Origin of the sequence: Micromonospora sp. NPDC051141 (assembly GCF_044455765.1) — a bacterium.
Classification (GTDB): Bacteria; Actinomycetota; Actinomycetes; order Mycobacteriales; family Micromonosporaceae; genus Micromonospora.
The window spans coordinates 56,665-111,159 of record NZ_JBITFD010000016.1; the positions used below are offsets into that span (position 1 = coordinate 56,665).

A 54,495-nucleotide genomic window follows, 5' to 3' on the forward strand; every position below is an offset into this window, starting at 1 on the left:
GCGATCCGGCCCACCTTCACGTAGTACCCGTCCGGGCGGTCCCGCCGGAAGTACGCCTGCCAGATGTCGTACGTGAAGACGGTGTTGAACCCGCTGACGTTGGCCGCCATGCCGGCCATGAACGACGCCACCAGGCCGGTGACCGCGATGCCGAGCACGCCGTTGGGGAGCAGGTCGCGCATGAGCAGCGGGATGGCGTTGTTGTAGACCAGGTCGCCCTGGTCGGCGCCCAGCCCCTTGACCGTGATCAGGGCGATCAGGCCGGGAATCACGGTGACCAGCGGGATGAGCAGCTTCGGGTACGCCCCGATGATCGGCGTACGCCGGGCGGCGCTCATGTTCCGCGCCGACAGGGCGCGCTGCACCTCGGCGAAGTTGGTGGTCCAGTAGCCGAAGGAGAGCACGAAACCGAGGCCGAAGACGATGCCCAGCCAGTGCGCGCCGAGCGGGTTGTCGGTGCTGCCGGTGCCCTGCCAGGCGTGCAGACCGGCCTCGCCGAGCTTGGACTCGCGTACCGCGTCCATCAGGCCGCTCACGCCGCCGACCTTGACCAGGCCGATCACCGTGATCGGCACCAGGCCGGCGATGATCACGAAGAACTGGAGCACCTCGTTGTAGATCGCCCCGGACAGCCCGCCGACGGTGATGTACGCCAGCACGATCACCGCGCCGACCACGATCGCGATCCAGAGCGGCCAGCCCAGCAGCGCCTGCATGATCAACGCCAGCGCGTAGAGGTTGACTCCGGCGATCAGCACCTGGGCGACCGCGAAGCTGATCGCGTTGAGCAGGTGGGTGGGGCGGTTGAAGCGCAGTCGCAGGTACTCCGGGACGCTGCGGACCTTCGAGCCGTAGTAGAACGGCATCATCACGATGCCGAGGAAGACCATCGCCGGCACCGCGCCGATCCAGTAGTAGTGCACCGTCATGATGCCGTACTGGGCGCCGTTGGCGGCCATGCCGATGATCTCCAGCGCGCCCAGGTTCGCCGAGACGAACGCCAGACCGGTGACCCAGGCGGGCAACGACCGCCCGGACAGGAAGAAGTCGACGCTGGTCTTGATGGCGCGACGGGCGGCGAAGCCGACCCCCAGCACCGTGACGAAGTAGAGCGCCAGGATCAGGTAGTCCAGGGCGTTCATGTTCAACCGTAGGCCGCTGCCCATGCCTGTTGCTCCCCTCGTGTGGGTGCGTGCTGCGGCGGCAGGTACCCCGATCGCGACGTTTCATGCCTACTGGTCGATCCGCAGTGCGCGACGGAGCCCCGACCGGGTGACCGGCCGGGGCTCCGTCGCGGGTGCGGGGCGTCAGCGGCCCAGTACGCGGTCCAGGAAGTCGCGGTAGCCGCGCACCGCCACCCGGAGCTGCTCGGTGTCCCCGGACTCCTGCCAGGTGCCGAGCCGGCTGCGCTTCTCCCGCAGCGCCGTGGACAGCGCCTCGATCGCCTCCTCGACGAGCGACTCCGCCTCGCCGACCGCGGCCTTCGGGTCGTCCACGAAACGCAGCTGGACGTCGCGCCAGCGGTCCCGGAAGCCCTGCGCCGCGTCCGGGTCGAACAGCGTGGCCGCGTTCGCCGGCACGGCGCCGGACGTGGCCCGGCCCGCCCCGGCCACCGCCGCGTCCGCCGCGTCGCCGGTCGGCGTCACGCCCGCCGCGTCGCTGGCCGCCACCGCGCCGACCTCGCCGCCGGTCACGGTCGCGCCCGCCGGGCCGCCGGCCGCCGTCGTGCTGCCGGTCGCCGTGCCTGCCGCCGCGAGGGCGGCGTCCCGGTCGGCGGTGTCGTGGTGCCGGCCGGAACCGTCGGCGTCGGCGCCCGCCGCGACCGGCACGGAATCCGGGTCGACCAGGCCCGGCTCGGGGCTGCCGTATCCGACCGCGCCGGCGGCGACCGCGTCGTCGGAGTCCCGGTCGGCGGTCACCCGGTCGTGGCGCCGGTCCGCGTCGGCGGTCACCGTGTCGTCGTCCCGGTCGATGACGTCCGCGTCCCGGTCGATGACGTCCGCGTCCCGGTCCGCGTCGGCGTGTCCGGCCGCCCAACGGTCCCGGTCGTGCAGCCGGTCCCCGGCGGTCGGGTCGGCCCGCTCGTCGTCCAGCGGGTCGGTACGCCCCGGCGCGCCGTCGCCCGGCGCGGCGGTGTCCTCACCACGCGCGTCCCGCTCGTCCTGCGGACGACCGCCGGCCAGCGCCGAGGCGGCCACCGCGTCGCCCACCGTGGCCGCGCCGAACGCCGTCGGCAGCGGCGCCGGCTCGTGGAAGGCGGGCCGCTCGCCGTCCCGCGTCCCGTCGGCGTCGTCCGACCGGTCCGCCGCGTCGCGCAACTCGTCGGCGTCGTACGCCCGGGTCTCGTCGGGCCGGGCGTCCGGTCCGTCGGTCACGGCCGGGTCGTCGAACGTGCCCCGGTCGTCGAGCGCGTCCTCCGGAACCTCGGCCCGGCCGGCGCGGTCGGTCCCCGACCGGTCGGCGTGGGCGCGGTCGTCCGGCGGCGGGACCGGCACCGGCGCGGATCGTACGGTCTCCGGGTGCTCCGGCGTGACCTGCTGCTCTTCGTGGCGCATGGCGGCGGCTCCTCAGCGGCTCGTGGCGTCGTGCTCGGGGTCGGGATCGGGGTGGCGCTGCTCCGGCGAGCGCTGGCCGACCGGGTCCGCGCCGAGCAGGTCGGCGAAGAGGGCCCGGTAGTGCACCAGCGCCTGGCGGAGATCCTCGGTGCCGGCCTCGCCGCGTTCGTTGCGCTGCCGGATCTCGTGGGCGTCGCGGTAGTGGGTGAGCGTGCGGGCGTGCTCGACGGAGAGATGGGCGATCTGGTCGGAGAAGTCCCCGGTGGGGTATCCGCGCTCCGCGATCAGGTGACTGACCAGCTCGTCGGCGTCGCCGACGGTTTCGGCCGGCGAGTCCACGAAACGCACCTGGAGTTCCTCCCAGGCGGCGGCGTAACGGGCCCGGGACTCCGGGGTGAGCGGGGTCAGCTCCAGCTCGGCGTGCCGACGCTCGCGCTCCCGCAGCTCCCGCTCGGCGGCGCCGCGGCTGTCCTGCTCGGCGACGACCCGGTCGTACTCCGGGCCGAAGCGCTGCCGCAGCGCCCGTCGGCGGTTCGCGACCACGGCGAACGCGACCAACGCGGCGACCACGGCGACGACGATGACTATGACGACTACCTGCGTGGGCGACATGGCTCCTCCTTCGCCAGCTGGTATTCCCTCCTCCGGGTGATCGCCAATCCCGTTCCGGGGCACTTTCCCGGGTCGGGTGCCCGGCGCGCGGCCCGCGCCCGCCGGTCCGGCCAGGCGACGGGGGTCCGACGGGGCCCGCCAAGACCATCTCGGACCGTAGTGAGCGGCGAGACGGCCGGTAGTGCATCCGTCGGGGATTACGTATCCTGCCCAAGGCGTCCGGGCCGGGTCCCGGCGTCGTGGCCGTCGACCTGCCGGCCACTGCCGGCGCCACCCAGCGAACCTTCCCGGGCGAGGTCTGATTGAACACCCGCGACTGGCCGATCCGCGCCAAGCTGACCGCGCTGGTCATCGGCCCGGTGACCGGGCTGCTGGCACTGTGGATCTTCGCCACCACGCTCGCCTTCGGGCCCGCGCTCGACCTGCTCGCCACCCGCACCCTGCTGTACGACCTGGGCCGGCCGGGCGAGAACGTGGTGGCCGAGTTGCAGCGGGAACGGCGGCTCTCCGTGGTCCAGCTCGCCGGGGACGGCGTCCTGCCGGAGCTGGCCGCGCAACGCGACCGCACCGACGGGGCCGTCACCGAGCTGCGCCGCCGGATCGACGGCGAGGCGTTGCGCGACGCGGCCGACGACCAGCTCGACGCGCGCCTCGACCAACTGGGCTCAGCGCTGGAGGCGCTCCCCGCGGGGCGGGTCTTCATCGACGACCGGAAGGTCGACCGGGCCGGCGCGGTCGGGCTCTACAGCGGCATGATCGGTTCGGCGTTCCAGGCGTTCTCCGCCATGGCGATGCTGCCCGACGTGCGGCTCAACCGGGAGGCGTCGGCGCTCACCGCGCTGGGCCGCTCCCGGGAGCTGCTCGGTCAGGCCGACGCGCTGCTGGCCGGCGCCGTCACCGCCGGCCGGTACGCCGACGGCGAGCACGAGCAACTGGTGCGCACCGTGGAGAACCAGCGGTTCCTGGCCGAGAACGCGGTCGCCGACCTGCCGCCCGACGAGCGGGCCGGCTACCAACGACTCACCGAGGGCGCCGCGTTCCTCCGGTTGCGCGCGCTCCAGGACGCGCTGATCCGCGCCGACGACCTCCCCGCCGGGTTCGACGTCCGGGCCTGGGAGGCCGGACACGCAGAGGTCTGGCAGGGCCTGCGGGACTTCGAGTTGCGCGGCGCGGACAGCCTCGCCGAACGGTCGGTGCCGATCGCGGTACGCATCCTGGTCCAGCTCGCCGCCGCCGGCGTGCTCGGCCTCCTCGCCATCGTGGTCTGCGTGCTGGTGGCGCTGCGGGTCGGCCGGTCGCTGGCGCACCGGCTGACCGGCGTCCGCACCGCCGCGACCGAGGTGGCCGAGCAGCGGCTGCCCGACGTGGTCGCCCGGCTGCGCCGGGGCGAGGAGGTCGACGTCGACCGCGAGGCCCCGGAGCTGGATCACGGCGGGGACGAGATCGGCCAGGTGGCGCGCGCCTTCAACGAGGTACGCCGGACCGCCGTCCGGGCCGCGGCCGACGAGGTCACCCTGCGCCGCGGCTTCAACGAGGTCATCCTCAACCTCGCCCGGCGCAGCCAGGGCCTGGTGCACCGGCAGTTGGCGCTGCTGGACCGGCTGGAGCGGCGCACCGAGGATCCGGACGAGTTGGCCGGGCTGTTCCAGGTCGACCACCTCGCGACCCGGCTCCGCCGGCACGCCGAGGACCTGGTCATCCTGGCCGGGGCCGCGCCCGGCCGGGGTTGGCGTCGGCCGGTCGCCGCGGTGGACGTGATGCGCGGGGCGATCTCCGAGGTCGAGGCGTACGACCGGGTCGACGTGGGCGAGGTGCAGCCGGCCGGGGTGCTCGGCCGGGCCGTCGGCGACGTCATCCACCTGCTCGCCGAACTGATCGAGAACGCGACTGCTTTCTCCCCGCCGGGCACCCGGGTGGACGTCACCGGCCGGACCGTGCCGGGCGGCTACACCATCGAGATCACCGATCGAGGGCTCGGCATGTCGCCACCGGTCATGGCCACCGCCAACCGCAAGCTGGCCGCCCCGCCCGAGTTCGACCCGACCGACAGCGCCCGACTGGGCCTGTTCGTGGTGGCCCGGTTGGCCGCGCGGCACGGCGTCCGGGTGGAGCTGCGGCGGGGCCGGCCTTCCGGGACGATCGCGGCGGTCCTCGTCCCGTCGGATCTGATCACCGACGAGCCACCGGTCGGCCCGGACGCCACCGCCGGCCCGGAGCGGCGGCGGATGGCGAAGGTGAGCCGGCTGACCACGGTGCCGCGCGGGCGGCCCACCCGACCGGGCCGGGAGCGTCCCGAGTCCACCGTCATCCCGTTGCCGGCCGCCCGGGCGTCGACCGTGGAACCACCCGCCGACGGCGACGGCCTGCCCCGGCGGGTGCGCCGGCGCGGCCCGGCGCGGCCCCGCGCGGTGGTCACCGACACCCCGGCGAGCCGCCCGCCGGAGGAGGCCCGCCGCACCATGTCCGCGTTGCAGGCCGGCACCGCACGCGGACGCCGGGACGGCACGCGTGCCACCGGCAACCCGACGGTCGCGCGGATCCGGGACGCCGTTCCCGACCCGCCCACCGACGTGCCGGTGGACCCCGGTAGGCCGGCCCCCGCGCCGGAGCCGGCCCCGGAGCCCTCCTCGCCGGCGTCGGACCAACGAACCGCGACTGAGAGGGACGCCTAGTGGTGCACACGACGCGGCAGAACGCCGATCTCGACTGGCTGCTCGACGACCTGGTGGAGCGGGTGCCCGCCGCCAGCCGGGCGGTGGTGCTCTCGGCGGACGGGCTGCTGCTCGGCGCCTCCACCGACCAGGACCGCACCGACGCGGAGCACCTCTGCGCGCTGGCCTCCGGTTTCTCCGGGCTGGCCAAGGGGGCCACCCGGCACCTGGGCGGCGGCGCGGTCCGGCAGACGGTGGTGGAGATGGAGTCGGCGTACCTGTTCGTCACGGCCGCCGGGCAGGGCGCCTGCCTGGCCGTGGCCAGCGACGCGGACGCCGACATCGGCCTGGTGGCGTACGAGATGGCGATGCTGGTGATCCGCGTCGGGGAGAACCTGGCCGCGCCGGCCCGGATCCCGGGGGAGCCCTCCGATGCGAGCTGAGTGGCCCGGGCCGCAGCACGAGTGGCTCGACGCCGACGCCGGCCCGGTGGTCCGTCCGTACACGCTCACCGGCGGCCGGGTGCGCCCGCCGGTCGACGGGTTCGACCTGTTGGCGTTCGTGCTGGCCACGTCCGCGGCCGAGCCGGCCGGGGTGCCCGGTCTCCAGCCGGAACACCGTCGCCTGGTGGAGCTGGCCCGGCGGCCGAAGGCCGTCGCCGACCTCGCCGCCGACCTGGACCTCGCCGTGGGCGTGGTCCGGGTGCTGCTCGGCGACCTCCTCGCCCATGGGTTCGTCGCGGTGCACCGGCCACCGGCCACCGCGTACCTGCCCGACGACAACATCCTCAAGGCGGTGGTCAATGGACTCCGTGCGCTTTGACCCGGAGCCGGCCGCGTCGCGGGTGCCGCTGGCCCTGAAGATCCTCATCGCGGGTGGCTTCGGCGCCGGCAAGACGACGCTGGTGAGCGCGTTGAGTGAGGTCCGCCCGTTGCAGACCGAGGAGGTGCTGACCGGGGCCGGTCTGGGCACCGACGACGTCTCCGGGGTGGAGCAGAAGTCGACCACCACGGTGGCGATGGACTTCGGCCGGATCACCATCAACGACGACCTCCAGGTCTACCTGTTCGGCACCCCGGGCCAGGACCGCTTCTGGTTCCTCTGGGACGAGCTGGCGTTCGGCGCGCTGGGCGCGGTGGTGCTGGCCGACACCCGCCGGCTGGCCGACTGCTTCCCCTCGATCGACTACTTCGAGCAGCGGGGCATCCCGTTCGTGGTGGGGGTCAACTGTTTCGACGGCTCCCGGCAGTTCGGCCTGGAGGCGGTCCGCGACGCGTTGGACCTCGACCCGGACGTTCCGCTGGTGCTCTGCGACGCCCGGGACCGGCAGTCCGGCAAGCTGGTGTTGATCACACTGGTCGAGCACGTGGCCCGGCAGCGCGGCGAGCCGGTGCCGGTGGGCTGATCCGGCCCGCCGGTCGGGGCGGCGTTCGACGACTGACCGGGCGACCACCCGGGAAGCCTGGTTGGATCGCAGCAGGACCGACGGAAGGTGGGAACGGTGGCGGGGCAGCACGAGGTCGTCCACATCGGGGGCTACACGGCGGAGTCGGACGGGCGGGCCGAGGGGATCGTCGCGGCCCGGCGTGATCCGGCGACCGGGGCGCTGACCCCGCTCGGCACGGTGGCGGTCACCCCGTCGCCGTCGTTCCTGGCCCGGCACCCCGGGCAGCCGGTGCTGTACGCCGTCAACGAGCTTCCCGAGGGCGGGCTGAGCGCCTTCCGGGTGGCCCCGGACGGCGGGCTCACCGCGCTGGGCGTACGCCCGACCGGCGGGGCCGAGCCGTGCCACCTCGCGATCGCGCCGGACGGGCGGCACGTGTTCGTGGCGAACTACGGCGGCGGCAGCCTGGCGGTGTTCCCGCTGGACCCCGACGGCGTGCCGGGGGAGCGCACCGACCTGGTGCGGCACGAGGGGCACGGCGCCGATCCGGAGCGGCAGGAGGCGGCGCACTGCCACATGGTCTCGCCCGACCCGGCCGACGGGCCGCTGCTCGCCGTCGACCTGGGCACCGACTCGGTCTACCGGTACGACCTCGACGCCGCCTCGGGGCGGCTGGTGCCCCGGGGCCCCCGGCTGCGGACGCCGGCCGGCACCGGGCCGCGGCATCTGGCCCGGCATCCGGACGGGCGGCGCTGCTGGCTGGTCGGTGAGCTGGACGCCACGCTCACCGGGTACGACCTGACGCCGGACGGACCGCGCCAGCGGGCCCGGGTCGACGCCAGCGGCCGGACCGGGCACGTGCAGCCCGCCGGGGTGGCGGTCGGGCCGGACGGCCGCTTCCTCTACGTCAGCAACCGCGGCGTCGGCACGGTGGCCGTGTTCGCGCTGGCGGGCGAGACGCCGGAGCTGGTGGCCGAGGTGGACGCCGGCGGTGGCTGGCCCCGGCACTTCGCGCTGGCCGGATCGCACCTGTACGTCGCCGACGAGCGGGCCGACCTGGTGCGGGTCTTCCGGGTGGACCCGGCCAGCGGGGTGCCGGAGCCGGTCGGGGAGCCGGTGCCGATGGCGAGCCCGACCTGCGTACTGGTGTGACGGAGCGGTCACGCAGCGCGCGATCCGCAGTGGACGGTGGCTGCCTCGGTCACTGATTCCTAACTCAGCGTGCCGATTTGGTGATCAACTGTTTCTCCTGCGTAACTTTCGTCCGAACGGTTGTGGCAGTAACCCCCCGAGATACGCAAGATGGTCACCGTGTCTGGCCGCCATCGTATGCGTCACAACCTCCGAGGAGCAGGCGCCGCCGCAGCGGCGACCGCGCTCGTCGCTGTCGTAGCCGGTTCCTGGTTCGGTTACCAGCAGTTGGCCGGCCCGAACTGCTCGGGTCGGATCGAGCTGTCGGTGTCGGCCGCCCCGGAGATCGCGCCGGCGGTGCAGGGAGCCGCCGACGAGTGGGTGGCCAACGGTGCGGCGGTCGGCGGCACCTGCATCGCGGTCAACGTCGCCTCGGCCGAGCCGGTCGACGTGGCCGCCGCCGTGGCGGGCAAGCACGGCGCCACGCTGGCCGGCGTCGGGCAGGCCAGCGGCACCGCGGTCACCCCGGACGTCTGGGTGCCCGACTCCTCGACCTGGCTGGTCCGGCTCAAGGCCGGCGGCGCGAGCGCCTTCGCCCCGGCCAACGGCGCCTCGATCGCGCGCAGTCCGGTGGTGGTCGCGCTGCCCGAGCCGGTGGCCACCCGGATCGGCTGGCCGGACAAGGAGTTCCGCTGGTCCGACCTGCTCCAGCAGGTGACCGCCAGCAAGCCGCTGCGGGCCGGGATCGTCGAGCCGACCCAGGACGCGGCCGGCCTGTCCGGCCTGCTCTCGCTCACCGCGGCGGCCAGCTCCACCGGTGAGGCCGGCTCCCCGAAGGCGCAGGAGGCGATGGTCGGGGCGCTGCGTGCGCTGGCCACCAACCGCTCCTCGCTGCGGCAGGACCTGCTCGCGCGGTTCCCGCGTTCGTCCGACCCGACGGCCATCGCCAACGGGCTGGGCGCGGCGGCGCTGTCCGAGGAGGACGTGATCGCCTACAACAACACGAAGCCGCCGATCAAACTCGCCGCGCTCTACCTCGACCCGCCGCCGATCCCGCTGGACTTCCCGTTCGCGGTGCTGCCCGGCATCGAGCCGAGCAAGGCGTCGGCCGCCCGGGTGCTCTTCGAGGCGCTGCGTTCCGCCGACTTCAAGGACCGGCTCGCCGCGCAGGCGCTGCGTGCGCCGGACGGCAACTGGGGTCGCGGCTTCCAGGCGCCGACGGGCGCGCCGAGCCCGTCCAACGGTGGGGAGAAGCAGGTCCCGCCGTCCGGCCAGGGCGGCGCGGCCGACCTGGACCCGGTCGCCATCTCGACGGCCACCACCACCTGGTCGGTGGCCACCCAGTCCGGTCGGATGCTCTGTGTCGTCGACGTCTCCGGTTCGATGAAGAAGCCGGTGGCCACCGCCAACGGCGCCAGCCGGGAGCAGGTCACGGTGGCCGCCGCCGGTCAGGGGCTGGGGCTCTTCGACGACTCCTGGTCGATCGGCCTGTGGACCTTCTCCACCAACCTGAAGGGTTCGCAGGACTGGAACGAGCTGGTCGGCATCCGGCCGTTGTCCGGCAACCGGGGCGAGTTGCAGCGCGGGCTGGCCTCCATCCGGCCCTCCAGCGGCGACACCGGCCTGTACGACACCATGCTCGCGGCGTACAAGAAGGTCCAGCAGGACTGGGAGCCCGGCAAGGTCAATTCGATCGTGCTCTTCACCGACGGCAAGAACGAGGACGACAACGGCATCTCGCAGAAGGCGCTGCTGGACCAGCTCAAGAAGCTCCGGGACGACGAGCAGCCGGTCCAGGTGATCATCATCGGCATCGGCACCGAGGTGAACCGCGCCGAGCTGAAGTCCATCACGGACGTCACCGGCGGCGGGGCGTTCGTGACCACCGACCCGAGCAAGATCGGCGAGATCTTCCTCCAGGCGATCGCGTTGCGGCCACCCGCGCCGCGCTGATCCCGCACTCAGCGATAATCTTCCGCCGTGCCGGCGATCCGGTGCGGCGGAAGGCTTCCCGGGTCAAGACCTGGGAAGTGAACTGACGGTAATGTGTCCGAATCAATCGGTAACCATAATTGTCCTGGCATGATGTCCGGGTGCCTCGACCGCAGGCCCTCCAACCGGGGCCGGGCGGGGACGGGGCGGTCCTGAGTTAAGTGGGGAGGACCGGTGACCTCGGCGACGTTGTTGACCCCTGCCAGGACGTCGCGTCCCGGGGGCGATCGACCCGGTGCGACGACGCGAGCCGCGGAGCGGGCCTATATCCGGGTCCTGGTGGTGCTCGACACCGCCGTCCTGGCCGTGGCCATCCTGGCCGGCTACCTGGCCCGGTTCGGTGACGAACCACCCACCGGGTCCGAGATCCCGTACGTGGTGGTCGCCCCGGTGCTGCTGCTGGTCTGGTTGGTGTCGCTGAGGGCCATGCGCTGCTACGACGACCAGGTCCTCGGCTACGGCGCGGACGAGTACCGCCGGGTCAGCGCCGCGAGCCTGCGGCTGGCCGGCGGCATCGCCATCGCCGGCTACATCGCCGACGTCGGGGTCTCCCGGGGCTTCCTGGCCATCTCCTTCGCGGTCGGCACGATCGGTCTGGAGGTGGCCCGGTTCGCGGCGCGCAAGCGGCTGCACCGCGCCCGCGACCGGGGCGCCGGCTGGTCCCGCAAGGTGCTCGTGGTCGGCGACACCGCGCACGTGCTGGAGCTGGTGCACACGCTGCGCCGGGAACCGTACGCCGGCTACCAGGTGGTCGGCGCGTGCATCCCGGACGCGCTGCTCGCCCCGGTGCCGCAGCGGCTGGGTGACGTGCCGGTGGTCGGGTCCTTCCGGGGCATCCCGGAGGCGGCCACCGCGATCGGCGCGGACACGGTCGCGGTCACCGCCTCCGGTGAGCTGACCGCCACCCGGCTGCGCCGCCTGGGCTGGCAGTTGGAGGGCACCGGTGTCGACCTGGTGGTGGCTCCGGCGCTGACCGACGTGGCCGGCCCGCGCATCCACACCCGTCCGGTGGCCGGCCTGCCGCTGATCCACGTCGAGGCGCCCGAGTTCCGCGGCGCCCGCAAGCTGGTCAAGGGTTTCGTGGACCGGTCGCTCTCGCTGATCGCTCTGCTCCTGCTCTCGCCGCTGCTGGGGGTGCTCGCGCTCGCCATCAAGCTGGACAGCCGGGGCCCGGTGCTGTTCCGGCAGACCCGGGTCGGGCAGGGCGGCGAGGAGTTCGGCGTCTTCAAGTTCCGCACCATGGTGGTCAACGCGGACGCCCTGCTCGCCGAGCTGGCCGCGCGCAACGAGACCGACGGCCTGATGTTCAAGATGCGCGACGACCCCCGGGTGACCCGGACGGGCCGGCTGCTGCGCAGGTGGTCGCTGGACGAGCTGCCCCAGCTCGCCAACGTGCTGCTCGGCCACATGAGCCTGGTCGGCCCGCGCCCGCCGCTGCCCTCGGAGGTGGCCCGCTACGACGGCGACGTGGCCCGCCGGCTGCTGGTCAAGCCCGGCATGACCGGCCTCTGGCAGGTCAGTGGCCGGTCCGACCTGAGCTGGGAGGACGGTATCCGGCTCGACCTCTACTACGTGGAGAACTGGTCGCTCGCGGCGGACCTGACCATCCTCTGGAAGACGTTCGGCGCGGTGCTGGGCAGCCGGGGCGCCTACTGATCCTGCGGGCCCAGCCAGTCCAGGCAGACGACCACCGCGTCGTCCACCAGGTCACCGGCGACGAAGGCGCGCAGGTCGCCGATGAGTGACCGGACCGCGTCCAGCGGCTCCATCGGGCCGGTGCGGCGCAGGAACCGGTCCAGGGCCGACTCGCCGTAACGGACCCGGTCCGTGGTGGCGTCGACCACGCCGTCGCTGACCACGAAGAGCCGGTCCCCGCGCTCCAGGTGGAACCGCTGCTCGCGGTAGTCGGTGCCCTCGAACATGCCGAGCGGGAACTGCTTCTCCAACGCCTGGGACGTCACCTCGCCGGCGCGCAGCCGGATCAGGTGCGGGGAGCCGGCGTCCACCGCGACCAGCGCCCCGGTGGCCAGGTCCAGCTCCATCAGCAGCACGGAGAGGTGCTGCTCGCCCCGGTGCTGGGCGTAGACCGCCTGGTCGGCCAGCGCGGCCTGGTCGGCCAGGGCCAGCCCGGCGCGGCGCGCGTTGCGCAGCGCGTACGTGGCCAGCGAGGTGAGCAGCGCCGCGGCCACCCCCTCGCCGAAGCCGTTGAGCACCGCGAGCCAGAGCCGGTGGCCGTCGTCGGACCAGTCGAAGCTGTCGCCGCGCACCGCGTACGCCGGCTCCAACTGGCCGGCCAGGCTGAACGACGGGCGGATGCGGCTGCGGCCGGGCAGCAGCTCCCACTGCATCTCGGCGGCCAGCGTGAGCCGCTGGCTGCGTCGGGCGCTCAGGTAGATGTCGGTGGTCGAGGTGACGGCGGCCACCTCGTGCCCGAGCACGGTCGCGATGGTGTCCAGCTCGTGCCGGGCGGCCGGGTCGGCGGGCACCGGCGAGACGCGGAGCACGCCGCGACGTTCGCCCCGCATCCCCACCGGGAACCAGCCGGTCCCGTCGGCGAACACCGGCTCCTGGTGGTCGAACGCGTACCAGGCCGGGTGGCCGGGGGCGGTCAGCGCCTCGCCGCCACCCAGCGGCAGCAGCTCGGCGAGCCGGTAGTCGACCTGGTACAGCTCGGTCCGGGTGATCCCGTACGTCCGCCGCAGCTCCTCGGCGAGGCGCGCCACGATGAGATCGGTCGGCGCGTCCGTCACGTTTCGGCGGGCGCGCGCCTCCGCTTCGCTCATCTTTGCTCCTTTGCACAGGTCGCCGGGCTGGTCCGGGGAGTAGTCTCGGGCCCACCATGACCGAGGAGCCCGGTCCCGTGGGACCCGAAGCGAGTATGTCCGCCGCCCTGGACGAGGCGGCGGGCACCCTGCTCTCCGTCTGGGAGGCGGCCCGGGAGCGGACCACGAGCCGCCTCTCCAGCGCCCAGTTGCGCGCGGTGATGGTCGTCGAGCAGTACGACGGGATCAACCTGCGCCGGCTCGCCTCGCTGACCGACATGCTGCTCTCCTCCGCCAGCCGGCTCTGCGACCGGCTGGTGGCGGCCGGCATGCTGGAGCGGGAGCCGGGCCGCTACGACCGGCGGGAGATCTCGCTGCACCTCACCCCGGCGGCCAACCGGCTCCTGGCCGAGCTGCGCGCCGACCGGCGGCGCCGGCTGGCGCGGATCCTGGCCGGGATGAGCGCCGAGGGGCGGGTGGCGCTGCTGCGCGGGATGCGGGAGTTCGACGAGGTCGGTCGCCGCGACGAGGCGACGGTGGCCGAGGACTGGCCGGTGCTGCGCCCCTCCGGGGAGCGGATCGGCGACCCGCTGGCCGGTCTGGGCGGCGTGCCGTCCCCACCCGGTCGACCGGTCCCGCCCCGCGCGCCCGCCGAGCCGGTCCCGCCCGACGGCCCCTCGGCGGTCCGCACCGCCTGACACCGCGCCCCCGACGTCCGTCGACACCGCGCCCCCGCCGTCGGTCGGCACCCTGGCCCCGCCGTCGTCGGCACCGGCGCCGGGCCGCCTCGGCGCGAGCACGCCACGCCGGTCAGCCGGACGAGACCGCGGCCCGCGCCGTCCGCAGCCGCGCGGCCACCCGGGGATATTCGGTCAGCGCCCCCTCCAGCGTGGCGAGCACGTCGTCCAGCAGGCGGCGGCCACCGCGGTCGGTGAGCGCCTCCTCCTGCCACCTGACGAAATCCCGCAACAGCAGGTCGTCGTCCACCCGTACCGCCGCCACCAGCGCGTCGACCAGGTGCGCGATGCCGGAGGCGACGTCCTCGACGCTCTCCTGCGACGGATCCACCGCGCCCAGCGCGAGCCGGACCAGCTCGCGCCGGCGGTGCAGCACCGCCACGTACGCGTCGTCCTTCGCCGGCGGCGGCGGGCCGGTGTGCGTGCCGGCGGGCAGCGGCCCGGCCAGCAACCGCACCGCGTCCCGCGCGCTGGCGCCCCATGCCGCCGCGCCGATCGCCGTCGCCCACCGGCCCTCGGGGCCGAACCCGGGCCCGCCGGCCAGCACCGGCACCCCGGCGGCCCGGCTGGCCTCCACCATCCGCGCCGCCCGCACCAGCCGGTTCGGCTGCACGCAACTGAGCAGCACCGCCTCCGGGCCGGTCTGGTGCAGGTAGGAAACCAGGTGCCGGGCCGGCACACTGGCCCCCAGGAACGTCACCCGCCAGCCGGCCGCGCGGACCACCTCGCTGACGATCCGGGCGGCCAGCGCGTGCCACTCGCCCTCCACGCAGGCCACCACCACGAGACCGTGGCGCGGCGCGCCGACGCTCGCCCCGAGCGCGTCCACCACCAGCTCACTGACGTGGGTGGCGGCGTGTTCCTGGGCGACGCTCCACGAGCCGGTGAGCCACCGCCGGCCGATCTCCCGCTGCGCCACCGCGACCAGGTCGACCAGGACGTCCGCCACCGAACAGCCGCCGGCCACCAGGTCGCGGGCGAGCGCCACGGCGGCGACCCGGTCGGCCCGGTCCAGGTGGTCGAGGTACGCGGCGAGCGTCTCCGGCCCGATCCCGCAGGACGGGCTCACCCGGCGGCCACGGCCAGCATGGCGATGTCGTCGTGCGGCTGCCCGTCGAGCCACTCGTCCACGAGTTGGAGCACCCGGTCGACGAGCGCGGCCGGTGGCAGCCCGGCCCCGGAGGCGAGCGCCTGCCGTAGCCGGTCGTCGCCGAACATGGTCGGCTCGGTGGGGCCGCCCCGGGCCTCGGTGACCCCGTCGGTGTAGGCCAGCAACAGGTCACCGGGGGCCAGCCGCACCTCGACCTCGGCGAACCGGGCCGCGGTCAGCGCGCCGACCGGCATGCCGCCCACCCGGACCGCGTCGATGCCACCGCCGGCGCGGACCACCAGCGGCGCCGGGTGCCCGCCGCCGGCCATCCGGACCAGCAGCCCCCCGTCGGGTTGCCGGCTCAGCGTGCCGAGCAGGAGCGTGGTGAACTGGGCCCGCGAGGCCGCGCCCGGCGCGTCCAGCAGCGCGCGGTTGAGCAGCTCCATCAGCTCCCGGGGACGCTGCTCGACCAGGCGCAGGGTCTGCAACGACTGGCGTACCCGCCCGGTCAGCACGGCCGCGCCGACGCCCTTGCCGCAGACGTCGCCGAGCGCGAACAGACCGCCGTCGCCGGTGGGGAACAGGTCGTAGAAGTCGCCGCCGATGCGCAGGCTGTCCCCGGCGGCACGGTAGCCGCCGGCCAGCGTCATCCCGGGCAGGCGGGGCAGCGCCGGCGGGAGCAGGCTGTTCTGGAGCACCCGGGCCAGGTGGGTCTGCTCGCCGTACAGCTCGGCGGCGGCCAGCGCGGCGCCGGCCCGGCCGGCGAACTCCCGGGCCAGCGCGATCTCCCGCTGGTCGAAGCCGGCCCGGTCGGGGCGGCGGGCCAGGACCAGCGCCCCGGCCGGCCCGCCGGCGCTGGGCATCGGGCTGATCAGCACGGTGCCCGGCCGGCCGAAGTCGGCGGGCAGCACCTCGGCCAGGTCGGCCAGCTCGGCGTCGAGCCAGGGGCTGGGCGCGGTGAGGTCGCCGTCGAGCGCCTCGACCAGGCCGGGGACGGACTCCACGGTCCGCCAGCCGGCCACGCCGGTGGTCGGTCCGGCGTCGCCGGTGGCGTACCGGATCCAGTGCGGCTCGTCCTCGGCCGGCGGCGGCGGTCGGTGCACCACCACGGCGACGTCGGCCAGGTAGGGCACCGGCAGGGCGACGGCGGCGCGCAGCGTCTGGTCCCGGTGCAGGGAGAGCCCGAGCCGGCTGCCGGCCTGGGCCAGGAACGCGGTCCGGGAGCGTTCGGTGAGCAGCGCGTCGGTACGCGCGTGCTCCTCGGTGACGTCCCGCACATACCAGGCGCCGCGCTCGTCGGCCAGCCCGCGCCGCAGGCCGCGCAGTCGCCGGCCGAGGTGCTCGGTCTCGAACGTGTCGGCGCCGTCGCGAGCCGCCTCGGCCAGCGCGGGCACCCGGCAGCCGGCCAGGCCGACGCCCGGCGTCAGCTCGGGAAGAAGCTCCGCCGCCATGGCGTTCACCAGGGTCACCACGCCGGCCGGGTCGACCGTCACGACGGCCTCGGCCAGCCCGTCCAGCAGCTCTCGGGCGAGCCGGTCGTCGGCCGGCAGCGCGACCCCGGCCACCCGCCGGGGTCGTTTCCTCCAGCCGTGTCCACCGCCGCTGACCGGCCCGGCGACACCGCCCCGGCGTGCGGCGGTCACCGCCGCTGGCCGGGCGCTTCGGTCGGTCGACCCGTGTGCATGCTGTCGGTGCACTCCTCGTTCGTGGACAGGTTGCCTGACGGCAAGCGTACCGAGCGGGAGCGACGAATGCCCGTCCAGGAATGCGCGGGGCCCTGCTCAGCCGGTGGCGGCGCGGGCGAGCCAGCCGACCGGGCGGTCGACGATGCGGCGTACCACCGAGGTGGCGCCGCCGACCGCGGCCGACTGGGCGCCGAGCGCGGCGGGCCGCACCGTGACCGGTGACCAGGCGGCGGTGAGCACCCGTCGGGAGATCTCCGCCACCACCGGCGGGCACAACCACGGCGCGAGCGGGGCGTATCCGCCGCCGAGCACCACGGTGTCCAGGTCCAGCAGGTTCACCACGCCCGCCACCGCCACCCCCAGCGCCACCCCGGCGTCGGCCAGCGCGGCAAGCGTGGCCCGGTCCCCGGCCCCGGCCAGGTCGGCGAGCCGGGTGGCGGCGGTGTCGGCGGGCAGCTCCGCGCCGGGCAGCCCGGCGGCGGCGAGGATGGCCTCCTGGCCGGCGTACCGCTCCAGGCAGCCCTGGCCACCGCACCGGCAGGGCCGCCCCTGCGGCTGGACCGGGAAGTGACCGATCTCTCCGCTCCAGCCGCGTGCGCCCCGGTAGAGCGCGCCGTCCAGCACGATCCCGGCGCCGATGCCGATCTCACCGGTGACGTGCAGGAAGCTGCGCGGGCCGGCCGGCCCGGCGTACAGCTCGCCCAGCGCCGCCAGGTTGGCCTCGTTCTCCACCACCAGCGGCGGGACACCGTCGACCGGCTCGACGAGCGGACGCCCGGCGAGCAGCGCCGGCACGTCCACGTCCCGCCAGCCGAGGTTCGGGGCCAACCGGACCAGGCCGCCGTCGCCCACCAGGCCGGGCACGGCCAGCGTCGCGCCGGCCAGCGTCAACCCGTCGCGTACGGCGGCGGCGCGCGCCTCGGCGGCCAGCGCGGTGAGCCGGTCGAGCGCGTCGACGGGGGAGACCGGCCGCAGGTCGGCGCGACGGACCAGGTGGTGCCGGACCGTGCCGCTCAGGTCGACCACGCAGGCCGCCAGGTAGTCGACGTTCACCTCCAGCCCCAACCCGGCCGGGCCGTCCGTGGCGAGCACCAGGCCGCGTGCCGGCCGGCCCGCCCCGGTCCGCGGGGCCGGCTCCGCCTCGGCGACCAGCCGCCCGGCGATCAGGTCGTCGACGACGGCGGAGACGGTGGCCCGGGTCAGCCCGGTCCCGGCGGCGAGCCCGGCCCGCGACGGAGGTCGGTCGGCGGCGGCGATCCGCCCGAGCACGACCGCGAGGTTCAACTCGCGCAGGCTGCCCTGCCGGACCGCTCCGGCGGTGCTGGCGCTGGTCACCACTTGACACTGCCACATCCCCGCCATTTAATTCAACCGCTGAACAAATCGCGGACGACACCACCACCGGAGGTTCCCATGGCACCCCGTCCCACCCCCGCGGACAAGTTCTCCTTCGGCCTCTGGACGGTGGGCTGGACCGCCCGCGACCCGTTCGGCGACGCCACCCGCCCCGAGCTGGACGCCGTCGAGGCGGTGCACCGCCTCGCCGAGCTGGGCGCGTACGGGATCACGTTCCACGACGACGACCTGGTCCCGTTCGGCGCGGACGCGGCCACCCGGGACGCCCGGCTGAGCCGGTTCCGTAAGGCGCTCGACGAGACCGGCCTGGTCGTGCCGATGGTCACCACCAACCTCTTCACCCATCCGGTGTTCAAGGACGGCGGCTTCACCAGCAACGACCGCGACGTGCGCCGGTACGCGCTGCGCAAGGTGCTGCGCAACGTCGACCTCGCCGCCGAGCTGGGCGCGAAGACGTTCGTCATGTGGGGCGGCCGGGAGGGCGCCGAGTACGACCTGTCCAAGAACATCGGCGCCGCGCTGGAGCGCTACCGCGAGGCCGTCGACCTGCTCTGCCAGTACGTCGTCGACCAGGGCTACGACCTGCGCTTCGCCATCGAGCCGAAGCCGAACGAGCCGCGCGGCGACATCCTGCTGCCCACCGTCGGCCACGCGATCGCGTTCATCTCCACCCTGGCCCGCCCGGAGATGGTCGGGCTCAACCCGGAGGTCGGCCACGAGCAGATGGCCGGGCTCAACTTCGCCCACGGCATCGCCCAGGCGCTCTGGCAGGGCAAGCTGTTCCACATCGACCTCAACGGCCAGCGCGGCATCAAGTACGACCAGGACCTGGTCTTCGGCCACGGCGACCTGCTCAACGCGTTCGCCCTGGTCGACCTGCTGGAGCACGGCGGCCCGGACGGCGGCCCCGCGTACGACGGCCCGCGGCACTTCGACTACAAGCCCTCCCGGACCGAGGACATCGCCGGGGTGTGGGCGTCGGCCGCCGCGAACATGAGCACGTACCTGCTGCTCAAGGAGCGCGCCAAGGCGTTCCGCGCCGACCCCGAGGTGGCCGAGGCGCTCGCCGCCAGCCGGGTGGCCGAGCTGTCCACGCCGACGCTGAACCCGGGCGAGGGCTACGCCGAGCTGCTCGCCGACCGGACCGCGTTCGAGGAGTTCGACCCGGAGGCCGCCGGCGCGAAGGGCTTCGGCTTCGTCCGGCTCAACCAGCTCGCCGTCGAGCACCTGCTCGGCGCGCGCTGAGGCCGGCCGCCATGCCGCTCGTCGCCGGGGTCGACTCGTCGACCCAGTCCTGCAAGGTGGTGGTCCGGGACGCGGAGACCGGCGCGCTGGTCCGGCAGGGCCGCGCGCCGCACCCGGCCGGCACCGAGGTCGACCCGTACGCCTGGTGGGACGCGCTGCGCGCCGCGGTCGCGGCGGCCGGCGGGCTGGCCGACGTGGCCGCCGTCTCGGTCGGCGGCCAGCAGCACGGCATGGTCTGCCTGGACGAGTCGGGCGAGGTGGTCCGGCCGGCGCTGCTGTGGAACGACACCCGATCCGCCGACGCCGCCCGGGAACTGGTCGAGGAGGCCGGCGGCGGGGAGACCGGCCGCCGGTTCTGGGCCGACGCCACCGGCGCGGTGCCGGTGGCCAGCTTCACCGCCACCAAGTTGCGCTGGCTGGCCCGGCACGAGCCGGCGAACGCCGACCGGGTGGCCGCGGTCTGCCTGCCCCACGACTGGCTGACCTGGAAACTGGCCGGTGCGCCCGGGCTGGACGCGCTGCGCACCGACCGGGGCGACGCCAGCGGCACCGGCTACTGGTCACCGCGTACCGGCGAATACCGGCTCGACCTGCTGGAGCAGGCGTTCGGCCGGCGGATCCGGGTGCCGGTGGTGCTCGGTCCGGCCGAGGCGGCCGGGCACCTCGACCCGACGGCGCTCGACGGCGGTCCGGCCGCGCACTCGTCCGGCGGCGGGGCAGCCGGCGGGGTCGGTCCGTCCGGCGGCGTCGGGCCGGTGCTGCTCGGCCCGGGCACCGGGGACAACGCCGCGGCGGCCCTCGGCGTCGGCGCCGGTCCCGGCGACGTGATCGTCTCGATCGGCACCTCCGGCACCGTCTTCGCGGTCGCGGACGCACCGGCCGCCGACCCGAGCGGCGCGGTGGCCGGCTTCGCGGACGCCACCGGGCGGTTCCTGCCACTGGTCGCCACGCTGAACGCGGCCCGGGTGCTGGACGCCGCCGCCACGTTGCTCGGCGTCGACCTGGACACGCTCGGCGAGTTGGCGCTGTCCGCCCCGGCCGGCGCGGACGGGCTGGTGCTGGTGCCGTACCTGGAGGGGGAGCGGACCCCGAACCGGCCGCACGCCACCGGCAGCCTGCACGGCCTCACGCTCGGCACCTCGACCCCGGCGCACCTGGCCCGGGCCGCCGTCGAGGGGCTGCTGTGCGGGCTGGCCGACGGCCTCGACGCGCTGCTCGCGCAGGGCGCCCGTGCGGACCGGATCATCCTGGTCGGCGGCGGCGCCCGGTCCGCCGCGGTCCGGCGGATCGCGCCGCAGGTCTTCGGCCGCCCGGTGGTGGTCCCGCCGCCGGGCGAGTACGTCGCGGACGGCGCGGCCCGACAGGCCGCCTGGGTGGCGCTGGGCGGTGGTGCCCCGCCCGGCTGGTCCATCGGCGCCACCGAGGAGTACACCGCCGCCCCCGTCCCCACCATCCGCGAGCACTACGCCCGCGCCCGGGGGTAAGGAGGGGGCCCCGGCTAACGCCTCGCGCATGACAGGGGCCCCGCTTGACAACAAGCACCGGGGGGTCGCGCTGCGCGAGGGGCACGGGCCTGGTTGGCTGCCGGCATGAGCGGCACGAGGGTCTCCCGGCGCGGGAACGCGGCGCACCGGTTCTACAGCGTCGTGGTCTTCGTCGTGCTCGCCTCGCTGGACAATGTGGCGATCGGCCTGGTGCCTCCGCTGTACGGGCCGATCTCCGGCGCGCTCGGCGTGCCGCAGCGGTTGCTCGGCCTGGTCACCGCCGTCAGCTTCCTGGTCAGCGCCGTGGCGGCGGTGGGCTGGGCGTACGTCGGGGACCGCACCAACCGCAAGCCGCTGCTCATGGTCGGCACGCTCATCTGGGCGGCCGGCACCGGCGGCAGCGCGCTGGCCGGGCACTACTCGACGTTCCTGGTCGCCCAACTCGTCGCCGCGGTCGGGCTGGGCGCGGTCGGCTCGGTGGGCTTCTCCGTGGTCACCGACCTGATCTCGCCGCGCCGCCGCGGCCTGGTGATGAGCTTCTGGGGCCTGTCCCAGGGCGTCGGCACGCTGGCCGGCACGCTGGTCGGCGGGCTGCTCGGCGCGACCGACTGGCGGCGACCGTTCCTGCTGCTGACCGGCGTCGGCCTGGCCGCCACCATGGCGTACCTGTTCACCTACGACATCCGGCGCGGGCAGAGCGAGCCGGAGCTGGCCGAGGCGTTGGACGCCGGGGGCGAGTACGACTACCGGATCAGCCGCGCCGACCTGCCCCGGATCCTGGCCCGGCGGACCAACCGCTGGCTGATCCTCCAGGGGCTCACCGCGCAGGCCGCGTTCGGCTCGCTGGTCTGGCTGCCGGTGCTGTTCAGCCAGCGGGCCGAGGCGCAGGGCTACTCGGCGGCCACCGCGGTGGTGGTGGGCAGCGTCTTCGCCACCCTGTTCCAGCTCGGCGGCGTGCTCTCCATCGTGGGTGGGCTGGTCGGCGACGCGCTGCAACGGCGTACCCCGAGCGGTCGGGCCCGGGTCGCGGCCGTGGGCGTCCTCGCGGCCGTGCCGTTCTACCTGGTCCTGTTCTTCGTGCCGCTGCGCATCGACGTGCCGGACGGCGGCAGCTCCGGCGCGGTGGTGGCGGCGGTGCTGTCCAGCGTGCTGACCGAGCCGACGATCGGGCTGAGCCTGCTCACCGCCGTGGTGGCGCTGGCGCTCACCTCGGCCAACTCGCCCAACTGGTTCGCGCTGATCGCCGACGTCAACCCGCCCGAGCACCGGGGCACCGTCTACAGCCTCGGCAACCTGGTCAACGGCGTCGGCCGGGCGGCCGGCAACGGGCTGGTCGGGGTGGCGTTCGCCGCGCTGCGGGTGGCGTTCCCGCCGCCGTTGAACTACGCGGTCGGGCTGGCCGCGTTCCAGCTCTTCTTCGTCCCGACCGGGATCATGTACTGGCTGGCGGCCCGGACGTCCCCCCGCGACATCGCGCAGGTGCACGACCTGCTGCACGCCCGCGCCGACCGCCCCGACGCCCTCGACCTCCCCGAAGGAGGGGCCCCCTCCTGACAGGTGGTGTCAAGAGGGGGCCCTTCCTATACCGGAGGCGTTGACCGGGGGCCCCTCCTTACACCGCCAGCCAGACGGTGACGTCGGTGGGGACTGACGCGTCGGTCAGGGGGGCGCTGGCGGCCAGCACCGTGGCGCCGTCCGGCAGCGGGGCCGGCTCGGGGCCGAAGTTGGTCAGCACGGTGAGGCCGCCGTTGGTGAACGTGAGCACCTCGTCGCCGGAGGAGAGGAAACGCATCGGGCCCCGGGCCAGTCCGTGCTCCCGGCGCAGCCGCAGCGCGGTCCGGTACAGCTCGTACGTCGAGCCGGGCACCCCGCGCTGGCGGTCCAGCGCGTACTCGGCCCAGATCGGCGGCTGGGGCAGCCAGCTCGCGTCGGTCGGGCCGAAGCCGTACGACGGGGCGTCGGCCTCCCACGGAATCGGCACCCGGCAGCCGTCCCGGCCGCGCTGGGTGTGCCCGCTGCGCGCCCAGGTCGGGTCCTGCCGGGCCTCGTCGGGCAGCGTGGTGTGTTCCGGCAGCCCCAGCTCCTCACCCTGGTAGAGGTAGGCCGAGCCGGGCAGCGCCAGCATCAGCAGGCTGGCCGCCCGGGCCCGGCGCAGGCCCAGCGCCACGTCCGGCTGCGGGTCGTCGACGCCGATGCCGTTCATCCGGCCGCCGCCGGTGGTCAGCCCGAGCCGGGAGGCGTGCCGGACCACGTCGTGGTTGGACAGCACCCAGGTGGTGGGCGCGCCGACCGCGTCGGTGGCCTCCAGCGAGCGGGTGATCACCGCGTACTGGGCGGGCGCGGTCCAGGCGGCCATCAGGTACTCGAAGTTGAACGCCTGGTGCATCTCGTCCGGCCGGACGTAGCGGGCCAGCCGCTCGGCCGGCTCCACCCAGGCCTCGGCGACCAGGACCCGCTCCCCGGCGTACGAGTCGAGCAGCCGCCGCCACTCCCGGTAGACCTCGTGCACGCCGTCCTGGTCCCACATCGGCGGGCGGGGCTTGTCCGCCTCGTTGCCGGAGAGGATCTCCTGCGGCTCCTGCCAGTCGGCCAGGTCGGCCTGCTTGATCAGCCCGTGCGCCACGTCCACCCGGAACCCGTCGACGCCGCGGTCCAGCCAGAAGCGCAGCACGCCGAGGAACTCCTCGCGGACCTCCGGGTTGTCCCAGTTGAGGTCCGGCTGGCCGGGGTCGAACAGGTGGAGGTACCACTGCCCGTCGGGCAGTCGGGTCCAGGCCGGCCCGCCGAACACGCTCTCCCAGTCGTTCGGCGGCTCGGCGCCGTCCGGCCCCTTGCCGTCCCGGATGACGTACCGCTGCCGTTCCGGGCTGCCCGGCGCGGCGGCCACCGCGGCGGTGAACCAGCGGTGCGCGGACGAGGTGTGGTTGGGCACCAGGTCGACGATCACCCGCAGGCCGCGGGCCTTCGCCTCGGCGATCATCTGGTCGGCGTCGGCGAGCGTGCCGAAGAGCGGGTCGACGTCCCGGTAGTCGGCCACGTCGTAGCCGGCGTCGGCCTGCGGGGACGGATAGAACGGGGACAGCCAGACCGCGTCGACCCCCAGTTCGGCGAGGTGGTCGAGGCGGGCGGTGATGCCCGGGAGGTCGCCGATGCCGTCACCGTCGGAGTCGGCGAACGAGCGCGGGTAGACCTGGTAGATGACCGCCTCGGTCCACCAGCCGGTGGCCGGGGCCTGCTGCGTCGCGTCGGTGTTCAGCGCCTTCTCCCTGTCGTGGATGCCTGACGAACGGGTCCGTTCAGTGTGCCCGGGGCGGCGCGGTCGAGTCCCGCACGACCAGCCGAGTGGGGAGGATCACCGAGGTCGGCGTCCGTCCGTCGCCGGCGGCCCCGCGCGGCGCCGGCACCGGTCCGGGGTACGGGTCGGCGGCGCCCGCCCCCAGCGGGTCGAGCAGGATACGGGCGGCGAGGCGCCCCTGGTCGGCGGCGGGTTGGGCGATGGTGCTCAGCCCCAGCACGCCGGCCAGGTCGTGGTCGTCGATGCCGATCACGCTGACGTCCTGCGGCACCCGCAGCCCGGCGTCGCGCAGCGCGCTGACCGCGCCCATCGCCATCTCGTCGCAGGCGGCGAAGATGGCGGTCGGTGGCTCGCCCCGGGCCAGCAACTCGGCGGTGGCGTGGGTGCCGCCGTCGATGGTGAACTGGGACTCGACGTCGAGGCTCGGGTCGGGCCGGAGGCCGGCGGCGCGCAGCGCCTCCTGGTAGCCGCGCCGCCGGTCCAGGTGGGTGGTGAACGCCAGCTCGTCGTCCGGGTCGCCGGAGATGTGCGCGATCCGGGTGTGCCCGAGGTCGAGCAGGTGGCGGGTGGCGGTGCGGGCGGCGGCCACGTCGTCGATCCGGACGCAGGGCCAGCCGGGCACTCCACTGCCGGAGCTGATCGTCACGCCGGGCAGGTCGAGTTTGGTGAGCGCGTGCACGTCCGCCGCGCGCAGCGGCGTGGCGACCAGGATGATCGCGTCCACCCGCTTGTGCAGGCTGGCCGTGCGCAGCACCCGCTGGCGGGTCTGCTCCCGGCCGCCGAGGTTGTAGAGCAGCGTGTCGTAGCCGTGCTGCTGGAGGGAGTCCTCGACCGCCTCCACCACGGTGCCGAAGAACCACCTGGTGATCCGCGGGACCACCACGGCGACGGTGCCGGTCCGCCCGCCGGCGAGCCGGGAGGCGCTGGGCGAGACCGCGTACTGGAGTTGCTCGGCGGCGGCGAGGACCCGGCGGCGGGTGGCGGCCGAGACCGTCGGCAGGCCGCGCAACGCGCGGGAGACGGTGGCCGTGGAGACCCCGGCCAGGCGGGCGACGTCGTCAATCTTGGTCATCGTGGCTCCCCGCTGCGACCCGTGTCCCGCCGCCGCCGGCACACCGGCGGCGGCGGGACGGTGGGTCAACCCTTGACGCTGCCGGCGAGCAGGCCCCGCACGAAGTAGCGCTGGAGGGACAGGAACACGATCAGCGGTACGACGATCGACACGAACGCGCCGGCCGTGAGCCGCTGCCACTCGTTGCCCCGGGTGCCGGCCAGCTCGGCGAGCCGGACGGTCAGCGGGGCGGTCTCGTCGCCGCCACCGGCGAAGATCAGCGCGACCAGCAGGTCGTTCCAGACCCAGAGGAACTGGAAGATGCCGATCGCCGCCAGCGCCGGGGTGATCAGCGGCAGCACGATCGTGCGGAAGATCTTCGGGTGGGTGGCGCCGTCGACCCGGGCCGCCTCCATCAGGTCGCCGGGGAGCTGCGAGATGAAGTTGTGCAGCAGGTAGACGGCGAACGGAAGCGCGAAGCAGGTGTGCGCGAACCACACCTGGGCGAACTTCTGCTCGTCGACCAGGTCCCACGCGGGCATGATCTGGACGCCGGCGACGGTGACGCCGGTGGAGAAGAACCGCAGCAGCGGCACCAGGGCCATCTGGAGCGGCACGATCTGCAACGCGAAGATCCCGATGTAGACCCAGTCCCGACCCCTGAAGTTGATCCAGGCCAGCGCGTACGCGGCCAGCGAGGCGAACGCGATCGGGAACAGCACCGACGGGACGGTGATCGCCAGCGAGTTGATGAAGTAGCTGGCGAGCTGCCCCGACGAACCTCTGCTGAACAGCACCTCCTGGTAGTTCTGGAGGGTGAACTGGGGGTCGCGGAAGAACGTCCACCAGCCGGTGGACTTGATCTGGTCCTCGGGCCGGATCGAGGAGACGAAGAGGCCGAAGGTCGGGACCGTCCAGAGCAGCGCGAGCACGATCGAGACCAGCGTGGCGGTGCGGCTGTTGAGCCGCTTGCGGACCCGGGCGCCCCGGGTGGTCGGGCCGGTGGCCTGGACGCCGGCTCCGACGGTGGGCGTGGCGGTGGTCATGTCAGCCCTCCCGCTGCTTGCGCAGGTTGCGGATCTGGTAGATCACGAGCGGCAGGACCAGGACGAACAGGAAGACCGCGAGCGCCGAGCCCTGCCCGTTCTCGCCGTACCGGAACGCCTGGTTGTACATCTCGGTCGCGATCACGTTGGTGTCGTAGTTGCCGTTGGTGGCGGTCCGGACGATGTCGAAGACCTTGAGCGTGGCGATGGAGATCGTCACCACCACCACGATCAGCGCCGGCCGGATGCTCGGCATGGTGATCCGCCAGAACATCTGCCACGCGGTGGTGCCATCGAGCCGGGCCGCCTCGATGATGTCCGCCGGGATGGCCTTGATGGCCGCGGAGAGCACCACCATGGCGAAGCCGGCCTGGATCCAGACCATGATCACGATGAGCAGGAACGTGTTCAGCGGCGAGTCCAGCAGCCATTGCTTGGGCTCGCCGCCGAGGCTGACCACGATCTGGTTGAGCAGGCCGATCTGCTCCTGCTCGTCACCCCGGTAGGCGTAGATGAACCGCCAGATGATGGCGGCGCCCACGAACGAGATCGCCATCGGCAGGAAGATCAGTGACTTGGCCACTGACTCGAACCGGGCCTTGTCCACCAGGACCGCGTAGATCAGGCCGAACGCGCTGGCCGCCAGCGGCACCAGCAGCACCCAGATCAGCGTGTTGATCAGCACCCGGACGATCGAGTCCTCGTCGAACATCCAGGTGTAGTTGTCCAGCCCCACCCAGTTCGTGCTGCGCGCGTCCATGAAGGAGAGCAGCGTGGTGCGGATGGCCGGGACCACCAGCCCGATGGTCAGCAGCAGCAGCGTCGGCAGCAGGAAGAAGAACGCGAAGGCGCCCTCGCGAGGCTTGCGCCGCCGGGGTGCCGGTCCGCCACCCACCGAGGCCGCGACCAGTTGCGCCTCCCGCCGCCGGGCGAGCCAGGTCGGCACCACGTCGAGGAGCAGGAGCAGCCCGCCCACCACCGCGACGAAAGCGATCAGCCCGTACATCAGCATGAGGAACTTCGGCTGTTCCGCCGCGAAGTCGAACTCCATCAACCCTCCCTCAAGGGTTCGGATGCGGGCGGGTGGCCCGGCCCGTGCACACGGACCGGGCCACCCACGCGGATCACTTCCAGCTGCCCTCGATGTCGTTCAGGACGGAGGTGGTGTCCTTGCCGTTGATCCAGGCCACCATGCCCTTCCAGAACGTGCCGGCGCCGACCGCGGCCGGCATCAGGTCCGAGCCGTCGAAGCGGAAGACGGTCTTCTCGTCCTGGAGGATGCCCACGGAGAGCTTGTCCACCGGGTTCGGGACGTTGTTGAGGTCCAGCTTCTTGTTCGCGGACACCCAGTCACCGATCTTGGCGCGGCTGTTGGCGAACTCGCCGGAGGCCAGGTAGGTCTGCACCGCCTGGACCTCGGGACGGTCGGCGAAGGCCGCGACGAACTCGCCGCCGCCCAGCACCGGCTTGCCCTTGGCCGGGTCGATGGCCGGGAAGTAGAACGCGAAGACGTCGCCGTCCTCGGCCACCTTGGTGCCCTCGGGCCAGTTGTTGGCGTAGAAGGACGCCTGGCGGTGCATCGCGCACTTGCCGGTGGTGATCGGCACGCCGGCCTCCTGGAACGCGGTGGTGGCGATGCTCTTCACGCCGCCGAAGCCACCGTTCATGTACTTCTCGTTCTTCAGGATGGTGCCCGCCTGGTTGACGGCGGTGGCGACCTGCGGGTCGTTGAACGGGATCTCGTGGGTGGTCCACTTGTCGTAGACCTCGGGCCCGCCGGTGCGCAGCAGGACGTCCTCGATCCAGTCGGTGGCCGGCCAACCGGTCGCGTCCTGGGACTCGATGCCGGCGCACCACGGCTTGGTGCCGCTGCCCGCGATCTTGTCGCTGAGGTCGATCAGCTCCTGCCAGGTGGTCGGGACCGACCAGCCCTTCTCCTTGAAGGTCTTCGGCGAGTACCACACGAAGGACTTCACGTTGGAGCCCAGCGGGGCGCCGTAGAACTGGCCGTTGACGGTGCTGTACTTCAGCCAGTCGGGGGAGTAGTTCTGCTCCGCCATGGCCTTGGTGTCGGCGCCGGCCGGCTTGAGCTTGCCCGAGTCGACGAACCGCTTCAGCAGGCCCGGCTGCGGGATGAAGGCGAGGTCGGGGGCGTTGCCGCCGTCCACCCGGACGGGGAGCTGGGCCTCGAACTCGCCGGAGCCCTCGTGGTCGATCTTGATGCCGGTGCAGTCCTCGAACTCCTTCCAGGACTGCTGGAGGCGCTCGTCCTCGATCTCCCGGATCGACGAGTAGATCGTGACCTTCTTGCCGTCGTGCCCCTCGTACTTCTCGTATGCCGCGCACTCGGCCGAGCCCGCCTTGTCGCTCTTCTTGTCGTTGCCGGTCCCGCAGGCGGCGACGCCGAGCGCCAGCCCCAGCACGCCGGTGACCGCGAGAGCCTGGCGCGATCTGGCAAACGCCATGCCGATCTCCTTCCTTGCCGGCGCGTGGGGGAAATCGAATGCGCGCCGGTCCGATGGTCGTGCACACATGTAAGCGCTTGCATCCCGTCCGGTCCACCCCCGGTCGGACACGGCCCGGTAACAATCCCGAAATCCGGACACCGGGACTGGGCGCGCTCCCACGAATCTTCCCACGGACGGAACTTTCTGCCACGCTGTCCGTATCAGATTGAAGACTTTCAACATAGGAGGTAGTGGATGCGCAAGCGGTGGCTCAGTCTGGCGGCGGGTGTGGCGGTCCTGGCCGCGACCCTGGTCCCGGCGGCGCCGGCGATGGCCGCGCCGACGTTCAAGGTTCCGTTCCCGTGCAACCAGTCCTGGTCCGGCCAGACGCGGACCAATCACAGCCCGGCCAACGCGATCGACTTCAACCGCACCGACGACCTCGGCGACCCGGTGGTGGCCAGCGCGCCCGGCACCGTCGACGTGGTGACGAACCTCGGTGACACGAGCTACGGCAAGTACGTCCGGATCAACCACGGCGGCGGCTGGACGACCTACTACGCGCACCTCAACGCGTTCAACGTCTCGGTCGGGCAGACCGTCGGCTACGGCCGGGTGATCGGGTACGTCGGCACCACCGGCGGCTCCACCGGCCCGCACCTGCACTACGAGCAGCGCTCGAACGGCAGCGCCGTGAAGATCAATTTCAACGGCGCGCAGGCCCTCTACTGGGGCACGAAGACCTACACCAGCGACAACGGCTGCGCCGGCGCGGACACCGGGGCCGGCACGGTGAACACCGCCGGCACGGCGCTGACGGTCCGCTCCGGGCCGGGCACCGGCTACAGCGCGGTGGGCACGGTGGCCGACGGGGCCAAGGTGACGATCTACTGCCAGACCAGCGGCACCAGCGTCACCGGCACGTACGGCACCAGCTCCATCTGGGACCGGATCGGCTCCGGCCGGTTCATCTCCGACGCGTACGTCTACACCGGTTACGACGGGTACATCCCCGGCGTGCCCCGCTGCTGACCCCGGTGGGCGCGGGGGCCTCGGCTCCCGCGCCCACCCCGGTCAGGCGTTCAGCCGCCAGATGGCGAAGTTGAGCGCGGCGGCGAACGTGACCCACGCCCAGTACGGCAGCATCAGCAGCGTCGCCGGCCGGGACACCCGCCGGAACAACGCCACGGTCACGCCGATCGCCAGCCACATCAGCACGATCTCGGCGAACGCCAACCCGTAGCGGCCGGTGCCGAAGAAGAGTGGCGTCCAGGCGGCGTTGAGCACCAGTTGGACGCACCAGGCCCAGAGCGCGGGGCCGAACCCGACCCGGCGCCAGACCAGCCAGCCGGCGATCGCGATCAGCGCGTACAGCAGCGTCCACACCGGGCCGAACAGCCACGACGGCGGTGCCCAGGCGGGCTGCTCCAGGCTCTGGTACTCGGCGGAGGTGCCCCGGACGCCCAGCCCGCCGAGGGCGGCGGCGGCGAACGTGGCGGCGCCGAAGCCGAGCAGGGCCCACCACTTCCGGGCCCCGGCGGTACGCCGGCCGGCGCGTTGCGACATCTCCATGGTCGAGATATTGCCGCTGGCCGGAGGCGGCAAACCCGGCCCGGACGGGAAAACGCCGGGATCGTCGGGTCCGGACGCTCCGGTCTGGGAGGACAGAGCGCCGGGCCCGACGACCCCGGCGGGTCTCGGGTGCTGCGGACGGCGGTTACGTGTTGAAGATGCTGACACCACCCGGGCCGACCAGCAGGCCCACCACGATGAGGACGATGCCCCAGAGGATCTGTCGGCGGAAGAGGGCAAGAATTCCGGCGACCACGAGTACGACTGCGAGAATCCAGAGAATCAGCTCCATGGCGGCTGGATACCCGGCGGCCCGATCCCGGAAACCTCCCTCTCAGTCGACCTGATCCCCGAGGTGGAAGACGCTGTATGCCTGCTTGATCACGGGGTGCGCGACGTTACGGACCCGCACCCCGCCCGGCGTGGTGCCGCGCTCGGTGCCGTGGTGGGCGTGCCCGTGCAGGGCCAGCGCGGTGGGCGCCGAGTCGATCGCCTGCCCGAGCTGGTAGCAGCCGAGGAACGGGTAGATCTCCAGCGGCTCACCGGCGAGCGTGTCCGGCACGGGGGCGTAGTGGGTGAGCGCGACAAGCGCATCGCACTCCAGCGCGAGCAGCGCGGCCGCCAGCGCGTCGGCGCTCTCCCGGGTGGTCCGCACGAACGATTTCATCTCCGGCTCGCCGAAGTCGCTGGCGCAGCGCCCGGCGAACCCGCCGCCGAAGCCCTTCACCCCGGCCACGCCGAGCCGCCCACCGGGGCACTCCAGCACCGTGCCGGTGCCCTCCAGCACGGTGATCCCGGCGTCCTGGAGCACCTTGACCACCTGCGGCACCTGGTCGCACTGGTGGTCGTGGTTGCCGAGCACGGTGATCACCGGCACGCCGAGATCGCCGAACTCGCGCGCCACGCAGCGCGCCTCGGCCTCCGTGCCGTGCCGGGTCAGGTCGCCGGCGAGCAGCAGCACGTCGGCGCAGTCCGGCAGCTCCTCCAGCGCCGGACGGAACCGGCCCACCACGTCCTCGTCCACGTGCACGTCGCCGACGGCGGCGATCCGGATCACCATCGAACCTCCCTCACGGCAGTTCCTCCACCTGGGTGGGCGCCTGCGTACGGATCACACCGATGTCGCTGGTCACCGGCGTGTCCGGGAAGCGCTCGGTCACCCGCCGCAGGATCTCTTCGCGCCGGTGCGGGCTCTCCACCTCGCCGGAGAGCACCAGCCCGCGCTCGCGGCGCAGCACCGTGATGCCCTGCTCGGCCACGGACGGGTCCTCCGCCAGCATGTTCTGGATCTCCGCCTCGACGTACTCGTCGGGCGGCACGTCGCCGGGTTGTCCGGTCACGGGGTCTCCCTTCCGCCGGGCGCGCCGTCGGGCAGCACGTCCAGCCGGTCGAGCAGCACCAGGAACGCCTCCGCGTACGGCGAGTGCTGCGTTTCCTTGCGTACCCGGTCCCAGTCGATCTGTTCCCGCAGCGAGCGGGCGAGCGGCAGGGCGCGGGCGAAGTCGCAGTAGTGCTGGGAGAAGCTGAGCAGCTTGTGCACCATGAGCTGGCTGGCCGAGAGCACCGGCATGTGGATCGCGTCGACCGGCCGCACGATGGTGTCGGCGAACGTCTCCTCGGTCACCGGGGTCTCGATCGGCCGGTGGATCAGGTCCACCATCCGGCCCTCGTCGTAGACCTTGACCAGCCAGTCCTCCGGTGGGCGCTCGGCCGTGAAGCCGGCCTCGACAAGCGCCTCCAGCGCCCGGTCGACGTCGGCCTCGCGGAGCAGGAAGTCGACGTCGTGGTCGCTGGAGTGGCCGCCGTGGGCATACACGGCGAAGCTGCCGCCCAGGGCGAACGGGATCTCGGACTGCTTGAGCACGGCGGCGACCTTCTTCAGCGTGTGCACCAGGGTCTCGTCCCCGCGCTCGGCCATCTGGCTCTCCCGTCGTCGTCGTGGGCGGTGAGATTGAGTTGCCTACCCGGCGGACGCTCCGGTCACACCTTCCGCATCCACCTGGGGAGGAACACGACAAAAGGCGCTTGCGAGCGCCCGTCGGATAACCTCGGGAAGGTGCCCAGCTCACTGCGGACGCGGCGCGGCGGAGCCCGACTGCGCACCGTCGCCCTGATCGGTATCGACGGCTCGGGCAAGACCACCCAGGCCCACCTGCTCGCCGAGGCGCTGAACGCGGCCGGCCACCGGGCCACCTACCACCGCAACGCCGGCGGTCGACGCTGGCTCGGCCGGCTCGCCCAACGGGTCGGCCGCCCGGACGCGCAACGTCTCGTCGGGCGCGACGGCCTGCTCGCGGTCGAGTCCGTGCTGCGGTGGCTGGCCATCGCGCTCGCGCTGCTGAGCTGCCTGGCGACCGGCCGCACGGCGGTGATGGACCGGTGGTCCGTCTGCCAGTACGCCAGCATCCGGGCGCACGGTGGTCAGCGCTGGGAGCGGCTGGCCCGGGCCGGCTACCGGATCTTCCCGCCGCCCCGGGTCACCATCCTGCTGACCGTGGACCCGGCCGAGGCGTACCGGCGGATCGAGCGGCGCGGCACCGACCACGAGAGCATGCGGTGGCTCACCGCCGCCGACGCGGCCTACCGGGCGCTGCCGGAGTACGCCGGCTTCGTGGTGGTCGACGGCAGCGGCCCGCCGGAGGAGGTGTCCCGCCGGATCCGGGCGCACCTGAGCGAGTGGCTGCCGGACGACCCGTCCACGCTCGCCGGCCCGTCGCCGGACGGCACCCCGCGCCCGTCGGGCGGCGGCCGGGACGGCCCGGTGCCGGTTCAGGCCCGCCCGTAGACCGGGACGCTCGCGCCGCTCGTCGGGGCGGACTCCGGGCCGGCCAGGAAGCGGATCACCGCCGCGATCTCGGCCGGCGGCACCCAGCGCCGGTGGTCCGCCTCGGGCTGGGCGGCCCGGTTGGCCGGGGTGTCGATGACGCTGGGCAGCACCGTGTTGCAGCGCACCCCACGCGGTCGGTACTCCACCGCGATCGCGTTCGCGAACGCCTGCACGGCGGCCTTGGCGGTGGCGTAGCCGGCCGCGCCGGGAAACGGGGCCACCGCCGCCCGCGCCGACACGCAGACCACCGCGCCGCCGCCGGCCGCGACCAGGTGCGGCAGCGCCGCCTGGGTGACCAGGTAGGTGGGGCGCAGGTTGATCCGCAGCATCCGCTCGAACTCCTCGACCGGCGTCTCGTGCACGAGCCCGCCGCTGGCGTACCCGCCGACGAGGTTGACCACGGCGCGAAGTGGCGCCGCGGGCTCGGCGGTGGCTGTCGCCACCGCCTGCGCGGCCCCCTCGGGGGTGAGCAGGTCCGCCACCACCGGGACCGGACCGGACGGCTCGGTCGTCGTCGGGCCGCCCTCCCGACCGGGTACGACCACCCGCCAGCCGTCCCGCAGGAACGCGGCGGTGACCGCGCCGCCGAGCCCACCCGTGCCTCCGGTCACCAGCACCGTGCGATCCGCCATGGCCACACGGTAGCCGCCGTGGACGCCGGTCGCGCCGACCCACCGGGCGGACCGGTTCGCCGGCCGTCCGCTGCCGGCCGCACTCGTTGGTCACGGAGAGCGAGACGGAGGCGCGGCGGCCGAATGGGCCGCCGTCGCCTTTGCTCTGCAGCCATCCCCGCAGCGGAAGCCGAGAGCAACCACCCGAACTGCCGGCTCGCGCCGGTCCCGCTCACCCCTGCCCAGGTAGAGGAGCTGCTGCGCATATGGGTGCAGAGCAAAGGGGGCCGAGGGGCGTCTCGCCGCCCCTCGGCCGCAGTCACGCTGAGAAACGAACTCTCGCGTCACTGTTCGTGACGTCGCCGACGCGTGCGCGGCGGCTCGCCCGGCTGACCGGTGGTCCGGTGGCGGCCGTCCGGGCCGAAGGGTCGGCGTGCGGTCGATCGGACGATCCTCCGGCGGGCGCGAGTCGACCGGACCGGAGGAGGCGGCCGGGCTGCGGTAATGGGACCCTGGGCGCGGGGATCGGGCGCGGATGGCGGTAAATTTCCCGATACGCGGCGTCATGGTTGACGCTTACGCCCAGTGAAAGTAAGTTTCATCCGTGGCGAAGAGTCCGAAGATTTCTGCGAGTCACGAGCCCGGTGGACTGATCGTCCACATCAGCGGCCTCCTGCCCTCGCTGTCCCCGGCCGAGCAGCGGGTGGCCCGGCTGGTCGTCGCCGATCCGGCGGACGCGGCCCGGCGCACGATCACCGACCTCGCCACCGCCGCCGAAACATCCGAGGCGACCGTGATCCGGTTCTGCCGCTCGGTCGGCATGAACGGCTACCCCCAGTTGCGCATCCGGCTCGCCGCCGAGGCCGCCCGCCGGGTCGAGCCGCCGGACGCGCGGGTCGTCGGCGGCGACATCCCGCCCGGCGCCGACCTGGCCCAGATCATCGCCACCATCGCGTTCAACGACGCACGGGCCGTCGAGGAGACCGCCGAGCAGCTCGACCCGGCGGTCTGTGAGCGGGTGGTCGAGGCGATCGGCGCGGCCGGCCGGATCGACGTCTACGGCGCGGGCGCCAGCGGCTTCGTCGCCTCGGACTTCCAGCAGAAGCTGCACCGCATCGGCCGCATCGCGTTCTACTTCCCGGACGTGCACACCGCGCTCACCTCCGCCGCGCTGTTGGGCCGCGGCGACGTCGCGGTCGGCATCTCCCACACCGGCACCACGTCGGACGTGATCGAGGTCCTGGAGCAGGCCCGGGCGCGCGGCGCCACCACGGTGGCGCTCACCAACTTCCCCCGCTCGCCGATCACCGAGGTCGCGGACCACGTGCTCACCACCGCCGCCCGGGAGACGACCTACCGGTCCGGCGCGACGGCCAGCCGGCTGGCCCAGCTCACCGTGGTCGACTGCCTCTTCGTCGGGGTGGCCGCCCGGAGCCGGGCCCGCACCAAGAAGGCCCTGGAGGCCACCGCCGAGGCGGTCCAGTCGCGTCGGGTGGGTCCCGGGCGGAGGCGGGCATGACGGCGGGTCGGGTGGAGCGGGACGAGGTGACCACGGTGCGCCCGGTGGTGCGGGTCGGCGCGCCGACCGAACGGCGCAACCCGCACAGCGTCGACCTCGACCTGATGTCGACCCGGGACGTGCTCGCCGTGATCAACGAAGCCGACCGGCGGGTGCCGGCCGCGGTGGCCGCCGTACTGGACGAGATCGCCGAGACCGTCGACCTGGCCGTGGCCGCGCTGCGCGGCGGACGCCGGGTGCACTACTTCGGCGCCGGCACCTCCGGCCGCCTGGGCGTGCTGGACGCGGCCGAGCTGGCCCCCACCTTCAACTCGCCGCGGCACTGGTTCTGCGCCCACCTGGCGGGCGGCCCGGAGGCCATGTGGCGGGCCGTCGAGGACGCCGAGGACGACGAGCGTGGCGGCGCCGCTGAGGCCGCCAAGTGTGTCCGCGCCGGCGACCTGGTGGTCGGCCTGGCGGCCAGCGGGCGCACCCCGTACGTCCTCGGGGCGCTCGCCGCGTCCCGGTCCCAGGGTGCCGGGACGGTGCTGCTCTGCGCGAATCCGGAGGCCGAGGCCGCCACGTCGGTGGACGTGTTCATCGGGGTGGACACCGGACCCGAGGTGGTCACCGGGTCGACCCGGATGAAGGCCGGCACCGCGCAGAAGCTGGTGCTCAACACGTTCTCCACGGCCGTGATGGTGCGTCTCGGCCGGGTCTACTCGAACCTGATGATCGACATGGTGGCCACCAACGCCAAGCTGCGCGGCCGGATGATCTCGATCCTGATGGAGGCCACCGGCTGCGCCGAGGAGGTCTGCGCCGTCGCGTTGCGGGAGGCCGACGGCGACCTCAAGACCGCCCTCGTCTCGCTGGTCTCCGGCGCCGAGGTGCCCGCCGCCCGGGCCGCCCTGGCCCGCGCCGCCGACCAGGTCCGCGGCGCCCTGGCCCTGCTCGCCTCCTGATCCCACCCGATCCCCACCCGCCGGGCGCATCCGCCCGGCGGGTGCGACGCGTATCACGTGGCGGGAGGGGACGGCTCTCCCCGTGCGGATTGTTCAACGAGGCGGAGGGTAATCCTTCCCGTGGCTGAACCCGGCGGTCCACGGGCGCGTATCACGCAGTGACCAGGATCCCAGAGCGGCGGTGACGCGGCTCGCTGTGTTCATGGAAAACGCAATGGTGCCATTCCATGGGTGACGGCGATTCCGCTGCTCCGGACCGGTGTCCAGCGGGGGGTCGGCAGGCCGCCGAGCAGGGGTCCTGACAGGAAACATGGACCGGGCTCTCAGCTAGCACTCAGGCATTCGTGACAGTTTCGACTCACGGCAAGGAATCCCCGACACGTCACATCTGTTGTGTAGGTGTCAGCACCTACGGGCACAGCGGAGGTTACGGGGAGGGCTGATGAACGTGGGGATGGCAAGGAACCGGGCAACCGGCGCGAGCGAGGGGACCGTGGCAATCGTGGACAAGAACATCGGCATGCGTACCGACGAGGTCGCCGAGGAGCGGGACCTGGTCGGCGTCTACCTGCACGAGATCTCCCGGACGCCGCTGCTGGACGCCGCCCGGGAGGTGGACCTGTCCAAGTCGATCGAGGCCGGCCTCTACGCCGAGCACCTGCTCGACTCCGACCGGATCCCCGACGGGGCCACCCGGGAGGAACTGGAGCGCGTGATCGCCGACGGTGAGCGGGCGAAGGACCTGTTCATCCGTGCGAACCTGCGGCTGGTCGTCTCCATCGCCCGCCGCTACGTGCGCTCCGGCATGCCCATGCTGGACCTGATCCAGGAGGGCAACACCGGCCTGGTCCGGGCGGTCGAGAAGTTCGACTACGAGCGGGGCTTCAAGTTCTCCACCTACGCGACCTGGTGGATCCGGCAGGCCATCAGCCGGGCGATCGCCCAGCAGGAGCGGACCGTACGGCTGCCCGTGCACCTGGTGGAGGACGTCAACCGGATGCGCAACGTGGCCCGGCAGCTCACCCGCGAGCTGGGCGCCGACCCGGAGCCGGAGCAGATCGCGGCGTCGCTCGGCGTCACCGTCGAGCGGGTCAACGAGCTGGTCCGCTGGTCGCAGGACACCGTGTCGCTGGACACCCCGGTGGGCGACGACGGCGACACCAACCTCGGTGACCTGGTCGCCGACAGCGACGCCCCGTCGCCGGAGGAGATCGTGCTCACCGGCCTGGAGCGGCAGCGGATCGAGGGGCTGCTCAACCACCTCGACGACCGGTCGGCCGGCATCATGCGGGCCCGCTACGGCCTGGAGGACGGGCGGGAGCACTCGCTGACCGAGGTCGCCTCCCGGTTCTCGCTCTCCCGGGAGCGGATCCGCCAGCTTGAGATCCAGGCCCTCGGCCGGCTCCGCGAGCTGGCCCGCGCCGAGGGGCTACAGGCGGCCTGACCTGGTAGTAATGAACGACGAAACGGCCGGCGTCCGACAGGGGGACGCCGGCCGTTTCGCTGCCGTAAATCAGACCCGGCCGTAACCGGCGATCGACATGATGTTCATGCCGCGTTTGCTGACGTTGCGGCCTGCGCTGGGCGCGTCGATGATCTGACCGCCGCCGACGTAGAGGGCGACGTGCCCGAGCCCGGAGTAGAACACCAGGTCACCCGGTTGCAGCGCGCTGCGGCTGATCCTGGTCGTGGCGCTCCACTGGGCCGCCGCGTTGTGCGGCAGCGACTTCCCGGCGGCCCGCCAGGCGGCCAGCGTCAGGCCCGAGCAGTCGTAGCTGCCGGGGCCCTCGGCACCCCACCCGTACGGCTTGCCGACCGCGCCGTACGCGTACCGCACCGCCACCCCGGCCTTGCCGGAGACGGCCGGCGGCTTACCCGCCGAACTCGCCTTGGCCGGCGCCTCGGTGGCCCGCCCGTACGCCTGGCGGCGCATCTCGTAGAGACGGGACAGGTCCCCCTCGATCCGCTTCTTACCGGCGGCGAGCTGCTTGGCCTGCGCCGCCTCCCGGGCCAGCGTGACGTCCAGCTTGGTCTTCTGGTCGATCAGCCGGCGCTGGTCGGCGGTGAAGCCGGTGATGGTGCGCTGCCGCTGGCGGGTGAGCTGGTCGAGCGTGCCCAACCGTTCCGGCAGCGCGGCGGTGCCGCCCGGCTCCAGCAGCGCCGCCGCGGTGCGCATGCCGCCGGTCTTGTACGCCGTGGCGGCCAGCACTGCCACGTCGGCGCGGCTCCGCTCGGCCTGTTCCTGCAACGGGCCGATCTTCGCCGCCAACGTGGCGGCCTCGGCCTTGTTGGCCTTGATGTCCTCGTTGAGCTTGTTGTAGGACTCGACGATTCGCTCCAGCTCAGTCGAGGACTTCTCGATCTGCTTCGTCAGCTCGGCGGGGGTGGGCTCGGCCCGAGCCACCGACGCCGGGGCGAGCAGCGCGGCCGACAGGCCGGCCACCGCCATGCAGCGGAGCAGCATCCGTAAGGACGACAAGAGCGGAAAGCTCCTCTCCACGGTCGGCGGGTCGCGTCTGGACGACCCGTCGACGCCGGGCCGGCGCCATCCGGGTGGATGGCGGTCGACCGGACCGACCTGGACAACCTAACCCGTGATCGGAGTGAACGGGAGTTCAAGCAGGGGCGAAAGTTGGCAAAGTGTCGGAAAGTGACAATGATGACGTTCACGGTCGGTGACCGTTTTCCGGCGTGGCGAATGCCCCACACAATGGGAGCCGGATCCGGGATTCCCACCCCGGAATCCATCCCCTCGGGAGGCCACCGTGCAGACCGACCGCTCCGCCACCCACCCGCCCCGCGGCACCGCGCCCGGCCTGCTCTACGCCCGGCCCGGCATCGTCGTCACCACCGAACGCTTCACCGTCGGCCGCACCAGCTGGTCGGTCGCCGAGATCACCCAGCTCCGGACCGCCCGCGGCCCGCACGACCGGCTCGCCGTCCGGGCGGTCGTCGCCACCGCCGCGCTCGTCGCGTCGGCCGGGCTGCTGCTCGGCTTCACCGGCGGCCTGCATCGGCTCACCGCCGGGGCGTACCTCACGCTCGGCGCGGTCGGGCTGCTGCCGTTGCTGCTCGTGCTCGTCGGCGACCGCTGGCGGCCCCCCGCGTACGAACTGTGGGGCCGGCTCCGGGGCACCGAGGAACTGCTGTTCAGCAGCGACGACGAACGGCAGTTCGGGCAGGTCGCCGACGCGCTGCGCCAGGCCCGGGACCGGGCCCGCCGCGACGGCCGGACCGACCCGCCGGGCGCCGGCCCGTGGCGCCCGACGCGCTGAGCCCCGGTCAGCCGGCGACCGGCTCCGGGGTGCGCGGCCGGCGCTCGGCGGCCACCCAGTGGCTCACCCGCCGCTCCGCGTAGAACGAGACGAACGGCACGGTGCCGGCCAGCATCACCAGCAGCATCCGCTTCAGCGGCCAGTCCGCCCGGCGGGACAGGTCGAACGTCAGCGCCAGATAGAGCATGTAGAGCCAGCCGTGCGCGACCCCCACCACGGCCACCACGCTCGGGTTGTCGAAGCCGTACTTCAGCGGCATGCCGATCAGGACCAGCACCACCAGCGCCACGCCCACGATCCAGGCGATCACGCGGTACCGGGTAAGGGCTCCGCCCACCGTCGTCCGTCCTTCCGCACCGGCCTCAGCCGGGATAGTCGCCGGGCCGGGCGCCCGGATTGGCGTTCAACCAGGAAAGGTAGCGGTTGTACGCGGCCAGCTCGCCGTCGTCCGCGCCCTCGGCCGGCGTCGACGGCACCCGGGCGACGCGCACCGGCCGGCGTACCGCCGGGGTCGGCGCGACCGGCTCGTCGCCGGCGCCCGCCGGCGGCGCGTCCTCCGCCGACGGACCCGGCGCGGCCCGCAGCGCCTGCCGCACCTCGCGCCACCAGACGAAGACCACGAAACCGGCGAAGACCGGCCACTCGATCGCGTACCCGAAGCTCAGCGCGTTGCCCCCGGCGGCGCGGGTGACCTGCCACCAGCCCAGCCCGAGGAAACCCACCACCAGCACGACCATGGCCACGTGGCGGGCGATCCACGCCGGTGTCCGGAGCCGCTGCATGCCATCGAGGGTACCGGGGCCGGCGGTCGTCTCCGACGCGGCGTCGTAGGTGGCGTGGGTTTGGTGGCACAGCGGTTGGGCATCCGTCTAGGCGCCAGCCCGAACGAGACGAGGGGGCGACGATGACCGAATCGGTACGCCGGGACACCAGCCCGGAGCAGCGCGTCACCGAGTGGGACGGTGACCACGCCCGCGCCGGGGCCACCGACGGCGACCTGCCCGGCGTGGATCCCGCCGAGCTGAGCGACGAGGACCTGATCCGGGAGGTGCAGAGCCTGCACCGGACCCGGCTGGACACGCTGCGGCACGCCACCGACTCCGCGCTCGCCAACCACCTGCGCCGCACCGCCGAGCTGGAGACCGAGTACCTGGCCCGGCACCCCGGCCGGGAGATCGACCCGCACCGGCTGCGGGACGCCTGATGGCCAGCCACGCCGAGCGCGGCATGTCCGCGCCGCCCGAGGTGGTGTTCAACACCGCCACCGACCCGGACCGGTCCGCCGCCTGGCTGCCCGAGGAGCTGCGCGGCTCCGGCGCCTGCCGGGTGGAGGTGCTCGACGCCGACGACATGCGGGCGCGGTGGAGCAGCGCCGACTGGTCCGCGGAGATCGACGTGGAACCGGCCGACGCCGGCGGCGCCCGCGTCCGGCTGGACCTGGCCGGCCCGGACCACGGCCTGGCCGACGAGATCCTCGCCAACCTCGACCGCGAGGTCGGCGACAACCTGACCGCCGGCTGAGCCCGGCCGGCCTGACGACGAGGGAGACCGGGTTGACCGGGAGTGGCCTGAAGCAGAAGGTGGCGCGCCTGCGCCAGGCGTACGCGCCGCACGAGCACCGGCCGCTGGAGGGCTACCTGAAGGCGATGGGCACCTACGCCGGCGTGACCGGCGCGCTGGTCGGCCTGGTCCGGCTCACCGGCCGGCCGGTGCCGGAGCGGCCCTCGCCCGGCGACGTGGTGCTGCTCTCGATCGCCACGCACAAGCTGAGCCGGCTGCTGTCCAAGGACGCCATCACCAGTCCGCTGCGGGCGCCGTTCACCCGCTACGACCACCCGATCGGCAGCGGCGAGGTGATGGAGCAGGTCCGGGACGAGGGCAGCCCCACCCGGCACGCGCTCGGCGAGTTGGTGAGCTGCCCGTTCTGCCTGGCGGTGTGGGTGGCCACCGGGCTCACCGGCGGCCTGGTGCTGGCCCCCCGGCTGACCCGGCTGGTGGCCACCGCGCTGACCGCGGTCGCCGCGTCCGACTTCCTCCAGATGGGGTACGCGGTGGCCCAGCGGGCCGCCGAGGGCGGACACCACGGGGAGTGACCACGACGACGGACGGGGCCGGCGCGTACGCGCCGGCCCCGTCCGTCGTACCGCTTCGATCAGGTCGGGGTGGTGCCGTGGTCCTCGCCGGCCCAGCCGCGCGACGTCTCCGGCTCCCGCTCGTCCTCCCCGGTGACGATGTCCCGGTCCACCGCGGTGCGGTCGTGCTCGTTGGCGAAGTCCGGCTCCGGCAGCGTGTCCACGCCCTCCGGAGGCTGGCCGAGCGCCGCCAGGTGCTCGTGCTCGGGTTCGCGGTCGGTCATCTCGGGTCCTCTCGTCGGCGGGGGCTCAGGCGACCGTGCCGCCCAGCAGGTCCGCCACCTCGTCCACCGCGTACTCGCCCTGGGGGAGCGCGGCGATCCGGGTGAGCAGCTCCGCCGGCAGCTCGGCGGCCACCGCGCGGCGGTAGATGTCGGTCTGACTGATCCGCTCCTGGCCGTGGTAGAGGTCGTCGAGCAGGTCGTCGAGCGGCCTGGTGTCCGGCTGCTCGGTCACGGGCGCGTCATCGGTCACGCCGACCACCTACCCGGCCCCGAACCGGTCAAACGCCGCCCAACGGAGCTCAGGCGGGGGTGGGCAGCGCGGCGCGGCGGGCGCGGACCGCCTGGGCCAGGTGGTCGAGCACCTCGTCGGTGGTGTCCCAGCCGATGCAGGCGTCGGTGACCGACCTGCCGTACTCCAGCTCCCGGGTCGGGTCCAGATCCTGCCGGCCGGCGCGCAGGAAGCTCTCCAACATGATCCCCACGATGCCGCGCTGCCCGGCGGCGAGCTGCCCGGCCACGTCCGCGGCGACCAGCGGCTGGTTGCGGTGGTCCTTGCCGCTGTTGGCGTGGCTGGCGTCGATCACCACGCGTTCGGGCAGTCCGGCGGCGCGCAGCAGGTCGAGCGCACCGGCCACCGACTCCGCGTCGTAGTTGGGTCGGCCACCGCCGCCGCGCAGCACCAGGTGCCCGTCGGCGTTGCCCCGGGTGTGCATGATCGCCGGGATGCCGGAGACGTCGATGCCGGGGAAGACGTGCGGCACGCCGGCCGCCCGGATCGCGTCGACAGCCGTGCCGATGCTGCCGTCGGGGCGGTTCTTCATGCCGATCGGCATGGACAGGCCGGAGGCGAGCTGCCGGTGCACCTGGCTCTCCACGGTCCGGGCGCCGATCGCGCCCCAGGCCACCGTGTCGGCGATGTACTGCGGGGTGATCGGGTCGAGGAACTCGCAGCCCACCGGCAGGCCCAGCCGCAGCACGTCGAGCAGGAGCGCCCGCGCGGTCCGCAGACCGGTGTTCACGTCGCCCGAACCGTCCAGCGCCGGGTCGTTGATCAGACCCTTCCAGCCCACGGTCGAGCGCGGCTTCTCGAAGTAGACCCGCATCACCACGAGCAGGTCGTCGGCGACCCGGTCGGCCGCCTCACGCAGCCGTCCGGCGTACTCCAGCGCGGCGGCCGGGTCGTGCACCGAGCACGGGCCGACCACCACGAGCAGCCGGTCGTCGGCGCGGTCCAGCACCCGGGCGACCGCGCGCCGGCCGGCGATGACGGCCTCGGCGAGCGGCGCGTCGAGCGGCAGGTGATGGTGGAGCAGGGCCGGGGTGGTCAACGGCACGACGCGGTCGATCCGCTGGTCGATGACCCGGCGGGCGTCCGGAGACGTGGTCACGGTGGGAATCCTTCCGCCGACCGCGCCCCGGGGCCGGCGCCCAGGGTGTCGAGCCGGCTGCTCGCATGCGAAAGGGCAGGGAATCATCCCTGCCCGGCCGGCTCGAAGAGGAAGTGACGTCAGCTCACGGTCGAGTCACCGGCTCCTCCAGCCGGCTGCCTAAACCATCGATACGACCGCGTCACGTCAGTCAGCGTACCCGACGCGCCCGGGAAAGCCCGTGCCGTTCCGCCACGCGGGACGCGGGGTATGGGAGAACCCATGAGCCACCATCAGAGCGACCAGGACCGGATCGAATCCCGCGCGCACCTGCTGCCCGAGGAGGCGGCGGCGGGCAGCGACGACGCGCAGGCCCAGGCCGACGCGATCCTCGCCGAGTCGGATCTCCGGGAGGAGGACCAGAACGCCGCCCCGGACACGGTGCTGGAGCACCGCACGTCCGCCGAGACCGTCACCGCCGTCGAGCCTCCCGACTGAGCGGCGCGCCCCGGCCGCGGCGGGACCCCCGGTAACTGGCGTCCCGCAACCGGGCCAGCGGGCCGGCCAGCCGCAGCCCCGGCGGCACGTTGCCGATCGGGTCGAAGGCCGGCACGGCGTCCTCCGGGCCGCCGTGCCGGCCACCCAGACGCACCTCGCCGAACGGCCGCCACGGACCCACCGCCGAAGCCACCGCGAGCACCAGCCGGGGCTCGTCGCCGGCCACCACCGCGTCGGCCTCGGCCAGCGTGCGACCCAGGTCGGGTGAGTCCGGGTCGGCCAGCACGGCCAGGAACAGCCGCCGGGCCCCGGCCCGGAACGACATGATCGAGGTGTACGTCCCGGTGAGGCGCCGCCGGGGCAGCGGCAGGTTGCGCAGCACCGGCGCGGCGCCGCTGGAACTGACCAGCAGATCGACCGGCGGTTCCGGGTCCCGGTGCAGCCGGACCGCCACGCCCAGCACGTCCGGCCAGCCGGGCGGCGTCGGCGTGCCCTTGGAGAGCCGGACCGTGGCCGGCCACCGGCCGGGCAGGTCCAGCAGCGGCACCCCGGTCGGCGGTCCCGGCGTACCCCAGATCATCGCCTCGGCGGCGAACACGCGGCCGGCGGGATGCAGCAGCCGGGCGTGCCGGAGCCGGGCCAGCGCGGCGGCGGCCCGCTCGACGGCGGACGGTGCGGGGGTCATGCCGAGCTGATACCCCGTCGCGCGGCGACGACGCGGACCGCGCGTCCCCTTTCCGCCCACCGGATCGGATAGCGTCGTGCCATGCCCGACAGCGGTTTCCCCTGGCCGATCGAGACGACCCGACTGGACAACGGCCTGCGTGTGGTGGTGAGCGAGGACCGCACCGCCCCGGCCGTGGCGGTCAACCTCTGGTACGACGTGGGCTCCCGCCACGAACCGGCGGGCCAGACCGGCTTCGCCCACCTCTTCGAGCACCTGATGTTCGAGGGCTCGGTGAACGTGGCGAAGACCGAGCACATGAAGTTGATCCAGGGCGCCGGCGGCTCACTCAACGCGACCACCAACCCGGACCGGACCAACTACTTCGAGACCGTTCCGGCCGAACACCTGGAGCTGGCGCTCTGGCTGGAGGCCGACCGGATGGGCGGCCTGGTGCCGGCGCTCACCCAGGAGACGCTCGACAACCAGCGCGACGTGGTGAAGAACGAACGCCGGCAGCGCTACGAGAACGTCCCCTACGGCGACGCCTGGCTGCGGCTGCTGCCGCTGCTCTACCCGCCCGGCCACCCCTACCACCACGCCACGATCGGGTCGATGGCCGACCTGAACGCCGCCGACCTGGCCACCTTCCAGGCGTTCCACACCACCTACTACGCGCCGAACAACGCGGTGCTCACCGTGGTCGGCGACGCCCCCGCCGCGGAGGTGTTCGCGCTGGCCGACAAGTACTTCGGCGGCCTCGCGCCGCGCCCGGACATCCCGCCCGCCCCGGACGGCCGCACCGTGCCGGCGACCGGCCGCCCGGCGGTGGAGACGGTCACCGCCGACGTGCCCGCGCCCCGCGTCTACCTCGCGCACCGCACCCACCCGTTCGGCGCCACCGGGTACGACGTGACCACGGTCCTCGCCACCGTGCTGGGCAGCGGCCGGGGCAGCCGGCTCTACCAGCGGCTCGCCGACGGGGAACGGATCGCCCAGCCGGACCTGGTCGGGGCGTACGGGGTCGACCTGGCGCACGCGCCGGCCCCGCTGATCGCCACCGCCACCGCCCGCCCCGGCGTGACCGCCGAGCGGCTGCGCGACGGGCTGGCCGAGGTGGTCGACGAGCTGGCCACCGTGCCGGTGACCGCCGCCGAGCTGGACCGGGCCAAGGCGCTGCTGAGCACCTCGTGGTGGCGGCAGATGTCCACCGTGGACGGCCGCGCCGACACGCTCGGCCGCTACGCCACCCAGTTCGGCGACCCGGCCCGGGCCGCCGACCGGCTGCCCGGCTGGCTCGCCGTCACCGCCGAGCAGATCGCCGAGCAGGCCGCCGAGCTGCTCGGCGCCGCCGACCGGGCGATCCTGACCTACCTGCCCGAGGAGACCTCATGACGCTGATCGCCACCCGTCCCGGCCCGGGCGCCGCCCGCGCCTACCGGTTCCCCCAGGTGGTCCGGCGGACGGTGGCCGGTGGTCAGGTGGTCGCCGCGCACCTGCCCGGGCAGAACCTCGCCGTCGCGTTGCTGCTGCTCGACGGCGGCGCCGGCCGGGAGCCGGTCGGCAAGGAGGGCCTCGGCGCGGTGCTGGCCAAGGCGCTGGAGGAGGGCACCGCGCACCGGGACGCCACCGCGTACGCGCTGGCCATCGAGGCGCTCGGCACCGAGCTGGTGACCGGGCTCGACTGGGACTCGTTCCAGGTCAGCGTGCAGGTCCCGGTGGAGCGGCTGAGCGCCGCGGTGGAGCTGATGGCCGAGGCGGTCCGCACGCCGCGGCTCGATCCGGCCGACGTGCTGCGGGTCCGTGACGACGAGGCGACCGCGCTGCGGATGGACTGGGCCAACCCGGGGCCGCGCGCCGACGCGGTGCTGCGCGCCGACCTGTTCGGCGTGGCACACCGGTGGGGCCGCCCGCTCTACGGCGACCCGGACAGCGTGGCCGCGCTGGAGGCCGACGACGTCACGGTCTTCCACTCGGAGTGGTTCATCCGCCCCGGCACGCTGATCGTCGTCGGCGACCTGGAACGGATCGACCTGGACGCGCTCGGCGCGGCGGCGTTCGTCGGCACCGGCGGCGGCCCGGTCGACCGGGGCGGCCCGATCGACGTGCCGCTCGCCGACCGGCGGCGGATCCTCCTGGTCGACCGGCCCGGCTCGGTGCAGTCGACGCTGCGGCTGGGCCACCCGTCCCCGCACCGCGGCCACCCCGACCACGTGCCGATGACGCTCGCCGGCACCGTGCTCGGCGGCGCGTTCACCTCCCGCCTCAACCACCTGATCCGCGAGGTGCGCGGCTACACGTACGGGATCCGGGGCGACTTCGCCTCGTCGCGGCGGTTCGGCCGGTTCGCGGTCAGCTCCGGCGTGCAGACCGCGGCGACCGCGCCGGCGCTCGTCGAGTCCGTGGGGGAGGTCTCGCGTACCCGGGAGACCGGGGTGACCGAGGAGGAGCTGGAGGTGGCCCGCTCCTGGCGGGCCGGGCAGCTCTCGGTCGAGTTGCAGAGCCCGCGGGCGATCGCGTCGGCGCTCACCACGCTCGTGGTGCACGACCTGCCGGACGACTACCACGCCACGCTGCGCGAGGCGCTGCTCGCGGCCACCGTCGAGGAGGTCTCCGCGGCTGCCGCGACGCACCTGCACCCGGAGGCGCTGACGCTGGTGGTCGAGGGCGACGCGGCGGTGATCCGGGACGAGTTGGTGGCCGCCGACCTCGGCGAGGTGGTCGACCACGCGTGACAGGTGGGGGCGGCGGGGGTGTGATCCCCGTCGCCCCGGCCCGCGCGCTGGGAAACGCTTCCCGCCCGGCCGGCCCGGCTGGGTAGCCTCGCGGGCATGAGGATCGGCATTGTGGGTGCCACCGGCCAGGTCGGTGGCGTGATGCGGCAGGTGCTGGCGGAACGCGAGTTCCCGGCGGAGCAGGTGCGGTTGTTCGCCTCGGCGCGGTCGGCCGGGCGCGCGCTGCCGTGGCGCGACGGCGAGGTCACGGTCGAGGACGCGGCCACCGCGGACTACCGCGGCCTGGACATCGTGCTCTTCTCGGCCGGCAAGAGCACCGCGAAGGAGCTGGCGCCCCGGGTCGCCGAGGCCGGCGCCGTGGTGATCGACAACTCGTCGGCGTACCGGATGGATCCGGCGGTGCCGCTGGTGGTCGCCGAGGTCAACCCGCACGCCCTCGCCGACCGGCCCAAGGGCATCGTGGCCAACCCGAACTGCACCACGATGGCCGCCATGCCGGTGCTGCGCCCGCTGCACGCCGAGGCCGGGCTGGTCAGCCTGGTCGTCGCCACCTACCAGGCGGTCTCCGGCGCCGGCCTGGCCGGTGTGGCCGAGCTGGACGACCAGGTGCGCAAGGTGGCCGAGGGCGCGAGCGCGCTCGCCTTCGACGGCGCCGCCGTCGAGTTCCCCGCGCCGCGCTCGTTCGCCGCGCCGATCGCGTTCAACGTGCTGCCGCTGGCCGGCTCGATCGTCGACGACGGCTCCGACGAGACCGACGAGGAGCAGAAGCTGCGCAACGAGAGCCGCAAGATCCTGGAGATTCCCGGGCTGAAGGTCTCCGGCACCTGCGTACGGGTGCCCGTGTTCACCGGTCACTCGTTGCAGATCAACGCCCGGTTCGCCCGGCCGATCGGCCCGGCCCGCGCCCGCGAGCTGCTCGACGGCGCGCCCGGGGTGGCGCTGCGCGACGTGCCCACCCCGCTGGCGGCGGCCGGCCAGGACCCGACGTTCGTCGGGCGGATCCGGGCCGACGAGACGGTCGAGCACGGGCTGGCGCTGTTCTGCTCCAACGACAACCTGCGCAAGGGCGCGGCGCTCAACGCCGTACAGCTCGCCGAGCTGGTCGCCGCCGAGGGCTGACCCGCCCGGCGCCGCACCGCCGGAGGCGTCCGTGCCGGCACGGACGCCTCCGGAGCGGGTATGCGGGGCCGGTTGCCGGCGACCCGCGCCGGCGCGGGCGGAGGCACCGATGGCGGCCGGACGCGACACCGGGGACGTCGAGGAGGTCGAGGCCGGGCTGCGCTCGGACACGGCCCGGGTGATCGGCTTCAGCGACGCGGTCTTCGCCATCGTCATCACGCTGCTGGTGCTCGACCTGAGCGTGCCCGAGGTGACGCCGGGCGGGATGCCGCACGCCCTGCTCGAACAGTGGCCGGTCTACCTCGCCTTCGGCACGTCCTTCCTCTACGTGGCGGTCAACTGGCTGAACCACAAGGGCACGTTCCTCCGGGTCCGGTGCGCCGACCGTGGGCTGGACTGGGCCAACCTCGGGGTGCTGTTCGGCGTGACCCTGCTGCCGTTCGTGACCGCGTTGGTCTCCCGCGCGGTGGAGAAGGGCGACGTGTCCGACGAGCGGATCGCGATCGGCGCCTACGCGCTGCTCGGCGTCCTCCTCTCGGCCACCTGGATGTGGCTGTACCACTACCTGCACCGGCGCCCGGAGCTGCGCCAGGCCGGTGTGCCACGCCGGTTCTTCGCGGCCGAGCGGCTCCGCGCGCTGTTCGGCGTGGCCGCGTACGCGATCGCCGGCCTGGTGGGGTGGTGGGTGAGCGTGCCGGTGGCGCTCGTGGTGTTCCTGCTGCTGCCGCTTTTCTACGGGCTGTCCAGCAACGGCTCCTACGAGATCCGCCGGCGGATCCGGCGCCGGGGGTGAACCGCCCGAGTTACCCCGCCTGCGGCGGCGGGTAGACCGCGGTGCCGACACCGAGAGGGGAGCACCATGACAACGGTCGGAGAGTTCATGACGACCCGGTTGGTGACGATGGACGGCAACGACACGCTCACCGCGGCGGCGCAGGAGATGCGCGACAGCGCCATCGGCGACGTGGTGGTGACCGACGGCGACAACGTGGTCGGCATCGTCACGGACCGGGACATCACGGTCCGGGGCGTGGCCGAGGACCGTAACCCCGCCACCACCCGGCTCAACGAGATCACCAGCAAGGACGTGGTGACGGTGAGCCAGTACGACGACGCGGTGGCCGCCGCCGACCTGATGCGCACGTACGCGGTCCGCCGGCTCCCGGTCATCGAGGACGGGAAGCTGGTCGGCCTGGTGTCGATGGGTGACCTGGCGGTGGAGCGGGAACCCCAGTCGGTGCTCGCGGACATCAGCGCCGACGACCCCAACAACTGACCTGGCGACGCGGTGCCGCCGCCCCCGGTTCGGGGGCGGCGTTCCGCATGTCCGGTCCGGTCGCCTCACCCCATCCGGGCGAGGTTGACCCGGGGGCGCGGCGGGGACCCGTCCGGTCGACGGGAGACCGCCGAGCGCGGGAGGAGTCACCTTCGATGGTGGACACGACCACGAGATTCTTCGAGGACCTGGACCGGCGCGGGTTCGAGCCGCTGCTGGTCAAGACGTCCGGGACGCTCCGGTTCGACCTGCACGAAGGCGCGCGGACCACGCACTGGCTGTTGGAGGTCGACCGGGGCAACCTGCGGGTCCGGCAGGAGGACGGCGAGGCGGACACCGTGGTCGGGACCGAGCCCCGGCTCTTCGGGGCGCTCGTCGACGGTGAGGAGAACGCCGTCGCGGCGTTGCTGCGCGGCGACATGACTGTCGTCGGCGACCTCCGGCTCGTGTTGCAGATCGAGCGCGTCTTTCCGGGCCCGCCGGACTCCCGCGGGCCGCGCCACGCATTCGCCAGGAGGGCCGCCTGATGGCCGGGAACAACACCGTCCGGATCCTGGACGGCAACACGTTCGTGGTCTCCGAGGACACCGGGGACATCGAGGCCACGCCGACGGAACCGACCGGGCTGTTCTCCCTCGACACGCGGTACCTGTCGAAGTGGGTGCTCACGGTCGACGGCGAACGGCTCAACGCGCTCTCCTACGACGACCTCCAGTACTACGAGGCGCGGTTCTTCCTGGTGCCCGGCCAGGCCACGCACTACGTCGACGCGAAGCTGTCGGTCATCCGCGAGCGGGTCGTCGGCGGCAGCTTCCGGGAGACGGTGAGCGTGCTCAACCACGACGAGAACGCGGTCGACCTGGAGATCCGGATCGACGCCGGCGCCGACTTCGCCGACCTCTTCCAGGTCAAGGACGAGATCCTCAACAAGAAGGGCGAACTGTACGCCGAGGCGGAGCCGGACCGGCTGCGGCTGGGCTACCGTCGGGGGAACTTCAAGCGGGAGACGGTCGTCACCGCGAACCAGCCGGCCCGGTACGACAACCGGGGCGTCTCCTGGAGCATCCACCTGGAACCCAACGAGCAGTGGGACGTCCTCATCGACGTGCAGACGTTCGCCATCGGCCCGGGTGGCCGGGACCTGCGGATCGGGCTGCGGGCGCACGGCACCGAGCGGCTCGCGCTCCAGCACGACCTGGAGGAGTGGATCGACCGGGCCCCCAAGGTCAACAGCGAGCACGACCGGGTGGCCGCGACCTACCGGCGGAGCCTGGTCGACCTCGCCGCGCTGCGCTTCTCCCCGCTGTCGCTGGGCGGGCAGACGCTGCCCGCCGCCGGCCTGCCCTGGTTCATGACCATGTTCGGCCGGGACAGCATCCTCACCTGCCTCCAGGTGCTGCCGTTCGCACCCGAGATGTCGAAGACCACGCTGCGCATCCTGGGCGCGCTCCAGGGCACCCGGTTCGACGACTTCCGGGACGAGGACCCGGGCCGGATCCTGCACGAGATGCGGTACGGCGAGACCGCCGCGTTCGAGGAGCAGCCGCACTCGCCCTACTACGGCTCGGTGGACTCGACGCCGCTGTTCGTGGTGCTGCTCGACGAGTACGAGCGGTGGAGCGGGGACGTGGCGCTGGTCAGGGAGCTGGAACGGGAGTGCCGCGCCGCGCTGAAGTGGATCGACGACTACGCCGACCTGGTCGGCAACGGCTACATCTGGTACGAGCGGCGCAACACCGACACCGGCCTGGAGAACCAGTGCTGGAAGGACTCCTGGGACTCCGTCTCGTACGCCGACGGCACGCTGCCGCCGTTCCCGCGGGCGAGCTGTGAGGTGCAGGGGTACGCGTACGACGCGAAGATGCGCGCCGCCCGCCTGGCCCGGGAGTTCTGGGGCGACCCCGCGTACGCCGATCAGTTGGAACGCGAGGCGGCGGAGCTGAAGGCGCGGTTCAACCGCGACTGGTGGGTCGCCGACGGCGGCTTCTACGCGCTCGCGCTGGACCCGGAGGGGCGGCAGTGCGACGTGCTCAGCTCCAACATCGGCCATCTGCTGTGGAGCGGCATCGTCGACGACGAGCGGGCGCCGCAGATCGCCGCGCATCTGGTCGGGCCGCGGCTCTGGTCCGGCTGGGGAGTGCGGACGCTGGCCGAGGGCGAGGTCCGCTACAACCCGATCGGCTACCACAACGGCACGATCTGGCCGTTCGACAACTCGTTCGTCGCCTGGGGCCTGCGCCGGTACGGCTTCGCCGAGGAGGCGGCCACGGTGGCCAACGGCATCCTGGACGCGGCCACCTACTTCGACGGTCGGCTGCCGGAGGCGTTCGGCGGCTACCAGCGGGAGCTGACCAAGTTCCCGGTGGAGTACCCGACCGCGTGCAGCCCGCAGGCGTGGTCGACCGGGGCGCCGCTGCTGCTGATCCGGACCATGCTGGGGTTGGAGCCGCACGAGGGACACCTGGCGGTGGACCCGCGGCTGCCGGTGGGCATGGGGCGGATCGAGGTGCTGGACATTCCGGGTCGTTGGGGCCGGGTCGACGCGTTCGCCCGCGGCCGGCTGGACCTGCACAACCTGGCTGGTTGACGCCGGGCCGGCTCAGTGGCCGGGGGGTGGCCCGTCGGCGTGCGCCTCGTTCGGCGGCAGCAGGCAGAACTCGTTGCCCTCCGGGTCGGCCAGCACGGTCCACCGGGGCAGCTCGCGGACCACCGTCGCGCCGGCCTCCAGCACGGCGGCGCGTTCCTCGGCGTCGCCGACCAGGTCCAGGTGGATCCGGCCGGGCGCGGGCAGCTCACCGGCCGGGCTGATCCACAGGTCCGGCCGCCGCCCGTGCGGGTCGCGCAGCAGCACCGCCTCGGCCGGCCCGAGCGTCCGGTCGGCGAGCTTCGCCCGGTCCGCCTCCGTCACGGGCAGCCCGCTGACCGCGCTCCAGAACGGGGCGAGCAGGTACGGATCGCGGCAGTGGATGACGATCGCGGCGAGATCGGGCATACCACCGAACCTAGTCGGCCCGAGCCGCCGGCAGGACGTGGTCCAGGAACGCGGCGGTGACCGCGCGCAGGTCGGGGCGGGTCAGGTCGAGCGCGTGACCGCCGTGGGTGAGCCAGAGGTGCGTCGGGTGGCCGGCGGCGAGCAGCCGGCCGGCCAGCTCGACCGCCTGCGCGGCCGGCACCGGCACGTCGTCCCGGCCCTGCACCAGCAGCACCGGCACGCCGGTGCCGAGATGACTGGCGACGGTGGCGTCGGCGGTGGCCGGATCGCCGGCGGCCGGCGGATGCCCGAGCAGGTCGGCCCACGGGTCGTCGCCCGGGGCGCGGCGGCGCCGCTGCTCGTCGTCGAGCGGGTCGACAGGCGCCCAGTACGCCAGCGCGGCCGTCACGTCGCCCGGCCGGTCCACCCCGCGCAGGGCCAGGTGCAGGGCGAGCATCCCGCCGGCCGAGTCCCCGCCGACCAGCAGCGGCCGGCCGCCCGCGGCGGCCCGGGCCGCCCGCGCGGCGGCGCGTACGTCGTCGAGCTGGGCCGGCCAGCGGGCCTCGTGCGAGAACCGGTAGTCGGCGGCGACCACCCGGAGGCCGAGCGACGCCAGCGCCGCGCCGTCCTCCGCGGAACGGGCCCGCCAGCCGCCGCCGTGGATCCAGAGCAGCACGCCACGTTCGGTCATCTCCCCATCGTGGTCGCGGCCGGACCGCTCCGCGACCCGGCTCTGCTCAGGGCAGAGTGGCGCTACGGTCGGGTAACCTACGCGCGGTAAAGTTGCCGGATGCCGGAACTCGTGTACCCGCCCGTGATCACCGCCGCCAAGACGATGTTCCGCGCTCTCGACCTGCGCCTGGACGTGATCGGCAGCCACCACGTGCCGCGTACCGGCGGGGCGGTGCTCGCGTCCAACCACGTGAGCTACCTCGACTTCATCTTCTGCGGCTACGGCGCGCACGAGTCCCGCCGGCTGGTCCGCTTCATGGCCAAGGAGAGCGTCTTCCGGCACCGGGTCTCCGGCCCGCTGATGCGCGGGATGAAGCACATCCCGGTCAACCGCGCCGCCGGCGCCGGGTCGTACGCCGCCGCGGTCGGCGCGCTGCGCCGGGGCGAGGTGGTCGGCGTCTTCCCGGAGGCGACGATCAGCCGGTCCTTCACCGTCAAGGACCTCAAAAATGGTGCGGCCCGGATGGCGCAGGAGGCCGGCGTGCCGCTGCTGCCGGTGGCGCTCTGGGGCACCCAGCGGCTCTGGACCAAGGGGCGCCCGCGCACCCTGACCCGCCGGCACACCCCGATCACCATCCTGGTCGGCGAGCCGATGGACCCGGCCGCCTACCCCGACGCCACCGCCCTCACCGCCGACCTGCGCACCCGGCTGTCGGCGCTCGTCGACCGCGCCCAGCGGGACTACCCGGACCAGCCGGCCGGCCCGGACGACGCCTGGTGGCAGCCGGCCCACCTGGGCGGCGGCGCGCCCACCCCGGAGCAGGCCGTCGAGCTGGACCGCTCCGACCGCCGCTCCCGCAGCGCTTCCTGACCGCGTCGCCCGCTGTCGCCCGCGTCGCGCGCTGTCGCCGGCGTCGCGCGCTGTCGCCCGCGTGGCGGGTAGGTGGCCGGCCTGCCGCGCGGGAGGCGCCACCCCTTGCCGCGCGGGTCGGACCACCTCTTGCCGCGCGTGTCGGACCGCTCCTTGCCACGCGGGCGGAAGAGAACAGCCCCGGCAGCCTACGAACTTGATGGCGAGAACGGGTCAAGGCCCGCGGAGTTCGGTGGGGTGAACGACCGGCTGACCGGACGGACGAGGCCGCGCCGAGCCCGGCTCGCTTCCCGACCCGGGCTTACGCGCGTCGATTCCGTTCAGGGATGCGACACGGCCTGGAGATCTCCTGCGGCGGCGCCTCGGTGACGGTCGGCTTCGCGCGTGGGCCTGCTTTCCGGCCCCGGCCTCGCGGCGCGCGGCTCATGAGTCATCCATGCCATCAAGTTCGTAGGCCGCCCGAACACGTGGACTGGGCCACGTCGGGTCTATCCGCGCGCTGATCGGCAGGACCAGGGGGACGGCTCTGCGGTCGGACTGCCCGCCGGTCGGACGGCTCTGCGGTCGGACGGCCCTGCGCGGCCCCGGGCCGCATCGGGGGCACCACGACCGGCGAGGCGTCAGCAGGCGGAGCCGGGTCGGTCGCGGGCCAGGAAGTCGAACCGGGGCCAGGGCGACTCCTCCGCCACCGGCTG

The 54,495-nt window shown here is 73.7% G+C and carries 55 protein-coding genes and 2 pseudogenes (2 of these 57 cut by a window edge); 29 read left to right on the top strand and 28 right to left on the bottom strand.

Annotated elements, in window-relative coordinates; genetic code table 11:
* The 3 genes from ACIA6B_RS26420 to ACIA6B_RS26430 form a co-directional block, all read right to left on the bottom strand.
* Window positions 1–1,166 carry the 5' portion of a sodium:solute symporter family protein gene (locus ACIA6B_RS26420; RefSeq protein WP_396777320.1) on the bottom strand. 490 nt of this gene lie to the left of the window's left edge, so only the first 1,166 of its 1,656 coding nucleotides appear in the window; it begins with the start codon at window positions 1,164–1,166; its stop codon lies off the left edge, out of view.
* A 141-nt stretch (window positions 1,167–1,307) separates the two neighbouring features.
* Window positions 1,308–2,555 (bottom strand): hypothetical protein, encoded by a 1,248-nt coding sequence (locus ACIA6B_RS26425; RefSeq protein WP_396777322.1) that lies wholly within the window; start codon window positions 2,553–2,555, stop codon window positions 1,308–1,310.
* 12 nt (window positions 2,556–2,567) lie between these two features.
* Complete coding sequence (locus ACIA6B_RS26430; protein ID WP_396777323.1) at window positions 2,568–3,167, bottom strand: hypothetical protein; 600 nt, start codon at window positions 3,165–3,167, stop codon at window positions 2,568–2,570.
* A 302-nt stretch (window positions 3,168–3,469) separates the two neighbouring features.
* Between ACIA6B_RS26430 and ACIA6B_RS26435 the strand changes: the two genes are divergently transcribed.
* The 7 genes from ACIA6B_RS26435 to ACIA6B_RS26465 all read left to right on the top strand — a co-directional run bounded on the left by ACIA6B_RS26435 (window position 3,470) and on the right by ACIA6B_RS26465 (window position 11,981).
* Window positions 3,470–5,839, top strand: a complete 2,370-nt coding sequence (locus ACIA6B_RS26435; protein WP_396777325.1) for a nitrate- and nitrite sensing domain-containing protein — start codon at window positions 3,470–3,472, stop codon at window positions 5,837–5,839.
* On the top strand, window positions 5,839–6,261 hold the full coding sequence (locus ACIA6B_RS26440) for a roadblock/LC7 domain-containing protein (protein ID WP_396777327.1): 423 nt from the start codon (window positions 5,839–5,841) through the stop codon (window positions 6,259–6,261). The genes ACIA6B_RS26435 and ACIA6B_RS26440 overlap by 1 nt, the downstream gene beginning before the upstream one ends.
* A complete protein-coding gene (locus ACIA6B_RS26445) occupies window positions 6,251–6,640 on the top strand; it encodes a DUF742 domain-containing protein (RefSeq protein ID WP_396777328.1) in 390 nt (129 codons plus the stop codon). The genes ACIA6B_RS26440 and ACIA6B_RS26445 overlap by 11 nt, the downstream gene beginning before the upstream one ends.
* Window positions 6,621–7,223 carry an ATP/GTP-binding protein gene (locus ACIA6B_RS26450; RefSeq protein ID WP_281937509.1) on the top strand — a complete coding sequence of 201 codons (603 nt, stop codon included), beginning with the start codon at window positions 6,621–6,623 and terminating at the stop codon, window positions 7,221–7,223. Before ACIA6B_RS26445 ends, ACIA6B_RS26450 begins: the two co-directional genes overlap by 20 nt.
* Window positions 7,224–7,319: 96 nt before the next feature.
* Complete coding sequence (locus tag ACIA6B_RS26455; RefSeq protein WP_396777330.1) at window positions 7,320–8,354, top strand: lactonase family protein; 1,035 nt, start codon at window positions 7,320–7,322, stop codon at window positions 8,352–8,354.
* Window positions 8,355–8,531: 177 nt separating this feature from the next.
* Window positions 8,532–10,286, top strand: a complete 1,755-nt coding sequence (locus ACIA6B_RS26460; RefSeq protein WP_396777332.1) for a substrate-binding domain-containing protein — start codon at window positions 8,532–8,534, stop codon at window positions 10,284–10,286.
* Between the two features lie 213 nt (window positions 10,287–10,499).
* On the top strand, window positions 10,500–11,981 hold the full coding sequence (locus ACIA6B_RS26465; protein ID WP_396777334.1) for a sugar transferase: 1,482 nt from the start codon (window positions 10,500–10,502) through the stop codon (window positions 11,979–11,981).
* On the opposite strand, the gene ACIA6B_RS26470 is transcribed toward ACIA6B_RS26465, so the two are convergent.
* Window positions 11,975–13,108 carry a PP2C family protein-serine/threonine phosphatase gene (locus tag ACIA6B_RS26470; protein ID WP_396777335.1) on the bottom strand — a complete coding sequence of 378 codons (1,134 nt, stop codon included), beginning with the start codon at window positions 13,106–13,108 and terminating at the stop codon, window positions 11,975–11,977. The two genes, ACIA6B_RS26465 and ACIA6B_RS26470, sit on opposite strands and share 7 nt — an antisense overlap.
* 95 nt (window positions 13,109–13,203) lie before the next feature.
* Here ACIA6B_RS26470 and ACIA6B_RS26475 point away from each other — a divergent pair, with 95 nt between their 5' ends.
* Complete coding sequence (locus tag ACIA6B_RS26475) at window positions 13,204–13,785, top strand: MarR family winged helix-turn-helix transcriptional regulator (protein WP_396777337.1); 582 nt, start codon at window positions 13,204–13,206, stop codon at window positions 13,783–13,785.
* A 112-nt stretch (window positions 13,786–13,897) separates the two neighbouring features.
* Here the strand turns inward: ACIA6B_RS26475 and ACIA6B_RS26480 are convergent, their stop codons facing one another.
* The 3 genes from ACIA6B_RS26480 to ACIA6B_RS26490 all read right to left on the bottom strand — a co-directional run bounded on the left by ACIA6B_RS26480 (window position 13,898) and on the right by ACIA6B_RS26490 (window position 17,961).
* The gene (locus ACIA6B_RS26480) at window positions 13,898–14,893 is read right to left on the bottom strand and encodes a B12-binding domain-containing protein (protein ID WP_396777339.1); all 996 of its coding nucleotides are present in this window, start codon (window positions 14,891–14,893) and stop codon (window positions 13,898–13,900) included.
* Complete coding sequence (locus tag ACIA6B_RS26485; protein ID WP_396777341.1) at window positions 14,890–16,557, bottom strand: SpoIIE family protein phosphatase; 1,668 nt, start codon at window positions 16,555–16,557, stop codon at window positions 14,890–14,892. The genes ACIA6B_RS26480 and ACIA6B_RS26485 overlap by 4 nt, the downstream gene beginning before the upstream one ends.
* 138 nt (window positions 16,558–16,695) lie before the next feature.
* Complete coding sequence (locus ACIA6B_RS26490) at window positions 16,696–17,961, bottom strand: ROK family protein (RefSeq protein WP_396777343.1); 1,266 nt, start codon at window positions 17,959–17,961, stop codon at window positions 16,696–16,698.
* A 51-nt stretch (window positions 17,962–18,012) separates the two neighbouring features.
* Between ACIA6B_RS26490 and xylA the strand changes: the two genes are divergently transcribed.
* The 3 genes from xylA to ACIA6B_RS26505 all read left to right on the top strand — a co-directional run bounded on the left by xylA (window position 18,013) and on the right by ACIA6B_RS26505 (window position 22,238).
* Entirely contained in the window at window positions 18,013–19,200 is a 1,188-nt protein-coding gene (xylA, locus tag ACIA6B_RS26495; RefSeq protein WP_281937495.1) for a xylose isomerase, read from the top strand.
* A gap of 11 nt (window positions 19,201–19,211) precedes the next feature.
* Window positions 19,212–20,684: a xylulokinase gene (gene xylB, locus ACIA6B_RS26500; RefSeq protein ID WP_396777345.1), complete on the top strand. Its 1,473-nt coding sequence runs from the start codon at window positions 19,212–19,214 to the stop codon at window positions 20,682–20,684.
* 105 nt (window positions 20,685–20,789) lie between these two features.
* A complete protein-coding gene (locus tag ACIA6B_RS26505) occupies window positions 20,790–22,238 on the top strand; it encodes an MFS transporter (RefSeq protein ID WP_396777348.1) in 1,449 nt (482 codons plus the stop codon).
* Between the two features lie 58 nt (window positions 22,239–22,296).
* Here the strand turns inward: ACIA6B_RS26505 and ACIA6B_RS26510 are convergent, their stop codons facing one another.
* The 5 genes from ACIA6B_RS26510 to ACIA6B_RS26530 all read right to left on the bottom strand — a co-directional run bounded on the left by ACIA6B_RS26510 (window position 22,297) and on the right by ACIA6B_RS26530 (window position 28,541).
* Window positions 22,297–23,940, bottom strand: coding sequence for a glycoside hydrolase family 13 protein (locus ACIA6B_RS26510; RefSeq protein ID WP_396777512.1), 1,644 nt, complete (start codon window positions 23,938–23,940; stop codon window positions 22,297–22,299).
* 40 nt (window positions 23,941–23,980) lie between these two features.
* Window positions 23,981–25,051: a LacI family DNA-binding transcriptional regulator gene (locus tag ACIA6B_RS26515; RefSeq protein WP_396777350.1), complete on the bottom strand. Its 1,071-nt coding sequence runs from the start codon at window positions 25,049–25,051 to the stop codon at window positions 23,981–23,983.
* Between the two features lie 65 nt (window positions 25,052–25,116).
* Window positions 25,117–26,076, bottom strand: coding sequence for a carbohydrate ABC transporter permease (locus ACIA6B_RS26520; protein ID WP_396777352.1), 960 nt, complete (start codon window positions 26,074–26,076; stop codon window positions 25,117–25,119).
* A gap of 1 nt (window position 26,077) precedes the next feature.
* Window positions 26,078–27,127 (bottom strand): carbohydrate ABC transporter permease, encoded by a 1,050-nt coding sequence (locus ACIA6B_RS26525; protein WP_396777354.1) that lies wholly within the window; start codon window positions 27,125–27,127, stop codon window positions 26,078–26,080.
* A 73-nt stretch (window positions 27,128–27,200) separates the two neighbouring features.
* Window positions 27,201–28,541 (bottom strand): ABC transporter substrate-binding protein, encoded by a 1,341-nt coding sequence (locus ACIA6B_RS26530; protein ID WP_396777355.1) that lies wholly within the window; start codon window positions 28,539–28,541, stop codon window positions 27,201–27,203.
* 237 nt (window positions 28,542–28,778) lie between these two features.
* On the opposite strand from ACIA6B_RS26530, the gene ACIA6B_RS26535 reads away from it, so the two are divergent.
* Window positions 28,779–29,555 carry a peptidoglycan DD-metalloendopeptidase family protein gene (locus ACIA6B_RS26535; protein WP_357303347.1) on the top strand — a complete coding sequence of 259 codons (777 nt, stop codon included), beginning with the start codon at window positions 28,779–28,781 and terminating at the stop codon, window positions 29,553–29,555.
* A gap of 42 nt (window positions 29,556–29,597) precedes the next feature.
* Here ACIA6B_RS26535 and ACIA6B_RS26540 read toward each other — a convergent pair whose 3' ends face one another.
* From ACIA6B_RS26540 to ACIA6B_RS26560, 5 genes and pseudogenes are all read right to left on the bottom strand, one after another.
* Complete coding sequence (locus ACIA6B_RS26540) at window positions 29,598–30,095, bottom strand: TspO/MBR family protein (protein ID WP_396777358.1); 498 nt, start codon at window positions 30,093–30,095, stop codon at window positions 29,598–29,600.
* A gap of 145 nt (window positions 30,096–30,240) precedes the next feature.
* Window positions 30,241–30,387, bottom strand: a complete 147-nt coding sequence (locus tag ACIA6B_RS26545) for a GPGG-motif small membrane protein (protein ID WP_013288160.1) — start codon at window positions 30,385–30,387, stop codon at window positions 30,241–30,243.
* Window positions 30,378–31,155 (bottom strand): annotated as a pseudogene (locus ACIA6B_RS26550) (metallophosphoesterase). The gene ACIA6B_RS26545 and the pseudogene ACIA6B_RS26550 overlap by 10 nt, the downstream one beginning before the upstream one ends.
* Before the next feature lie 10 nt (window positions 31,156–31,165).
* Window positions 31,166–31,375 carry a hypothetical protein gene (locus tag ACIA6B_RS26555; protein ID WP_396777513.1) on the bottom strand — a complete coding sequence of 70 codons (210 nt, stop codon included), beginning with the start codon at window positions 31,373–31,375 and terminating at the stop codon, window positions 31,166–31,168.
* Between the two features lie 56 nt (window positions 31,376–31,431).
* A pseudogene (locus ACIA6B_RS26560) lies at window positions 31,432–32,016 on the bottom strand (nucleotidyltransferase); the annotation flags it as partial.
* A gap of 135 nt (window positions 32,017–32,151) precedes the next feature.
* On the opposite strand from ACIA6B_RS26560, the gene ACIA6B_RS26565 reads away from it, so the two are divergent.
* Window positions 32,152–32,880: a dTMP kinase gene (locus ACIA6B_RS26565; protein WP_396777360.1), complete on the top strand. Its 729-nt coding sequence runs from the start codon at window positions 32,152–32,154 to the stop codon at window positions 32,878–32,880.
* Here ACIA6B_RS26565 and ACIA6B_RS26570 read toward each other — a convergent pair.
* Window positions 32,865–33,554 carry an SDR family NAD(P)-dependent oxidoreductase gene (locus ACIA6B_RS26570; RefSeq protein WP_396777361.1) on the bottom strand — a complete coding sequence of 230 codons (690 nt, stop codon included), beginning with the start codon at window positions 33,552–33,554 and terminating at the stop codon, window positions 32,865–32,867. The genes ACIA6B_RS26565 and ACIA6B_RS26570 overlap by 16 nt on opposite strands.
* Before the next feature lie 583 nt (window positions 33,555–34,137).
* Here ACIA6B_RS26570 and ACIA6B_RS26575 point away from each other — a divergent pair.
* The 3 genes from ACIA6B_RS26575 (at window position 34,138) to ACIA6B_RS26585 (ending at window position 37,440) form a co-directional block, all read left to right on the top strand.
* Window positions 34,138–35,052 carry a MurR/RpiR family transcriptional regulator gene (locus tag ACIA6B_RS26575; protein WP_107157071.1) on the top strand — a complete coding sequence of 305 codons (915 nt, stop codon included), beginning with the start codon at window positions 34,138–34,140 and terminating at the stop codon, window positions 35,050–35,052.
* Complete coding sequence (gene murQ, locus ACIA6B_RS26580) at window positions 35,049–35,996, top strand: N-acetylmuramic acid 6-phosphate etherase (RefSeq protein ID WP_396777364.1); 948 nt, start codon at window positions 35,049–35,051, stop codon at window positions 35,994–35,996. The genes ACIA6B_RS26575 and murQ overlap by 4 nt, the downstream gene beginning before the upstream one ends.
* A 454-nt stretch (window positions 35,997–36,450) precedes the next feature.
* Entirely contained in the window at window positions 36,451–37,440 is a 990-nt protein-coding gene (locus ACIA6B_RS26585) for an RNA polymerase sigma factor RpoD/SigA (protein ID WP_396777515.1), read from the top strand.
* 69 nt (window positions 37,441–37,509) lie between these two features.
* Here the strand turns inward: ACIA6B_RS26585 and ACIA6B_RS26590 are convergent, their stop codons facing one another.
* Entirely contained in the window at window positions 37,510–38,475 is a 966-nt protein-coding gene (locus tag ACIA6B_RS26590) for an NlpC/P60 family protein (RefSeq protein WP_396777366.1), read from the bottom strand.
* A 286-nt stretch (window positions 38,476–38,761) separates the two neighbouring features.
* On the opposite strand from ACIA6B_RS26590, the gene ACIA6B_RS26595 reads away from it, so the two are divergent.
* Window positions 38,762–39,271 (top strand): DUF6232 family protein, encoded by a 510-nt coding sequence (locus tag ACIA6B_RS26595; RefSeq protein WP_396777368.1) that lies wholly within the window; start codon window positions 38,762–38,764, stop codon window positions 39,269–39,271.
* A 7-nt stretch (window positions 39,272–39,278) separates the two neighbouring features.
* On the opposite strand, the gene ACIA6B_RS26600 is transcribed toward ACIA6B_RS26595, so the two are convergent.
* Together ACIA6B_RS26600 and ACIA6B_RS26605 are read right to left on the bottom strand one after the other, a co-directional pair.
* A complete protein-coding gene (locus ACIA6B_RS26600; RefSeq protein WP_269690258.1) occupies window positions 39,279–39,608 on the bottom strand; it encodes a DUF3817 domain-containing protein in 330 nt (109 codons plus the stop codon).
* 25 nt (window positions 39,609–39,633) lie between these two features.
* Complete coding sequence (locus ACIA6B_RS26605) at window positions 39,634–40,053, bottom strand: hypothetical protein (RefSeq protein ID WP_396777370.1); 420 nt, start codon at window positions 40,051–40,053, stop codon at window positions 39,634–39,636.
* 122 nt (window positions 40,054–40,175) lie between these two features.
* On the opposite strand from ACIA6B_RS26605, the gene ACIA6B_RS26610 reads away from it, so the two are divergent.
* The 3 genes from ACIA6B_RS26610 to ACIA6B_RS26620 are packed head-to-tail and all read left to right on the top strand — an operon-like array spanning window position 40,176 to window position 41,364.
* Window positions 40,176–40,475, top strand: a complete 300-nt coding sequence (locus ACIA6B_RS26610; RefSeq protein ID WP_281937459.1) for a DUF6158 family protein — start codon at window positions 40,176–40,178, stop codon at window positions 40,473–40,475.
* Window positions 40,475–40,792: an SRPBCC family protein gene (locus ACIA6B_RS26615; RefSeq protein WP_281937457.1), complete on the top strand. Its 318-nt coding sequence runs from the start codon at window positions 40,475–40,477 to the stop codon at window positions 40,790–40,792. The genes ACIA6B_RS26610 and ACIA6B_RS26615 overlap by 1 nt, the downstream gene beginning before the upstream one ends.
* A gap of 32 nt (window positions 40,793–40,824) precedes the next feature.
* Window positions 40,825–41,364, top strand: a complete 540-nt coding sequence (locus tag ACIA6B_RS26620; protein WP_396777372.1) for a DUF1360 domain-containing protein — start codon at window positions 40,825–40,827, stop codon at window positions 41,362–41,364.
* A 59-nt stretch (window positions 41,365–41,423) separates the two neighbouring features.
* Here the strand turns inward: ACIA6B_RS26620 and ACIA6B_RS26625 are convergent, their stop codons facing one another.
* Genes ACIA6B_RS26625 through ACIA6B_RS26635 form a run of 3 tightly spaced genes read right to left on the bottom strand, consistent with a single transcriptional unit; the run spans window position 41,424 to window position 43,024 of the window.
* Window positions 41,424–41,627 (bottom strand): hypothetical protein, encoded by a 204-nt coding sequence (locus ACIA6B_RS26625; protein WP_107157081.1) that lies wholly within the window; start codon window positions 41,625–41,627, stop codon window positions 41,424–41,426.
* A gap of 25 nt (window positions 41,628–41,652) precedes the next feature.
* Window positions 41,653–41,886: a hypothetical protein gene (locus ACIA6B_RS26630; RefSeq protein WP_374709203.1), complete on the bottom strand. Its 234-nt coding sequence runs from the start codon at window positions 41,884–41,886 to the stop codon at window positions 41,653–41,655.
* A gap of 40 nt (window positions 41,887–41,926) precedes the next feature.
* Window positions 41,927–43,024, bottom strand: a complete 1,098-nt coding sequence (locus ACIA6B_RS26635) for a 3-deoxy-7-phosphoheptulonate synthase (RefSeq protein ID WP_396777516.1) — start codon at window positions 43,022–43,024, stop codon at window positions 41,927–41,929.
* Window positions 43,025–43,276: 252 nt separating this feature from the next.
* Here ACIA6B_RS26635 and ACIA6B_RS26640 point away from each other — a divergent pair, with 252 nt between their 5' ends.
* A complete protein-coding gene (locus ACIA6B_RS26640) occupies window positions 43,277–43,492 on the top strand; it encodes a hypothetical protein (protein WP_396777374.1) in 216 nt (71 codons plus the stop codon).
* Here the strand turns inward: ACIA6B_RS26640 and ACIA6B_RS26645 are convergent.
* Window positions 43,467–44,177 (bottom strand): phosphodiesterase, encoded by a 711-nt coding sequence (locus ACIA6B_RS26645; RefSeq protein WP_396777376.1) that lies wholly within the window; start codon window positions 44,175–44,177, stop codon window positions 43,467–43,469. The genes ACIA6B_RS26640 and ACIA6B_RS26645 overlap by 26 nt on opposite strands.
* 81 nt (window positions 44,178–44,258) lie before the next feature.
* Between ACIA6B_RS26645 and ACIA6B_RS26650 the strand changes: the two genes are divergently transcribed.
* The 7 genes from ACIA6B_RS26650 (at window position 44,259) to ACIA6B_RS26680 (ending at window position 51,873) form a co-directional block, all read left to right on the top strand.
* Window positions 44,259–45,551 (top strand): M16 family metallopeptidase, encoded by a 1,293-nt coding sequence (locus tag ACIA6B_RS26650; protein WP_396777377.1) that lies wholly within the window; start codon window positions 44,259–44,261, stop codon window positions 45,549–45,551.
* Entirely contained in the window at window positions 45,548–46,891 is a 1,344-nt protein-coding gene (locus ACIA6B_RS26655; RefSeq protein ID WP_396777379.1) for a M16 family metallopeptidase, read from the top strand. The genes ACIA6B_RS26650 and ACIA6B_RS26655 overlap by 4 nt, the downstream gene beginning before the upstream one ends.
* A 96-nt stretch (window positions 46,892–46,987) precedes the next feature.
* Window positions 46,988–48,010 (top strand): aspartate-semialdehyde dehydrogenase, encoded by a 1,023-nt coding sequence (locus ACIA6B_RS26660; RefSeq protein ID WP_396777381.1) that lies wholly within the window; start codon window positions 46,988–46,990, stop codon window positions 48,008–48,010.
* A 109-nt stretch (window positions 48,011–48,119) separates the two neighbouring features.
* On the top strand, window positions 48,120–48,803 hold the full coding sequence (locus ACIA6B_RS26665; RefSeq protein WP_396777383.1) for a TMEM175 family protein: 684 nt from the start codon (window positions 48,120–48,122) through the stop codon (window positions 48,801–48,803).
* A 66-nt stretch (window positions 48,804–48,869) separates the two neighbouring features.
* Window positions 48,870–49,286 (top strand): CBS domain-containing protein, encoded by a 417-nt coding sequence (locus ACIA6B_RS26670; RefSeq protein ID WP_107157087.1) that lies wholly within the window; start codon window positions 48,870–48,872, stop codon window positions 49,284–49,286.
* Between the two features lie 155 nt (window positions 49,287–49,441).
* Complete coding sequence (locus ACIA6B_RS26675; RefSeq protein ID WP_396777386.1) at window positions 49,442–49,813, top strand: SCP2 sterol-binding domain-containing protein; 372 nt, start codon at window positions 49,442–49,444, stop codon at window positions 49,811–49,813.
* The gene (locus tag ACIA6B_RS26680) at window positions 49,813–51,873 is read left to right on the top strand and encodes a glycogen debranching N-terminal domain-containing protein (RefSeq protein WP_396777387.1); all 2,061 of its coding nucleotides are present in this window, start codon (window positions 49,813–49,815) and stop codon (window positions 51,871–51,873) included. The genes ACIA6B_RS26675 and ACIA6B_RS26680 overlap by 1 nt, the downstream gene beginning before the upstream one ends.
* A 12-nt stretch (window positions 51,874–51,885) precedes the next feature.
* On the opposite strand, the gene ACIA6B_RS26685 is transcribed toward ACIA6B_RS26680, so the two are convergent.
* Window positions 51,886–52,278 carry a VOC family protein gene (locus tag ACIA6B_RS26685; RefSeq protein WP_396777389.1) on the bottom strand — a complete coding sequence of 131 codons (393 nt, stop codon included), beginning with the start codon at window positions 52,276–52,278 and terminating at the stop codon, window positions 51,886–51,888.
* Between the two features lie 10 nt (window positions 52,279–52,288).
* Window positions 52,289–52,948, bottom strand: coding sequence for an alpha/beta hydrolase (locus ACIA6B_RS26690; protein ID WP_396777391.1), 660 nt, complete (start codon window positions 52,946–52,948; stop codon window positions 52,289–52,291).
* A 99-nt stretch (window positions 52,949–53,047) separates the two neighbouring features.
* On the opposite strand from ACIA6B_RS26690, the gene ACIA6B_RS26695 reads away from it, so the two are divergent.
* Complete coding sequence (locus tag ACIA6B_RS26695) at window positions 53,048–53,800, top strand: 1-acyl-sn-glycerol-3-phosphate acyltransferase (protein WP_281937436.1); 753 nt, start codon at window positions 53,048–53,050, stop codon at window positions 53,798–53,800.
* Window positions 53,801–54,420: 620 nt separating this feature from the next.
* Here ACIA6B_RS26695 and ACIA6B_RS26700 read toward each other — a convergent pair.
* On the bottom strand, window positions 54,421–54,495 hold the 3' portion of the coding sequence (locus ACIA6B_RS26700; RefSeq protein ID WP_396777393.1) for a hypothetical protein. Its footprint extends 669 nt past the window's final position; the window shows 75 of its 744 coding nt (coding positions 670–744); its start codon lies beyond the right edge, outside the window; the stop codon is at window positions 54,421–54,423.

Excerpts from the sequence above, each read along its gene's own strand:
- ACIA6B_RS26425 (WP_396777322.1), bottom strand. The coding sequence starts at position 2,555 with ATGCGCCACGAAGAGCAGCAGGTCACGCCGGAGCACCCGGAGACCGTA.
- ACIA6B_RS26430 (WP_396777323.1), bottom strand. The coding sequence starts at position 3,167 with ATGTCGCCCACGCAGGTAGTCGTCATAGTCATCGTCGTCGCCGTGGTC.
- ACIA6B_RS26445 (WP_396777328.1), top strand. The coding sequence starts at position 6,251 with ATGCGAGCTGAGTGGCCCGGGCCGCAGCACGAGTGGCTCGACGCCGAC.
- ACIA6B_RS26450 (WP_281937509.1), top strand. The coding sequence starts at position 6,621 with ATGGACTCCGTGCGCTTTGACCCGGAGCCGGCCGCGTCGCGGGTGCCG.
- ACIA6B_RS26460 (WP_396777332.1), top strand. The coding sequence starts at position 8,532 with ATGCGTCACAACCTCCGAGGAGCAGGCGCCGCCGCAGCGGCGACCGCG.
- ACIA6B_RS26470 (WP_396777335.1), bottom strand. The coding sequence starts at position 13,108 with ATGAGCGAAGCGGAGGCGCGCGCCCGCCGAAACGTGACGGACGCGCCG.
- ACIA6B_RS26475 (WP_396777337.1), top strand. The coding sequence starts at position 13,204 with ATGTCCGCCGCCCTGGACGAGGCGGCGGGCACCCTGCTCTCCGTCTGG.
- ACIA6B_RS26490 (WP_396777343.1), bottom strand. The coding sequence starts at position 17,961 with ATGGCGGGGATGTGGCAGTGTCAAGTGGTGACCAGCGCCAGCACCGCC.
- xylA (WP_281937495.1), top strand. The coding sequence starts at position 18,013 with ATGGCACCCCGTCCCACCCCCGCGGACAAGTTCTCCTTCGGCCTCTGG.
- xylB (WP_396777345.1), top strand. The coding sequence starts at position 19,212 with ATGCCGCTCGTCGCCGGGGTCGACTCGTCGACCCAGTCCTGCAAGGTG.
- ACIA6B_RS26505 (WP_396777348.1), top strand. The coding sequence starts at position 20,790 with ATGAGCGGCACGAGGGTCTCCCGGCGCGGGAACGCGGCGCACCGGTTC.
- ACIA6B_RS26515 (WP_396777350.1), bottom strand. The coding sequence starts at position 25,051 with ATGACCAAGATTGACGACGTCGCCCGCCTGGCCGGGGTCTCCACGGCC.
- ACIA6B_RS26520 (WP_396777352.1), bottom strand. The coding sequence starts at position 26,076 with ATGACCACCGCCACGCCCACCGTCGGAGCCGGCGTCCAGGCCACCGGC.
- ACIA6B_RS26525 (WP_396777354.1), bottom strand. The coding sequence starts at position 27,127 with ATGGAGTTCGACTTCGCGGCGGAACAGCCGAAGTTCCTCATGCTGATG.
- ACIA6B_RS26530 (WP_396777355.1), bottom strand. The coding sequence starts at position 28,541 with ATGGCGTTTGCCAGATCGCGCCAGGCTCTCGCGGTCACCGGCGTGCTG.
- ACIA6B_RS26535 (WP_357303347.1), top strand. The coding sequence starts at position 28,779 with ATGCGCAAGCGGTGGCTCAGTCTGGCGGCGGGTGTGGCGGTCCTGGCC.
- ACIA6B_RS26540 (WP_396777358.1), bottom strand. The coding sequence starts at position 30,095 with ATGGAGATGTCGCAACGCGCCGGCCGGCGTACCGCCGGGGCCCGGAAG.
- ACIA6B_RS26545 (WP_013288160.1), bottom strand. The coding sequence starts at position 30,387 with ATGGAGCTGATTCTCTGGATTCTCGCAGTCGTACTCGTGGTCGCCGGA.
- ACIA6B_RS26555 (WP_396777513.1), bottom strand. The coding sequence starts at position 31,375 with ATGCTGGCGGAGGACCCGTCCGTGGCCGAGCAGGGCATCACGGTGCTG.
- ACIA6B_RS26570 (WP_396777361.1), bottom strand. The coding sequence starts at position 33,554 with ATGGCGGATCGCACGGTGCTGGTGACCGGAGGCACGGGTGGGCTCGGC.
- murQ (WP_396777364.1), top strand. The coding sequence starts at position 35,049 with ATGACGGCGGGTCGGGTGGAGCGGGACGAGGTGACCACGGTGCGCCCG.
- ACIA6B_RS26585 (WP_396777515.1), top strand. The coding sequence starts at position 36,451 with ATGGCAAGGAACCGGGCAACCGGCGCGAGCGAGGGGACCGTGGCAATC.
- ACIA6B_RS26605 (WP_396777370.1), bottom strand. The coding sequence starts at position 40,053 with ATGCAGCGGCTCCGGACACCGGCGTGGATCGCCCGCCACGTGGCCATG.
- ACIA6B_RS26610 (WP_281937459.1), top strand. The coding sequence starts at position 40,176 with ATGACCGAATCGGTACGCCGGGACACCAGCCCGGAGCAGCGCGTCACC.
- ACIA6B_RS26615 (WP_281937457.1), top strand. The coding sequence starts at position 40,475 with ATGGCCAGCCACGCCGAGCGCGGCATGTCCGCGCCGCCCGAGGTGGTG.
- ACIA6B_RS26625 (WP_107157081.1), bottom strand. The coding sequence starts at position 41,627 with ATGACCGACCGCGAACCCGAGCACGAGCACCTGGCGGCGCTCGGCCAG.
- ACIA6B_RS26640 (WP_396777374.1), top strand. The coding sequence starts at position 43,277 with ATGAGCCACCATCAGAGCGACCAGGACCGGATCGAATCCCGCGCGCAC.
- ACIA6B_RS26645 (WP_396777376.1), bottom strand. The coding sequence starts at position 44,177 with ATGACCCCCGCACCGTCCGCCGTCGAGCGGGCCGCCGCCGCGCTGGCC.
- ACIA6B_RS26650 (WP_396777377.1), top strand. The coding sequence starts at position 44,259 with ATGCCCGACAGCGGTTTCCCCTGGCCGATCGAGACGACCCGACTGGAC.
- ACIA6B_RS26655 (WP_396777379.1), top strand. The coding sequence starts at position 45,548 with ATGACGCTGATCGCCACCCGTCCCGGCCCGGGCGCCGCCCGCGCCTAC.
- ACIA6B_RS26660 (WP_396777381.1), top strand. The coding sequence starts at position 46,988 with ATGAGGATCGGCATTGTGGGTGCCACCGGCCAGGTCGGTGGCGTGATG.
- ACIA6B_RS26665 (WP_396777383.1), top strand. The coding sequence starts at position 48,120 with ATGGCGGCCGGACGCGACACCGGGGACGTCGAGGAGGTCGAGGCCGGG.
- ACIA6B_RS26670 (WP_107157087.1), top strand. The coding sequence starts at position 48,870 with ATGACAACGGTCGGAGAGTTCATGACGACCCGGTTGGTGACGATGGAC.
- ACIA6B_RS26675 (WP_396777386.1), top strand. The coding sequence starts at position 49,442 with ATGGTGGACACGACCACGAGATTCTTCGAGGACCTGGACCGGCGCGGG.
- ACIA6B_RS26680 (WP_396777387.1), top strand. The coding sequence starts at position 49,813 with ATGGCCGGGAACAACACCGTCCGGATCCTGGACGGCAACACGTTCGTG.
- ACIA6B_RS26685 (WP_396777389.1), bottom strand. The coding sequence starts at position 52,278 with ATGCCCGATCTCGCCGCGATCGTCATCCACTGCCGCGATCCGTACCTG.
- ACIA6B_RS26690 (WP_396777391.1), bottom strand. The coding sequence starts at position 52,948 with ATGACCGAACGTGGCGTGCTGCTCTGGATCCACGGCGGCGGCTGGCGG.
- ACIA6B_RS26695 (WP_281937436.1), top strand. The coding sequence starts at position 53,048 with ATGCCGGAACTCGTGTACCCGCCCGTGATCACCGCCGCCAAGACGATG.